Raw genomic sequence first — 57,671 nt, 5'->3', positions numbered from 1 at the left:
CTTGAGATAAAGGAACCCGATAAGGACAGAAGCCGCTGTTGTCAACGCGAGACTGGCAACAGGCCTGCAACGAAGGGCATCGCAAAGGTGATCCTTGTTCCGCGAGAGCAAGATGCCCCACGCAAACCCCCATATCTCCGTCGGCCAACGGTAAATCGGGCTCAAATCCCCAGCGACATAGCCAACGACGCTCAAAAGTGCCACGCAACCGACGGTAAGGAGGTCCTTGCGAGCTTTGTCGACAGGAAGGAACTTGTTGGTCGCCCAGAAGGCAAGGTAGCAGAGCAGCAGCCAGACGACCCAGTTATCGACCCTGAGCAGGGTGAGAATCGAATCCGGACTCCCGAAGGCATAGCTCTCCACAAGCTTCAGCACATTGACGAGCAGACACGGGACGAGAATCTTCGGAAGCCTCCTGATCCAGAAGCCGTCCAGCGCCCGGACCCCTCTCGACGCAAGGCCGAGCGAAAGCCCATAAGCCGAGGTCATGAAGAAGAAGGTGACCCCGATGTAGGCGAAGCTGCCCACCGCGTCTTGAATCGGGTTCTGATAAGCGACAGGAACATGCACAAGGATGATGACGAGGCACCAGAAGCCACGAAGGGCGTTGGACTCCTCCTTGCTGAAGAAATCCTCCCTAGCAGGATGGCGCCGAGCGCCTCCGACGCCCACCGCCGCGATGAGCGCCAGGACGAGCCCCATGCATATGAGGTCGAGCGGGGCCACCTACAGCGCCTCCTCGGTCTCGTACACGTGGGCGTCGGCTCGGCTCGCGTCGGAGAGGCCGTCGTTGATCGCGGCGTGCATGTCGCAGGTGGAAAGAGCGTCCAGCTCCTCCTTCGTCACCTTGCCCGACTCGTAGTCGCGCACGATGGGGAGCTCGTGCATGTCGAACTTCTTGCCGGGCTTGAGCTTGTGCGCCAGCACCCACGACGCGGGTTTCCAGATGTACTTGTGCATGGCCGGAGACACGGAGCCGATCATCCAGCAGTTGCGGTCGCAGTGGCGCACGCAGCCGCGTACCTTCTCGGCCTGGGCGCTCCCCCACAGCTCATCCCAGGACTCGTCGTTAAGGTTGCCCATAACGAGCTTCTCCTTGGTGCCGTTGCAGGGCATTACGTCGCCGTAGGGGTCGATGAAGAACGTGTCGAACGCCATATCGCACGGGAGCAGGCGCTTCTGCCCATAGATGTAGTTGATGAGGCCCATGTTGAAGTACGCGCGGAACCACTTCTTGGGCTCGTTGGACTTGAGGAGCTCGTTTACCAGGTCCTCGAAGTTCTGGGCCACCATGGGACGGTCCTTGATGATGTTCTTCGCCTCGACAAAGTAGAAGCTGTTGTGCAGGCTGGCGGTGGCGAACTCCATGCCGAGCTCGTCGGAAAGCTTGTACAGCTGCACCAAGTCCGCAGCGTTGCGATCCTGCACCGTCATGCCAAAGCCCACGTCCGGGTGCTTCATTTCCACAAGCTTCTTGAGCGTCTCGTAGCCGCGGTTGAAGCCATCCTGGAGACCACGGATCTCATCGTTGGTCTGCTGCAAGCCCTCGATGGAGATGCGAATTCCCACCTGGGGGAATTCCTCGGCAAGAGCGATGATGCGATCCGTAAAGAAGCCATTGGTGGAAATGACGATACGGTCGGACTTCTTGTACAGCTCGCGCACGATATCTGCAAGGTCGGTCCTGATAAAGGGCTCACCACCGGTGATGTTGGTGAAGTACATACGTGGGAGCTTCTTGATCACGTCGAGGGAGAGCTCCTCCTCCGGACGGCTGGGAGCCTTGTAGCGGTTGCACATGGTGCAGCGCGCGTTGCAGCGGTAGGTGACGATGACGGTACCGTTGAGTTTCTTTTCGACCATCTATTTAACCTTTCAAAATCAAGCTGAATACAATTCGAGGGTCCGCTCGACGACGGAGTCCCAGTTGTAGGATTTCTCGACGTGTGCCTTGGCGGCGCCGCCGAGGACTCTCCCGCGGACACTGTCAGCGAGCAGGCCTTGCAGCGTGGCCCGCAGGGAATCGGCACTGCCCTTCTCGAACGTCACGCCGTTGCCGGCGAGGACGTCCGCGCACTCGGGGATGTCGCTCGTCACGCAGCAGCAGCCATATGCCATCGCCTCCAGCAGGCTCATGGGCATGCCCTCGACATCGGACGGCAGTACGTAGGCGTAGCAGTTGGAGTAAAGCTCCTCCAGGGGCTCGCCGTTCACGAAGCCGGTGAAGAGGATGCGGGGGTCGCCCTGCGCGGCCTCGCGAAGGGACACCTCGTACTCGGAGGTGTCCGAACCGCCGCCGGCGATGACAAGTTTCTTATCTGTATCAAGTCCCTTGAAGGCATCGATCAGGAGCTCGGGGCGCTTCTCGGGAACGAGCCGGCCCAGGTACAGCAGGTAGGAGCCCTCGTCGAGCCCCCACTCCTCCTTTATCTGATTGACCGGTCTCGGCTGTTTTACCTCGATACCGTTGGGGATGAACGTCGCCGTGCGGCCGTAGGCGTCCTGAAAATAGAACTGGGCCGATTTGGACAGGACGACGAGGCCGTCGGCCTTGGTGGCGGCCGCCCTCTCCCCCATCTTGATGTACGTGCTGGCGAGCTTCCCCCACTTGGCGCGCTGCCAGTCCAGGCCGTGGATGGTGGCGACGGTGCGGATGCCGGCGTGCCTGACCAGAGGCAGTGGCACGCAGGGACCCTCGGCGTGGTAGTGGATCACGTCGGGCCTGTTCTTGATGGCCGCCAGGGTGGCGAAGTACGAGGAGCTCAGCGCGGCGAGCCCCTTCTTGTCTATCGTCCTCACGGGGACGACGCGCACGCCGTCGACGGTGCGCTCGTGGCAGTCCGCGGCGTCGCCGGTCATGACGTCCGCACCGGAACGGTCATAACAGGTGACCTCGTGGCCGAGCGCCGCCATGCGGCGGGCGAGCTCGGTCACGACGACCTCCACGCCACCCTCGCGGGAGCCGTATCTCTTATGTCCGATCATCGCGATGCGCATCTAGCACGCACCCTTGCCGGTGATGACCTCAATAACCGTCAAGACAATAATCTTGAGGTCGGTCAAAATGCCTCGATTAACGATGTACTCAAGATCGCGCTGCACCATGCCATCAAAACCAGTTGAGTTTCGATCGGTAACCTGCCACCAGCCGGTGATCCCGGGCTTCACGGCCAGGCGCTGCAGGTCGTACTCGGTGTACTCCGCAACCTCGTTGGGCAGAGGCGGGCGCGGGCCCACGACCGACATCTGGCCCAGGAACACGTTCAGGAACTGCGGGAACTCGTCGATGGAGTGCTTGCGGATGAACTTGCCGATCTTGGTGACGCGCGGGTCTTCCTTCATCTTGAACATGGCGCCGGCGATCTCGTTCTGCTCCTTGAGCTCGGCGAGGCGCTCGTCGGCGTCTTTGTACATGCTGCGGAACTTCCACATGCGGAAGGTGGACAGGCTGCCGTCGCGGTGGGTCTGGCCCACGCGGATCTGGCTGTAGAACGGGTTGCCCTCGCTCTCCAGGCGGATGGCCGCGGCCAGCACCAGGCTGGGTATGGCGATGACTACCAGCACGCAGCCGCTGAACACGATGTCGAAGGCGCGCTTGACGGTGCGGTAGGCCAGGTGCGTGCGGTCCCAGTCCTTCACGGCCTGCATGGCCTTGTAGCGCATGCTCGCGTCACCGCCGCTCATTGCCTGGGCAACAAGCGCAGCCCCCACCGGCGCGTTTTGCCCTGTCACTTCTTTACTAGTCAAGTTCAAATCCACGTCCCTGCCCCCAGGGATCCCCCAATCGATGAATTCAAATTGCGAATGAATTGCCAGTGCGACGTCCCCTTACGTCTTACTGGGCACGTCTAACGGAAGCAGCTCCCTAAAAGCGGAGTCGCCTTCGCCCACGTCTACCAGGCACCAGCGCTTATGACGGTCGATCTTCTTAACCCGGGCTTCTTGCCCTACCAAGGGCCCCTGCTCTATGTGCAGCACACCGTCTTCTATGCGGGCTACGCTGTTGCGCACCACGCCGTCGTCGTCCAGTACGCTGCGGTACCAGTCCTGCGCATCGTCCGGCATGGGCATGTACGCCCGCTCCCTACTGCCGGCGATGCGACAGCCAAAGCTCAACTGGGCCAAAGCCCTATCGAGCGCGGCGGCATCGCGCGTGGCGACGAAGAAGTATTCCTTGTACATAGGTTTGGTTTGGAGCGACCAAGCGCCGTCCCGCTTAAACCAGAACTCCTTTTGCATCACAAAAGCGTCCTGCATCAACTCGTGCGGGATAATGCGGCGGACCTTTTCGCAGGTCTCGCGCTCTTTACCGTTGGGGGTGTGGACCAGATACCAGCGGACGCGGCCGTGCTGGCTATTGGTGGTGGCGCCGTTAAATGCGCCCGGCAGCTGCTCTTGGCGCCGTGCCGTCTGTTCCATCTCTCGCCCCCTTCTCTTGCTTTGCGATGCACGCAAATGCAGGGGCGTTTAGAACAGGCTTCTCGCTCGCAGCTAGGCGCAGTCGCAAAAGTACAGGTTTCTGTAGAGGCGTATGGAGATGTGTCTACCGGCAGTACATTTTGCGTAATCTGCGCAAACGTTAATAAATTGCTCGTATAATGGCCTGTATCGAAAGATACAAAAACCTGTACCTTTTTGTGCAACAAAAAAAGCCGCTGTATCAGCGGCTTTTTCTCGTTTGGGCATTAAAAAAGGCGACCGCCCTTTGTGCACGGTCGCCTTTAGTTGTTGTGTAGTTTGCCTTAGGCGCGAGTCTTAATCTCCTCGGTCACCTTGGCCACAAACTCGTCAACACTCATCTGAACGGTCTCGTTGGAGCGATCGCGGACGGAGATGTTGCCGGCCTCGACCTCCTTCTCGCCCAGGATGAGCATATAGGGCACGCGGTCGATGCTGCGGGCCTCGCGGATCTTGTAGCCGATCTTCTCGTCGCGGTCGTCGCAGACCACGCGAATGCCGGCCTCCTCAAGCTTGGCGCACACCTCGTGGGCGTAGTCGCGGCTCTTCTCGGAGACCGGAAGCGCCTTGACCTGCACGGGAGCCAGCCAGGTGGGGAACTTGCCCGCAAAGTGCTCGATCAGAATGCCAATAAAGCGCTCGATGGAGCCAAAGCACACGCGGTGCAGCATAATGGGGCGCTTCTTGGTGCCGTCGGCGTCCACGTACTCCAGATCAAAGTTGAGCGGCATCTGGAAGTCGAGCTGCACGGTACCGCACTGCCAGGTACGGCCGAGCGAGTCCTCCAGGTGGAAGTCGATCTTGGGGCCGTAGAAGGCGCCGTCGCCCTCGTTGACCTCGTAGTCCATGTGCAGCTGCTCCAGAGCGGTGCGCAGGCCCTCTTCGGCTCGTGCCCAGTCCTCGTCAGAACCCATGGAGTCCTCGGGGCGGGTGGAAAGCTCAACGTGATACTTAAAGCCAAACTTCTGGTATACGGAGTCGATAAGGTTGACCACGCCCACAATCTCGTCGGTCAGCTGGTCGGGGCGCACAAACAGGTGGGCGTCGTCCTGGTTAAAGCAGCGCACGCGGAACAGGCCGTGCAGGGCTCCGCGCAGCTCGTGGCGGTGCACCAGGCCAATCTCGCCGGCGCGGATGGGCAGCTCGCGGTAGGAGTGCGGCTTGGAGGCGTACACCAGCACACCGCCCGGGCAGTTCATGGGCTTAATGCAGTACTCTTCGTCGTCGATGACGGTGGAGTACATGTTGTCCTTGTAGTGGTCCCAATGGCCCGAGGTCTTCCACAGCTGCTTGTTCATGATGAGCGGCGTGGAGATCTCCACGTAGCCGGCCTTGTGGTGGATCTCGCGCCAGTAGTCCAGCAGCGTGTTCTTAAGGATCATGCCGTTGGGCAGGAAGAACGGGAAGCCGGGGGCCTCGTCGCGCATCATAAAGAGGTCCATCTCGCGGCCGATCTTGCGGTGGTCGCGCTTCTTGGCCTCCTCCAGCATGCGCATGTGCTCGTCGAGCTCTTCCTTGGTGGCAAAGGCGACGCCGTTGATGCGGGTGAGCATCTTGTTGTCCTTGTCGCCCTTCCAGTAGGCGCCCGAGACGCCGGTAAGCTTAAAGGCCTTGAGGGCCTTGGTGTAGCAGATGTGAGGGCCGACGCACATGTCGATGTAGTCGCCCTGCTGGTAGAAGGTGATGCGGGCGTCGTCGTCCAGATCGCCGATGTGCTCGACCTTGTACTTCTCGCCGCGCTCCTCCATAAGGGCGATGGCCTCGGCACGGGACTTCTCGTACACGGAGAACTTGAGGTTCTCCTTGACGATCTTTTTCATCTCGGCCTCGATCGCGGGGAAGTCGTCCTCGCTGATCTTGACGCCCTCGGGCAGGTCGACGTCGTAGTAAAAGCCGTTGTCGGTCGCGGGGCCGTAGGCAAAATCGGCCTGGGGGTACAGGCGCTTGATGGCCTGCGCCATGATATGCGCGGCGGAGTGGCGGATGACGTGCGTGACCTCGTCCTGCGGGAGCTCGGCCACCGAACCGTCATTGTAGAGTGCCTTCATGGGTATGTTTTCTCCTCTCGGATGCCTTGTGCAAGTGCTGCTTGGCGCCGTGCGGTGTGCATTGCGCTTGCCGGCGCGTGCGTTTTGACTTGCATCATTATAGGCAGGTTACCTAGGTATACAAGCGCCCGCCGCACCTGAATGGCACGGCGGGCGAATTTCTACGCATGCTTCATCGCGTGGGGCGGGTGCAGGGCGCGCGGCGTTCGCGTGGCGCGCGGGGCCCGTGGCTTGCGGCCGGCCCGGCGATGGATGCGCTACTGAATGCGAGTTCGGCAGTAGGGGCAGACCTTCCAGTGCGCGTCGAGCGGGCGATGGCAGCTGGGGCACACGTTGCGAACCTGGGTGTCGCACACCGGGCAGACCACAAAGTCCTTCTCGATGGGCGCACCGCACTGCGGGCAGGTGCCGTACTGGGCAAGCTGACGCTCGCGCAAGGCCATGTCCAGCTCCTGCTCCTCGCGGTCGGCCGCATAGGAGTGCGGGCGCAGGACCAGGTAGGCGATGAGGCCTACAAACGGGATGAGGGCAATGATGCCCCATGCCACGTAAGCGCTGGCGCCGCGGCGACGGGCGTCAATAAACACATAGACGACCGACAGCACGTACAGGGCGATGATAAAGCCAACAAAGGCATAGATGACGCCCATAAGCTGCGGCGACATGAGCTCGGAGATGTACTTGGACATTACGGATACCTTTCGGGGTAGTTACAACTCGAGTTAGTGTAACACGGGGGTTAACGATTTGGCAGGTCGTAGGCATGGGCGGATAGAAACATCTCAATCTGTAACAGGTGAGAGCGGAATCCGGGTCCAGATGTTACAGAATTAGATAAACCGTTCTCTCCCCGACTACAATCTCGATCTGTAACATCTTGACTCCAAAATCAGTCCCTACTGTTACCGATCAAGATGAACGGTGAGCCCTCCGTTAAATATCTCAATCTGTAACAACTAGGGGCCAGAAATCCTTCTATCTGTTACAGATCAAGACAAAGGAAAATGTCCAATCTCAATATCTCAATCTGTAACAACAACTCGGCAAAAACAGGTCTAACTGTTACAGATTTAGACATTCGAAACCGACTGATGGGTTCATCTAAATCTGTAACATCTAGACCCCAAAACGGTCCCGAGATGTTACAGATCGAGACAGATGACCTCTCCCTGACTTTAAATCTCAATCTGTAACACATAGGACCGATTTTCTACTCTTACTGTTACAAATCAAGACAAACAGAAGGCCCGCCTGGCAAACGTCTCGATCTGTAACATCTGGAACCCAACTCTTCTGCTTACCGTTACAGAACGAGACAAACCTTTGACAACAGGGGTGCCAGACGAGGTCACCGATTGACCTGAGTCTCCCCTCGCCTGCCGTTGGCGGATGCAGCGGGGCTGTTCGCCGCATTGCCACTGCGCGGGGGATGCGCACACCGTAGGATAGCCTTATTGACAGCCTGTCAACTCGTCTTGGAGGCACTGTGACGGAAACGTTTGATATCGCGATTGTGGGCGCGGGCATCACCGGATGCGCCATCGCGCGGCAGCTCGCACGCTATGACCTGTCCATCTGCGTGGTCGAGGCGGCCAACGACATTGCCCTGGGCGCGTCGAAGGCCAACGGCGGCCTGGTGCACGCCGGCTACGATCCGGCGCCGGGCACCGTAAAGGCGCAGGTCAACGCCCGCGGCTGCGAGCTATATGGCACGTGGGCCCAGGAGCTGGGCTTTTTGTTTTGCCGCACCGGGTCCATGGTGCTGGGCTTTAGCGACCAAGACCGCGCGCAGCTGGAGCAGCTGCAAAGCAACGGGCTGGCAAACGGCGTACCCGAGTTGGCGATCATCGGGGCCGAGCGCATCCACGAGTTGGAGCCGCGCGCCAGCGCCCAGGCCACGTGCGCGCTGTGGTGTCCCTCGACCGGCTATGTCGATCCGTTTGAGGTCGCCATCGCCGCGATGGAGAACGCGGTCGCCAACGGCGTGACGTTTGTGCGCTCCGCACCGGTGGAGACGATCGAGGTAGCTCCCGGCGCTGGCGACATGAGCGGTGACGGGACCGCTCGTTTTACGCTGGTGACACCGGCCGGTGATGTGCGCTGCCGCTATTTGATTAACGCGGCGGGCAACGGCGCCGCAGACATCTCGCATATGGCGGGCGCCGAGGAGTTCCAGATGGTCTGGCGCCAGGGTAACATTGTGGTGCTGGACAAGGAGCCGCGTGCACTCATGCCGCTCTACCCCGTTCCCACGCCGGTTTCCAAGGGCGTCATCGTCACGGGCACCGTCCACGGCAACACGGTGATCACCGCGACGGCCGCTGTGCGCGAGGCGGGCGACACGCAGACCTATGCGAGCGATGTCGACGCTCTGCTGAGCGGCGCGCGCAAGCTGGTGCCCGACCTGGACACGCGCCGCGTGGTGCGAGCGTTTGCCGGCGGGCGTCCGGTCATTAAGGGAACGAACGACTTTTTTATTGGACAGTCCGCCGTGGTACCGTGGCTGTTCCAGGCGGCGGGCATTCAGTCGCCGGGCGTAGCGAGCGCTCCGGCCATTGCCGAGCGCATGGAGCACGTGATGCGCGAGGCGGGTGTTGCTTTGCGCGAGCGGGCCGATTGGGATCCGATTCGCCGCGCGCCGGACGACTTCGACCGTGCGCCGCTTGCGCGCAAGGAAGAGCTGATCGAGTCCGACCCCGCGTGGGGGCAGATTGTCTGCCGCTGCGAGACGGTGCCCGAAGCCGAAATCGTGGCCGCGATTCGACACCGCCCGGGTGCGGTCTCGGTCGAGGGCGTCAAACGCCGTTGCCGCGCCGGCATGGGTCGGTGCCAGAGCGGCTTTTGCCAGAGCCGAGTGGTGCGGATTCTGGCCCGCGAGCTGGGCTGCGATCCCAGCGAGGTGCTGCTGGAGGACACTGGCTCGTGGCTCGTTGAGGGACCTTTGAAGGGGGTGCGCTAGGATGGCGACGAGTATCGATATGGGTGCGGTATCGGGCGTCGAGTGCACTTGCGCAGATGCCGACAGGGTATCAATTGCTGCCGGCGCCGTGCAGACGCAGGCGTTCGACGTAGTCGTTATCGGCGGCGGACCTGCCGGCATGGCGGCCGCACTTGCCGCACACAAGGCCGGAGCGCGCGTGGCCATCGTTGAGCGCGAACAGCACCTGGGCGGCATCCTGCGCCAGTGCATCCACCCGGGCTTTGGCCTCTCACACTTTAAGCAGGAACTGACCGGTCCCGAGTACGCACAGCGCTTAATCGACCAGGTGCGCGAAACCGATATCGCACTGTTCCTGGACAGTATGGTGATTGGGATCGACTCAAGCGAGGACAAAGTCGCAGGCACGGGCGCAAGTGGCGCGGCGAGCGATGCCTCGGCACACACCGTCACGCTCATGAGCCCCGCCGGCGTGTTGCAGCTCACCGGGCGCGCCGTCGTCCTTGCCATGGGGTGTCGCGAGCGCACGCGCAGCGAGATCAAGATTCCCGGCAGCCGCCCCGCCGGCGTGTTTACCGCCGGCCTGGCGCAGCGATACATCAACATCGACAACCTCAAGCCCGGCTCGCGCGCCGTCATTTTAGGCTCGGGCGACATTGGGCTCATCATGGCGCGTCGCTGCACGCTCGAGGGGATTTCGGTCGAGGGCGTGTACGAGCTTATGCCATACGCCAACGGCCTGCGCCGCAATGTGAAGAACTGCCTGGACGATTTTGGCATTCCGCTGCACCTGTCCACCACCGTCACACGCGTGATTGGGCACGACCGCGTGGAGGCCGTCGAGGTGAGCCAGGTCGACGAAAATCTGGCGCCCATTCCGGGGACCGAGCGCATCGTTCCGTGCGACACACTGCTGCTTTCGGTGGGTTTGATTCCCGAGAACGAGCTTTCGGTAGGCGCGGGTGTTGAGCTTGACCCGCGCACGCGCGGCGCCGTGGTGGACCAGAGCCTGCAGACGGGCGTGCCAGGCATCTTTGCCTGCGGCAACGTGCTGCACGTGCACGACCTGGCCGATAACGTGACGGCCGAGTCCGAGCGTGCCGGTGCGGCTGCAGCGACGTACGCGCTGGGGACCGGCACGGATGTCGAGACGGGCGCTGGCTGCCAGCTCACGGTCTCCCCTGCCGACATTGCCGGCTACGCGCTGCCGGGACGCATTACGGCCGTGGCACTCACCAGGCTCAACTTCCGCGTGCGCCGGCCGGTCGATGCCGCCCGCGTGCGCATTCTGGCGGGCGACGAGGAACTGCTTACGGGCAAGGTCCGCGCGTTTAAACCGAGCGTTATGGAAAGCTTCCCGCTGCCGGCAAAGGTGATACAGCGAGCGCTCGACCTGGGTGCCAGCGAGATTATCCTTTCCGTCGAGCCCGTCGAGGAGGCATAGCCATGAGCACAAATGCGATCGAGACGCTACAGTTCAACTGCACCACCTGCCCATCCGAGTGCCTCCTTACGGTGGAAGTGGAGCGCGGGGCCGACGACCGCGTGGCGACGGTGCGCGCCGTGACCGGCAACAGCTGCCCGCGCGGCGATAAGTTCGCACATCAGGAGCTCACCTGCCCCATGCGCGTCCTCACTACCACCGTGGCGGTATCAGGCGGCGACGAGGCGCTGCTGCCCGTCCGCACGGCCGAAGCCATCCCGCTCGAACTCCATGCCCAGACCATGGACCTCATCCGCGGCCTAGTGGTCAAAGCCCCCATCCGCATGGGCGATGTAGTCCTCCCCAACCTCCTAGACACCGGTACCGACCTCATCGCCAGCATGGACATCGACCCGGCCTAAGCAGCTCGTTTGGGACGGTGCTCTTTTAGCTACCCCGCATCCGCCCCGCCCCTCCTCAATTGCGGTGAAATAATTCCCGATTTCCGCCAAAACCCCGGCATCAAGGAACGATTCCACCGCAACTTGCCTTGGGATCGGTATTTAGCTTGTGCCTACTTTAGTGCCATTTCAAAACTATGCCGGATTACGGGGCTGATTCGGAGACCCCCACCCATACCGGCAATTTTCGATTTTTGATAAGCCTTCTACCTGCGGTTTTAATTTCGCGATTTTTCCCATGGTCAAGTAATACAGGTCCAGCCCCGTAATCCGCCATAGTTTTGAAACCAGCCCATTTGGGACGGGACCATATTGACTACTTTTACCTATCAGCTCGCATGTTTGACGCAGCTAAAATAGCCCCGTCCCAAATTGACTACCCTGGCATTGGGGATACCATGGTGGCAACCTAACGAAAGGACGATGTATGGCACATGTCGATGACCAGCGCGTGGCACGCGTGCTCGATGCGCTCGAGGCTCAGCACCCCGGCGCGCAGCTGCTCGTAAACGACCCGTGGTCGATTTATTACCTGACCGGCTTTTATGCCGATATGTTCGAGCGTTTTTGCGGCGTACTGCTCGCACGCGGTAGCGAGCCAGTGATCTTGGTCAACGCGCTGCATCAGCTGCCCGAGTATGACAATGCCCGCGTCGAGTACCACACCGATACCGACGTCGTGGCCGACGCCATCGCTCGCGAGGTTGATCCGACCAAACCGCTCGGCATCGACACCGTCATGCGCTCCGGCTTCTTAATGCCCCTCATGGAGCGCCATGCCGCGAGCGAATTCTTCCTAGGCGATTTTGCCGTGACCGCCGCGCGAACCTACAAAGACGCCGCCGAGCAGGAGCTTATGCGCGTGTCCTCGGCCGCTAACGACGCCGTGATGGCCGACGCGATCGTGCTCGTCCACGAAGGCGTGACAGAGCGCGAGATTGCCGACCAGATGCTTGGCCTGTATCGCAAGCACGATTGCGAGGGCTTTAGCTTTCCGCCCATCGTGAGCTTTGGCGCCAACGCCGGCGACCCGCACCACGAGCCAGACGATACGGTACTCAAGCGTTGCGACGTGGTGCTGTTCGACATTGGCGGGCGTCGTCGCAACTACTGCTCGGACATGACGCGCACGTTCCTTTGGGGCGAGCCGGACGAGGAGACGGCACGCATCTACGACATCGTGCGCCGCGCCAACGAGGCCGCCGAGGCGCTCATCGCCCCGGGCGTGCGCATGTGCGACCTGGACCGTGCCGCGCGCGACGTGATTGAGGACGCGGGTTATGGCAAATACTTTACGCACCGTCTGGGACACTCGATCGGCCTGCAAGACCACGAGCCGGGCGACGTCTCGCTCGTCAACGAGCAGGTCGTGGAGCCGGGCATGACGTTCTCCATCGAGCCGGGCATCTACCTCCCCGGCCGCACCGGCGTCCGCATCGAGGACCTTGCCCTGGTCACCGAGAGCGGCGTCGAGATCCTCAACGCCTACCCCCACGATCCGGTCCGCCTAGACTAGGCAATGCGGCAAAGGGACAGCCCCTTTGTCGCATCACATGAATGCCGCCACGAAATGGGCCTATCTACTACGTTTAACCCGCATGGGGCGACCATGCGGGTATTTTTTGAAAATTGGCAAGCCTTCTACCTGCGGTTTTGATTTTGCGATTCTCGGCATGGTTGAGGGTAGCCGGTCAAACGTAGTAGATAGACCCATTTCGTGGCGAGCAGGCAAACTAGCTACCCTGCGGAAGGGATCTAGCGGAGCAGACCGGCAACTTCGCCGGCCAGGGTGATGGTACCTGCTGCTACGAAGGGCTCGCCTGCGGCCTCAAAGGCTGCGAGGGCCTCGGACACGCTGGGGTACACGCCTGCGAGCTTATCGGAGTCCACCAGGGCAGCAAGCTCCTCCGCCGGCAAGGCGCGATCGGAATCGGTCTGTGTGACGACCACGCGCGGGAAGGCCGGGATCAGCACGTCGACGATACCCGCCACGTCCTTGTCTGCCAGCGCGGCGCACAGCAACGTGGGGCGATTCTCTACGCACGGATCGATCTCGTCCAAGGCGCTCACAAAGTTCTCGCAACTCTGGGGGTTATGGCAGGCGTCAATCAGCTTGAGCGGGTCGGTTCCCAACACATCAAAACGGCCCGGCGTGGGGCAGCCCATAAGCGAAGCATCAAGCGCCTCGTGGTCGAGCTCGCGACCCAGATACCCCTCGCAGAGCATAATCGCGCACGCGGCATTCTGCGGCTGATACGCCGGCTTAACCATGCTCGACGTATAAATCGCACGCGGCGTGGTGCAGCTAAACTCAACCGTATCGCCCACATGCGCCGGCACCTTGGTCGTGGCGTGGCTCACCACCAGCGGCACCACACCACACTCGCGACAACGGTTGTCCATAACGCGCTGAACGCTCGGCTCATGCGTGCCCTCGCCCAGCACAACCAGGCGTCCGGGCTTAATGACCGCAGCCTTCTCCCCCGCAATCGCCTCGAGCGTATCGCCCAGAATGCGCGTGTGGTCGAGTCCGATGCCCGTGATGGCAACGGCAACGGGATCGGTCGCGCTCGTGGCGTCCCAGCGACCGCCCATGCCGACCTCGAGCACGGCAACATCCACGCGAGCCTCGGCAAACACCACAAGCGCGGCGGCCGTCAGCAGGTCAAACGGCGTGATGGTATAGGCACGCTCCCCCGCCACCACGCGGCGCGCATTCACTCGATGCCCCGCCTCAACAGCAGCAGAAACGCCACGGGCAAACGCCTCATCGCTCACGACGTGCCCATCGACCTCCATGCGCTCGGGATAGCGAACAAGCTGCGGCGACGTATAAAGCGCAGCCTTGAGCCCCTCGCCGCGAAGGATAGCAGCCGAAAAACGCGTGGTCGAAGTCTTGCCATTGGTACCGGCAACCTGAATGCAATCAAAGTACTCGTCCGGCCGCCCCAGCTCATCGAGCATATCGACAACTGTCTCGAGCAGAGGACCAGCATCCCCAGAAATCCGCCCCGTATCGGCAGCAAGCCCCACAGCCTCACCAAACGAAAGCAAATCAAACTCAAAAGGAACGACATACGACCCAGAACGCTTAGCCATAACCCAAAGTCCCCTCAACATAAAAAGAGGCCCGAATCAACAACGAGCCCCTCCCATTCAAAATATAAGCCAAACACCGCTTTGCAGCAGAATCAAGGCCACAGCCAAGTGGCCTAACCCACCAGTTGCAAACAACCACGTAAACGACCTGGGAGCGGTTTGGGGCTTTGCTCGATACAAGTTCCGCACGAGCCGAAGGCCACTTAATGTGGCCTTCGTGCGAGCAGGACTGTCCGCAGTAGCGAGCAATGCCCCAAACCGCGTCCCCCAGTAACGCCTACGAGAAGTCAGCAACCTGAGCAGTCAGTGCCTCCAGGATCTCCTGGAGCTCAGCTGCACGGTCCCTCTTCTTCTGGACCACCGCGGGCGCGGCCTTGGCCACAAAGCCCTCGTTGGCGAGCGTCTTCTCGCAGCCGGCGAGCTCCTTCTGGGCCGCGGCAATCTCCTTCTCCAGACGTGCCTTCTCGGCCGAAAGGTCAACCTTGCCCTCGAGCACCACAAAGACCTCGACGCCGCTGTCGACCACGGCGATGCTCGCGGCCGGCTTCTCAACATCGGTACCCATGACCAGCGAGGCGGTATTGGCCAGCGGCTCGATGGTCGAGCGCAGGCTCTCGAGCTTCTCGATGTCCTCGGCACCGGCACGCACGACCACGTCGAGCTCGGCCTTGGGGCTCAAGCGATAACGCGAACGCGTGGCGCGGGCGGCAGAAACGACGGTGCGACACAGCTCAAACGCGCGCTCGGCGTCCTCGTCGACATACTTGACATAGTCGGCAGGCTCGGGCCACTTGGCGATCATGAGCGCCTCGGCGCGGTCCACGTTGCCCTCGGCGTCCAGGTCGAGCACGCTCGCCGGCATGTTGTCCCAGATCTCCTCGGTGACAAACGGCATGAGCGGGTGCATCAGGCGAATAGAGGTATCGAGCACAAAGATCAGGTTTCGCTGCGCCTGCAGACGGCCCTCGCCCTTCAGGCGCGCCTTGGTGACTTCGACGTACCAGTCGCAGACCTCGTTCCAGAAGAACTGCTGAACACCGCGGGCCATGTCGCCAAAGGTGTAATTCTCGATGCCCTCGGTAACCATCTTGACGGCCTTGGCCAGACGACTGAACATCCAGGCGTCGGCCGGCGTCTCTACGACAGGCTCGCCGGGCGTGTAGCCCTCCATGTTCATAAGCAGGAAGCGGCTGGCGTTCCAAATCTTGGTCACAAACGACTTGGCCTGCTCGGTACGCGGGCTGTCGATAAGCTTCTTGGTCTTCTTATCGATGTTCGCGTCAAACTTGACGTCCTGGTTGTTGGTGCAGAGCGTCAGCAGGTTGTAACGCATGGCGTCAGCACCGTACATGCCAATGAGGTCCATGGGGTCAACGCCGTTGCCCTTGGACTTGGACATGCGGCTGCCGTCCTTGGCAAGAATCGTCGGGTAGATGACGACGTCCTTAAACGGTACCTCGTCCAGGAAGTACAGCGAGCTCATGACCATGCGGGCGACCCACAGCGCGATGATGTCGCGCGCGGTGACGAGTGCCGTCGTGGGGTGATGTCCCTCGAGCAGCTCCGGCTTTTGGGGCCAGCCCTGCGTGGCGAAAGTCCACAGCTGCGAGCTAAACCAGGTGTCCAGCACGTTCTCGTCCTGGTGCACGTGATGGCCGCCGCACTTGGGACACACGTCGGTGTCCTCGGTCAGGGCGTCCTCCCAGCCGCAGTCCTCGCAGTAGAACACGGGAATGCGGTGGCCCCACCACAGCTGACGGCTGATGCACCAGTCCTTGAGGTTCTCCATCCAGGTGGTGTAGGTCTGCGTCCAGCGCGCGGGATGGAAGGTGACCTTGCCGGAGTTGACGGCGTCGAGCGCAGGCCCCTTGAGCTTGTCGACGGCCACAAACCACTGCTCGGACAGCCACGGCTCCAGGGCGGAGTCGCAACGGTAGCAGTGCATGACGGAGTGATCGAGGTCCTCGACGTGATCGAGCAGGCCGTGCTCGTCGAACCACTTGATGACGGCCTCGCGGCACTCGTCGCGGTTCATCCCGGTGAACTCGCCGTAGCCCTCGACGACCACCGCATGCTCGTCAAAGATGTTGATCTGCGGCAAGTCGTGGGCCTGACCCATGGCGTAGTCGTTGGGGTCGTGGGCCGGTGTGACCTTGACAAAGCCGGAGCCAAAGTTGGCGTCGACATGCCAATCCTCAAAGATGGGGATCTCACGGTCGACGATGGGGAGCTTGACGGTCTTACCCACAAAGGCGGCCTTCTCGGGGTCCTTCGGGGAGACAGCCACGCCCGTGTCGCCGAGCATGGTCTCGGGGCGCGTAGTGGCGACGACGATGTAGTCCTGGCCGTTGACCGGCTCGGTCAGCGGGTAGCGCAGGTGCCACAGGTGACCCTTCTCGTCCTTGTACTCGGCCTCGTCGTCCGAGATGGCGGTGGTGCAGTTGGGGCACCAGTTGACGATGCGCTTGCCGCGGTAGATCAGGCCGTCGTGGTACCAGTCGCAGAACACCTTGCGCACGGCCTGGGCGTAGTCCTCGTCCATGGTAAAGCGCTCGTTATCAAAGTCGACGGAGCAGCCCATACGCTTGATCTGCTCGACGATGATGCCGCCGTACTCGTGGGTCCAATCCCAGCAGGCGTCGACAAACTTATCGCGGCCGATCTCCAGGCGGCTGATGCCCTCGCTCTTGAGCTTCTTGTCGACCTTGGTCTGCGTGGCGATGCCGGCGTGGTCGGTACCGAGCACCCAGCGGGTGGACCTGCCGCGCATGCGGGCCATGCGGATGATGGCATCCTGGATGGAATCGTCGGTGGCGTGACCCATGTGGAGCTTGCCGGTCACGTTGGGAGGCGGAATGGTGACAGTGCAGTCGCCCACGCCCTCACGGCGCTTGTAGTAGCCGCCGTCGAGCCACTTCTGCAGGATCGCCGGCTCGTTGGTCGACGGATCGTAGTTTTTGGGCATTTCTTCCATATATCTCTCCCTGTCCCGCCGGCGTGTCCGCCTGCTTAGGTATCGATTACTTCAGTCTGTAATGACTTCGCTGAGGCTTAAACAAACAAACAGAATAACACAGGTAGTTGGGGTTATTGCGTATATATAAAATAGCCTCCGACCGCGGGTGGTCGGAGGCTATTCAAATTCACATTTGCGAAACCTACCATTTAGGGACAGGTTTATTTTGGTCGGTTTTATATGGGCAAACGTCATTCTCCCTGATAAAACCTGCCAAAATAAACCTGTCCCTTTTTGGCAGGTTTACCCGTAGATGCGCTGGGGCTGTTCGGTGCCCTTTACGGAGGCTTCGGTCACGATGACCTTGGCGACTCCTTCCTCGCTCGGCAGGTCGAACATCGTCTGCTGCAGCACGTCCTCGCAGATGGAGCGCAGGCCGCGGGCGCCGGTCTTGCGGGCAAGCGCCATGCGGGCAATCTCGTGCAGGGCGGCGTCCTCAAACTCAAGTTCAACGTCCTCGAGCTGGAACATCTTGCGGTACTGACGCACAACGGCGTTCTTTGGCTCGGTCAGGATCGACACCAGGTCGTCCTCGTCGAGCGCCTGTGTCTGGGTGACGACGGGCGTACGTCCCACAAACTCGGGGATCATACCAAAGGCGTTGAGGTCCTGCGGGAGCACCTGACGCAGCAGGTCGTTCTCGTCGACCGAGGTGGGGCCGGCGATCTCGGAGTTAAAGCCCACGCCCTTGTTGCCCACGCGGTCGGCGATAATCTTGTCCAGACCCACAAAGGCACCGCCGCAGATAAACAAGATATTGGTCGTGTCGATCTGCAGCAGCTCCTGCTGGGGGTGCTTGCGGCCGCCGGTGGGCGGAACGCTTGCCACCGTGCCCTCAAGGATCTTAAGCAGCGCCTGCTGAACGCCCTCGCCCGAAACGTCGCGGGTGATGGAGAGGTTCTCGGCCTTGCGGGCGATCTTGTCGATCTCGTCCACGTAGATGATGCCGACCTGCGCACGCTCGATATCGCCATCGGCAGCATTGATGAGCTTGAGCAGGATGTTCTCCACGTCCTCGCCCACGTAACCGGCCTCGGTGAGTGCGGTGGCGTCGGCGATGGCAAACGGCACCTCGAGGATGCGCGCGAGCGTCTGGGCGAGCAAGGTCTTACCGGTACCGGTGGGACCGAGCAGCAAGATGTTGGACTTGGCGAGCTCCACCTCGTCCATATCGTCGTCGAGCCGCGAACCCGCACCCGAGGCCTCGTCAAAGGCCGAAAGCGCGGCGCCGCCCTCGATCACGCGACGGTAGTGGTTGTACACGGCAACCGACATGGCGCGCTTGGCGTCTTCCTGACCCATGACATAGGCCGAAAGCTCGTCATAGATCTCGTGCGGGGTCGGCACGTGCGTAATGACCTGACGCACGTCGTCCTCGAGCTCAAAGCCCTCGGGCTCGGGATCCATGGCAGGCTGCCCGGCAGCCTGACCGTGGTCGTTGAGGAAGCCCGGCAGCTTGCCGTTGCAGGCGGCATCCATAAAGTCCGAAGCCAGCGACTCCTCCAAGATCTCAGAGCAGGCGGCAACGCACTCGTCGCAGATAAAGATGTTGGTAGGGCCCTTTACAAGGCGGCGCACCTGACCCTGCTCTTTTCCGCAGAAGGAGCAGCGGATGGGGTTGCCGTTCTCGTCAAAGTTGTCCTGCATGTTACCGGCCATCCTAGGCGTCCTTCGCGGCAAGATCGCGCGAGGTGACGATACGGTCGATCAGGCCGTAGTCAAGCGCCTCGGTAGCGGTCAGGTAGTTGTCGCGCTCGGTATCGGCCTGGACCTTCTCGATCGGCTGGCCCGAGGCGTCGGACAAGATCTGGTTGAGCTCGCGACGGGTCTTCTTGATCTCCTCGGCCACGATCTCGATCTCGGTCTGCTGACCCTGGGCACCGCCACTGGGCTGGTGAATCATGACCTTGGAGTGCGGCAGGCAGAAGCGCTTGCCCTTGGCGCCGGCCGAAAGCAGCACGGCGGCCATAGACGCGGCCATACCGACGCAAATGGTGGAGACCTGCGGCTTGATAAAGTTCATAGTGTCCAGAATCGCCAGGCCCGAGTAGACCTCGCCACCGGGCGAATTGATGTAGAGCGAGATATCCTTCTCGGCATCCTGGCTCTCAAGATGCAGCAGCTGGGCAACGACCAGGTTGGCGCTGACGGAGTTGATCTCCTCGCCCAAGAAGATGATGCGGTCGTTGAGCAGGCGCGAATAGATATCGTAGCTGCGCTCGCCGCGCGGCGTCTGCTCGATAACGTATGGCACGAGGGCGGAATCGAACTTAGCGATCATACGCATCTCCATTTCTCTCTTGCGGACCAAATTGGTTCTAGATAAACGTACGGTGCCCGCATGCTATGCATTGGCTGGCACCGTACGAAGCAACCGAATAACCGGTTTATAACTTTACCCCATCACGGGCGCCTGCATGCGCTCGCGGGAAAGGTGGCGAGAATTACTCGGCGTCCTTGGCGGTCTCGTCGACCTCGGTCACCTTGGCGTTCTCGACCAGGTGGTCGACGGCCTTGGAGCGACGGATGGACTCGCGGACGGCAGGCATGCGTCCATCGGCGATGAACTCGGCCTTGGAAGCCTCGACGTCCTTGACGCCGGCCTTCTCGAACTCGGCGTTGACGTCGTCCTCGGTGACCTCGATCTTGAGCTCACGGGCGAGGGCGTCGAGCGCCAGGGACTCGCGGGCAACGTCGTTGGCCTGCTTGTGCAGGTCGCCGATGAACTGCTCCATGGTCAGGCCGGAAGCGGGCAGCCAGGTGTCCAGCGTCATGCCGCGGGCAGCGAGGTTGGACAGGAAGTTCTGGCCAAGCTCCTCAAAGACAGACTGCTCGTAGTCGGCGTCCATCTCCTCGAGCTGCAGACGCTCGGCGAGAGCGGCGACGCAACGGTTCTCCTTCTCGGCCGGAAGGCGGGAAGCCTTGTCCTGCTCGATCTCGAGCTTGATGGCGTCGCGCATAGCGTCGATGCTGTCGAAGCCAAAGTCGGACTTGACGAGCTCGTCGGTGAGCTCGGGGGTGTTGCGGACCTTGATGCCCTTGACGGTGACCTCGACGGTGTGGGTCTCGGCCTCCTCGCCATCCTCGACCTCGTCGGTCCAGGTGACGGTCTTGACGTCGTCGACGTTAGCACCGATCAGAGCCTCGTTGAACTCCTTGGGGTTGCTGTCGCTACCGGCGATGAGCATGCGGCCCTCGGCAGCGAAGTTGTCGGCGTTCTCGACGGCCTTGAGGTCGACGGTAACGTAGTCCTCGGCCTCGACGGCACGATCCTCGACGTCCTCGAAGGTGGCGCGGTAGTTGAGGAGCATCTCGACCTGGTTGTTGATCTCGGACTCGGTGACCTCCGCTGGAGGCATCTCGATCTCGACGGCGTCGTAGGAGGAGAGCTCGGCGGCAGGACGCAGAGAGAACTCGACGGTGTAGGTGTAGTCCTCGTGATCCTTGGCGAGGTCGAGCTCCTTGTAGTCACCGTTCTTGGTGGGGACGATGTCCAGCTCGTTGAGAACGGCGGGCTCGTTGGCGGCGATCAGATCGTTGGTGGCCTGAGCGAGGGTGGCCTCGGCGCCAAGAGCAGCGTCGATGACCGGACGGGGAGCCTTGCCGGCACGGAAGCCCGGGAAGCGGTACTTCTTGGCGGTGTCCTTGTAGGCCTTCTTGATCGCGGCGTCGACGTCGGCGGCCGGGATGGTGACCGTAGCGGTGAGCTTGGCGTCCTTGACGTCAGAAGCGGTGATGTTCAACACGTTCCTCCTCATACTGCCCAGCTTATCTGAGGTGCTGGTACCTTTATGCAACAAAGTGTCGCGACGGCCGAGGCCGACGCAGGTGCGTTGGTGCGGGCGAAAGGACTCGAACCTTCACGGGAATCCCACCAGAACCTAAATCTGGCGCGTCTACCAATTCCGCCACGCCCGCATGAGCGCACAGACTAGGAATGATAGCAGATACGAACGGCAAGCGCACGCACACCTTTTTAGGCCCACGACCTCACCACGAGTTACAGCGGAACAGGGTAGCTAATTTGGGACGGGGCTTTTTTAGCTACCCCGCTTGTGAGGGTAGCTAAAAAAGCCCCGTCCCAAATTAGCTACCCCCATCGGCTATCTCACGCAGCCCACAATTCGGTTGAAAAGTGGGCTGCAGTTTCCTCGGGCTTGCCAAAGAGCGGCGGCTGCCGCGCCTCGCCTACTCCCCCAGCAGGGCCTTCTCGGGCGTGATCGGCAGCGAGCGAACCTGGTGGCCGGTGGCGTGCGCCACGGCCGAGGCAACGGCGGCGAGCGGTGTGTTGATGACGACCTCGCCGATCGACTTGGCGCCAAACGGGCCCGTCGGCTCGTAGCTCGGCTCAAAGGCCACGCGAATGCTGCCGATATCCAGGCGCGTGGGCAGCTTGTAGCTCATAAAGTTACCGGTGCGCAGGCGGCCGCGGTCGTCGTGCTCGACAATCTCGTAGAGCGCGTGACCGATGCCCTGGGCAATGCCGCCCTCGGCCTGGACGCGCGCGAGCGCCTCGTTGATCACGGTGCCGCAGTCCACAGCCGCCGCATAGTCCACCACAGTCACCTTGCCGGTGGCCTTGTCGACCTCGACCTCGGCAATGCCGGCCATAAACGGCGGAGGCGAAACGGGCAGGCAGGCAGAAGCATGCGAGGTGAGTGCGTCGCCGCCCGCGATGTTCTTTACGCACAGGTTGGCAAAGTCGCGCAGCGTGAGGTAGCGGCCGCACTCGCGAGCGGCGCGCTCGTCAGACAGACGCACGTACTGGCCGTCGAAGACCACGTCGGCGGCGTCCACGTCCCACATCTGGGCGGCCTTGGCGCAGATCTTCTCGCGCAGCTCGGTCGCGGCATTCTTGGCTGCCAGGCCCGTCACGTACGTGCCCGAGCTCGCGTACGAGCCGGCATCGAACGGCGAGACGTCGGTGTCCACGCCGCGCACCACGATAAGCGAGCTCTCCACGCCCAGCTCCTCGGCGGCAATCTGCGCCAGGATCGTGTCGACACCCATGCCGTTATCGGTGGCGCCGGTGCCGATGGTAATGAAGCCGTCCTCCTCCAGGCGCATGTCGATGCCGCCGATATCCACGTTGGAGATGCCCGAGCCCTGCATGGTGAGCGCGCAGCCCAGAGCACGCACGCGGTCGCCCAGGTCCACGGCCAGCGGCTTGTCGCGCCAGCCGATCATGTCCATCGCACGCAGCAGGCAGCGGTCGAGCGCGCAGGCGTTGAGCTTTTCGTTGTAGTACTGCGGCATAATCTCGCCCTCGCGCACGATGTTCTTAAGGCGCAGGTCGGCGGGATCCATGTGCAGCATGTCGGCGAGCTCGTTGACGGCGCTCTCCACGGCAAACTGGCCCTGGGTGGCGCCGTAGCCGCGATACGCACCGCCGCGGTTGGTGTTGGTGTAGACGGCGTCCCACCTAAAGCGGCTCGCCTTCACGTGGTTGTAGATGGGCAGGCTCTTGTGGCCCGAGAGGCCGATCGTCGTGGTGGCATGTTCGCCATACGCGCCGGCGTTGGACAACGTGTGCAGGTCGATGGCCGTGATGGTGCCGTCTTTCATGGCGCCCAGCTTGACGGTCATCTGCATCTGGTGACGCGAGTTGCCCGCAGTGATGGTCTCCTCGCGGGTGTAGCAGCAATAGCTCGGACGGCCAGTCTGCTGCGTCACGAACGCCACGAAGATCTCGCAGCAGCCCGTCTGCTTGGAGCCAAAGCCGCCGCCGATGCGCGGCTTAATAACCTGCACCTGCGACTGCGGAATGTCGAGCGACTGCGCGACCATGCGGCGCACATGAAAGGGCACCTGCGTGGAGGTGGTCACCGAGATGCGGCCGAACGCGTCGGTCGTCGCGAAGGCACGGAAGGTCTCCATGGGCGCGGTCTGCGTGGCCTGGCTGGTGTAAGTGCGCTCAAAGACGATGTCGCTCTGGGCGAAGGCCTCGTCCAGGTCGCCAAAATCGCTGGTACCGCTGCACACCAGGTTGCGAGCAACGTCGCCGCCCTGCGGGAACATAAAGGTCACGTCGCCCTCGGGGTGGACCACGATGTCGTTATCGAGCGCCTGGGTAAAGTCGAGCAGGGGCTCGAGCACCTCGTAGTCGACCTTGATGAGCTTGAGTGCCTTGTCGGCGGCCTCCTCGGTCTCGGCGGCGACGATCGCCACCTCCTCGTTTTGGTAGCGCACCAGGTTCTCGAGGATCAGGCGGTCGTAGGGGCTCGGCTGCGGATAGCTCTGGCCGGCGATGGTAAAGCGGCGCTTGGGCACATCCTCGTAGGTGTAGACGCCCACCACGCCGGGCACCTTCAGGGCGTGCGACGTATCGATGGAGCGGATCTTGGCACGGGCATACGGGCTGCGCTTGAGCTTGACGATAAGAGCGCCGGCGGGCACCAGGTCTCCTGTGTAGACGGGACGCCCCTCGAGCAGGGCCTTCGAGTCCTTCTTGGGCTGCTTATGGGTGATCTGCTTGTACGAGACACCATCGCAGCTGGTGTCGTTGACCGGAAGCTCGGGCATCTCAAAGCCCACCTGCACACCGGACTCGTTAAGGAAGCGGACGATGGCGCGCAGCTGGCTCTCGTAGCCGCTGCAACGGCAGAGGTTGCCGGCCAGCTGGCGCGACAACTCCTCGCGCGTGGCGACGAGGCTCGGGTCCTCCTTGGCGGCGCGGGCAAGCGCCAGCACGTTCATGATAAGACCGGGGGCGCAAAAACCGCACTGCTCGGCACCTTCGGCAGCCATTGCGTGGGCGAGCGCCTCGGACTCGGCCTTGAGGCCCTCGAGCGTGGTGACGGAGCGGCCCTCAACGCGCGCAGCGGGAACCGAGCAGCTCAGCACCGGGTCGCCGTCGAGCCACACCGTGCACAGGCCGCAGTTGGTGGTTTCGCAGGCGCAGCGCACCGACGCGCAGCCCTGCTCGCGCAGCAGCGCAAAGAGCATGGTGTCGGGGGCAATCTGAACCTTGACCTTGCGGCCGTTGAGCGTAAAGGAAAGATCGATGAGTTTGGCAGCCATTAGCGCACCTCGCTAGAATCGACGCCGGGCACGCGGCGGCAGGAATACTCGTCCGTGGCAAACTTAGGCACTTGCACGCCCTCGAGCTCGCGGGCAAGCGAGGCCGAAAGCTCGATGCCGGCGGCGCGGCGCACGGCCTGCACGGCAAGCGGCGCCGAGATGCAACGGCGATAGTCGGCCGAGCCCCACAGGTTGGTGCCGTAGCTCAGTGCGCGTACGGACGCGGCCAGGGCGCGCAGCTCGTCCTCGGAAGGCTGCTCGCTCACCAGGCCGCACGCCTCGCCCTGCAGCAGGGTCGCGCGCAGCGGGCGTGCGCCCACGGTGACATGCCAGCTGTTGTCCCACCAGGCAGCGGTGACGTTTAAGGAGGGGAAGTCGGTCGCGGCCTTGCGCACGGCCTCGTAGCTTGCGCGGTAATCGTGCTTAACGACCACCACGTGCTCGATCACGTCGCGCACGTAGCCCATATCCACGAACTCGGCGAGCGGCACGCGGCCGGCACCCGTCAGCTCAACGTACGAATCGAGCGCCAAAAAGGCCGAGAGCACGTCCGAGAAACCAAAGCGACCGTAGATGCTGCCGCCCACCGTGGCGGTGTTGCGCAGCTGCACGCCCACGATATCGTGGACGGCGAACTCAAAGACATGGTTGACAAGCGCGTTGAGCTCGGCATGGCGCTCGAGCTGGCGCAGGGTGCACATGGCACCGATGCGAAACTCGGTCTCGGTCTCCTCGATCTGATCGAGTCCGCAGGCCGAAAGGTCAATCGCCGTCGCCACGCGACGCGAACCCAGGCGCATCCAGATGCCGCCGCCCACAATCTTGTTGTTGCGGTTCCTCTGTAAGAGCTCATAGGCTTCGGCCGCGTTTCCAACGCGAACGTAGGTACCGAACTTGAGCACGTTCTCCCCCATCTCTTCACTTGTCCAGTACCTCTAAGTGTACCAAACGAGGGCGCACAGCCCTCGCCACCATAGAAAAAGGCTCCCAGCCGGATGGCTGGGAGCCTCATCACATGCTATGTCGAGCGAAGATTTAGCAGACGCCCTGGGCGAGCATGGCGTCGGCGACCTTCAGGAAGCCGGCGATGTTAGCGCCCATGACAAAGTTGCCCTCCTGGCCGTACTCCTTGGCGGTGTCGTCCACGTTGTGGAACATGCCGCGCATGAGCTGCTCGAGCTTGCCGTCGACCTCCTCGAAGGTCCATGACAGGTGCTCGGCGTTCTGGCTCATCTCCAGGCCGGACACGAGCACGCCGCCGGCGTTGGCAGCCTTACCGGGCATAAAGGCGACGCCGTTCTCCTGGAAGTAAGTCGTGGCCTCGATGGTCGTGGGCATGTTCGCGCCCTCGCCGACCACCTTGCAGCCGTTGGCGACGAGCGCCTGGGCGTCCTCGAGCAGCAGCGTGTTCTCGCGAGCGCAGGGCAGCGCGATGTCGCAGGGCAGCTGCCACACGCCGCGGCCGTCTCCCTCGTGCCACACGGCGTTGGGCTTCTCGTCAACATACATGGCGAGCGTGACGCCCTTGTCGTGGCCGGAGCGCTTCTTGTTGTAGACGTGCTCGAGCACGGTGTAGTCGATGCCGTCGGGATCCTCGACCCAGCCGTGGGTATCGGAGCAGGCGAGCACCTTGCCGCCGAGCTGGGCGACCTTTTGGACCGCGTAGATAGCGACGTTACCGGAGCCGTGAACGACAACGTTCTTGCCCTCGAAGGAGTCGCCGCGGCTCTTGAGGTACTCGTCCACAAAGTAGACCAGACCGTAACCGGTGGCCTCGGTACGGGCGAGCGAGCCGCCAAAGGAGAGGCCCTTGCCGGTAAGGACGCCGGTCCACTCGTTGGTCAGGCGCTTGTACTGACCGAACATGTAGGCAACCTCGCGGCCGCCAACGCCCAGGTCGCCGGCGGGAACGTCGGTGTTGGGGCCAATGTGGCGATAGAGCTCGGTCATGAAGGACTGGCAGAAGTGCATGATCTCGTTGTTGGACTTGCCCTTGGGGTCAAAGTCGGAGCCGCCCTTGCCGCCGCCCATGGGAAGGGTGGTCAGGCTGTTCTTGAGGATCTGCTCCAGACCCAGGAACTTGAGCATACCCAGGGTGACCGTCGGGTTAAAGCGCAGGCCGCCCTTGTAGGGTCCAATGGCAGAGTTGAACTCGACGCGGTAACCGCGGTTGACCTGAACCTTGCCCTGATCGTCGACCCAGGGAACACGGAACATGACGATGCGCTCGGGCTCGACGAGGCGCTCCAGCAGGGCGGCCTCCTCGTACTCGGGGTGGGCGTCGAGCGCCGGCTGGATGGTGCCGAGGATCTCGGTCGCGGCCTGGATGAACTCAGGCTGCTCGGGATAGCGGGCCTTGAGCTCTTCGAGAACTTTCTGCGTGTAGCTCATGCTTCCTCCAATGATGGGAAACGAAAATGTCGGTCACGGCACCCTATGCGCCGCGAACTTTATCGTGTATGGATAATATCGCACTGTTGCAGCAAAGTTTCGCATAAGCCGACGAGCAGATGTTTCGTTTTGATTACGATGCAGGTAGAAGCGTTTTTGAGCGCCCGACGTACAAATCGCGTGTTTCGAAGCTGTTTCGTCCACATGTTCCAAACCACCACATTGGGGACACATGATGCGCCCGGGCACACCGGCGGCAAGACAGACGACACGGCGGACCCGCACAAAACAGCGCCTTTGCGGCACGCAGCAAGACCGCGAGCACAAAAGCGCTGGTAGCGTGTGGCGGGAACGTATGTGAATCGAACACATCCAAGACGTTTTGCACGCCTCGCAACGGTTTTGAGGACCGCGGAGCCCACCGGAGCCCATCCGTTCCCAAGTGCGGCGGTATTTTACCAAACTAGCAGGGCAGTCTTTTTGGGACGGGGCTTTTTTAGCTGCCCTATCCGGAGCCCTCAAAGCTTAAGACATATTTGACATAGGGCAGCTAAAAAAGCCCCGTCCCAAAAAGACTACCCCGGTTTCCTGGCGAACAGTTTTGCGGAAGCCACTAGCGCAGGGACCTCAGGCCGCCGGCTTCCTTGTCGAGCACCGTAAAGCGCACGGCATCCAGGTGCTCCAAGATGCTGATGGCACGATTGCGCGACACACCCAGCGCCTCGCGCAGCACGCTCGTGGTGGCTGCGCCGCCGGCTGCCTCAATGGCAGCGGCGACAAGCTCGCGCGCATGGGCTTCCGAGATGGCAGACAGGGCAACGTCGCGCTCGACCTTAACGATCGAGCGGTTGAGCGAAAGCTCGCGCAGGGCGCGCGTCATGGTGTCGCGGTCGAGCTGCAGTCGCTCACCCACCTCGGGCAGCGTCGGCGCATCGAGGCCGGCCCCGTCGAGCAGCGCCACAATGCGCTCACACGCCTCGCGCACCACACGCGCCGCGGCAGCAGCGGAGTGCGGGTCGAACACCTCGGTGCCCTCGGCGGCGCACACGCCACGCGAGCAGCCCTCGGCAATCAGAGCCGCGGCAACGCCTTCATCGGCGGCAGGCCACGCAGCATGGGCAATGGCGCCGGGCGTAAAGCCCGTCTCCTTGGGAGCCGCCGCGTGCATGGCAGACAGGGTCGCCGCCAGCACGTCCATGGCGGCATCGAGCACGGCGCCATTCGCATACAACGTGCCGCCCGAGCCGGCAAGCTCGCAAACAACACCTCGCGCCACCAACTCACGCAATGCTGCCTCAGCCTCACCGGCAACAAGATCGAGCGCCTCGGCAACATCAGCCGCCGCAACCGGCAGCGCCTGCAGCGCCAGCCACGCGTCTACGCCAGCAACGGCATCGCCGGCTTCAAGCGCCGCAAACAGCGCACGCTCGCCGGCCGAAAGCTCGCGCGAGCGACGGCAGCGCGAAAGCAGCACACGCCCGCCGCCGATGAGCATAACGGGCGAATACGACAGCACCACGGCATGGTCTCCGGCGCGCAGCGGCAATGGCTCCTCCAGGCGCACCTGCACGGTACGGGTCTCGCCCACCGCCATGGGGGCCTCGCCCTCCAAAAGCATGACGCGGCCGATGACCTCGGCCGTGCCGGCCATCACGTGCACGCGCGCGCCCGACTCGAGCACGCGCGGCTTGGCGCCCTCGCGGCCCAGGTAGGTAAACGTCATCATAAAGCGCAACGTCTGAACAAAGCGACCCGCCACGCCCAGCATCTCACCACGGTCAAGCGCCGCGACACCGTCACCGACCAGGTTGAGCGCCACGCGTTGCCCAGGCAGCGCGCGCGGCGTATCGCCATGCACCTGAATCCCGCGCACACGACAGACCGTACGCGACGGCAAAGCCATCAGCTCGTCGCCCACCGCAACCGGCGCATCGTGCAGCGTTCCCGTAACGACGGTGCCGACACCCTTGATCGTAAAGCAGCGGTCAATCGGCAGGCGGGACGAGGCATCGCTCCGATCGGAACGGTCGCGGCAAGCATCCCAGCAGGCACTTACCTGCTCGTCGACCACCGCAAGCAGCCCGTCGATCCCCTCGCCCGTCTTGGACGACACGGGCACAACCGGCGCGCCCGCAAACACGGTACCCGACAAAAAGTCATCGACATCGAGCTCGGCAAGCTCGGTCATCTCGGCATCGGCCAGGTCGCACATCGTCAGCGCGACCACCATATGCGTAACGCCCAGCAGCTCCAGCACATGCACGTGCTCGCGGGTCTGCGGCATCACGCCCTCGACGGCCGAAACCACCAGCACGGCCACGTCGATACCCGTGGCGCCCTGCACCATGGCGCGCAAGTAGTGGGCATGTCCAGGCACGTCGACCAGGCCGACAATCTTGCCACTCGGCAGCGCCAGCTCGCCAAAGCCAAGCTCAACGGTCATACCTCGACGACGCTCAACCTCCAGACGGTCGGGATTCTTGCCGGTCAGTGCCTCGATCAATGCCGACTTACCGTGGTCGACGTGGCCCGCCGTGCCAACGATAACGGGACACTCCACCAGCGCCTGGACCTCACTCATCGAGCAATCGCCTTCTCAACGCATGCGGCAAGCGTCGACGCCGCCGTCTCGATATCGCGGTCGCCCACGAGCGTACGAACGTCAAACAAAATGCGATCGTGCGAGGTTCGCGTGACGACCGGCGTGTCGAAGTCCTGGACAAGCGAGCGCTTGAGCGCATCGACCGTCAGGCGCGCGTCAACAAGACGCACGGCAACGCACATCGTGGGCAACTCCATGGTAGGCAGCGAGCCGCCACCGGGGGTCGACGATTCCTCGACGATCTCCACCTGAACGGCGCACGGGCAACCGGCCTTATCGAGCCCGGCGACCATACGATCGCGCAGCTTGCGGGCACGTCGCTCCAAATGGGCCTGCGGCAGCGTAAGCATGCTGAGCACCGGAATATCGCGATGGGCAACATCGGCGCCGTCCATGTAGATACGCAGCGTGGCCTCGAGCGCCGTAAGCGCCAACTTGCCCGGACGCAGAGCGCGCATGAGCGGATGTGCGCCGCAGGCCTGGACCAGATCGCGACGGCCCATGATGATGCCCGCCTGCGCCGCGCCCAGCAGCTTATCGCCCGAGCACGACACGATATCGAGCCCCGCCGCGACCGAAGCCGGCGTGGGTTCCTCGCCACCGCGCACCAGGATGTCATCGGGCAGGAGCGCGCCCGAACCCTGGTCCTCATAGAACAGCAGGCCATGCTTGTGAGCAAGCGCCGCAAGCTCCCGAGAGCTCACCTCCTCGTGAAAGCCCTCGATGCGATAGTTGGAAGGATGGACCTTGAGAATCATGGCCGTATCGGGCGTGATGGCTTGCTCATAATCTGCTAGGTGCGTGCGGTTGGTGGCGCCGACCTCAACGAGCTTGGCGCCCGAAGACGCCATGACATCGGGGATGCGAAAGCTGCCGCCGATCTCGACAAGCTCGCCGCGGCTAACGATGACCTCCTTGCCTGCGGCATGGGTAGCCAGCACCAGCAGCACCGCGGCGGCGTTGTTGTTGACCACAAGCGCGTCCTCGGCACCGGTGAGCGAGCGGATCAGCTGCGCGGCGTGTTCCTTGCGCGACCCGCGCGAGCAGGTGTCCACGCTGTACTCGAGCGTACTGTACCCGCGCGCAACCTCGGCCACGGCCTTTGCCGCCGACTCCGCGAGCGGGGCGCGGCCCAAGTTGGTATGGATGACCACGCCCGTGGCGTTGACGGCAGGGCGCAGGCTCGGCAGCGCGGAGCGGTGCGCACGCCACTCAATTGCCAAGGCCAGGTCGCGCTTAGAGCGCGGGGCGGCACCGGCGCGAATGGCGGCGCGTTCCTCGTCGAGCTCGGCCGTGACGGCGGCATGCACCACCGCGTCGCAGGTCTCCCCCGCCGCCTTCACTACCGGCCACTCGGCGAGCAGCTCGTTGACGGAGGGAATGGCGCGCAGGCGGGCGCGAACCTCATCGGACATGTTCTGGCTATCGCTCATGTGCGGCCTTTCAAAACCAAAGGTGAATCAATCGTTCGAACGTCAAGCTATCAGCCGATTAGATCGGCTGAATCAATCAATCGCTATTATCCTCGCACGGCGACGCCCCGCGGGAGGTCCAACGTCAAACAGACGGTACCCTACGCCTCAGACTTCTTGGCGTAGATAAACCAGTAGCCGAGCGCGACCAGAACCGCACCGCCCACGATGTTGCCCAGCGTGGCGGCGGACAGGTTAAACGCAATGCCCGCGGCGTTGAGCGCATCGGCGCCGGCGACGTCGGCACCATAGCCGCACGCGTGCATCACGGCACCCATGGGCAAAAAGTACATATTGGCAACGCAGTGCTCAAAACCGCAGGCCACAAAGGCGGCGATGGGCAGCAGAATGCCCACAACCTTATCGACCACGGTCTTGCCGGCGGTACCGATCCACACGGCCAGGCACACAAAGATGTTACACAGGATGCCGCGGAAGAAGATCGTCAGCCAGTCGATCGTCACCTTGCCGGCGGCGACACTCACCATGGAATTGGCGACCGCCTCGCCGTTGAGCTTGTAAATGCCGGCCATGTACACCAAAAAGACGATGAACAAGGCACCGGCAAAGTTGCCAAGCCATACAACGACCCAAGCCTTGAGCATCTGGACCAGGGTGATCTTTTTGCTCTTGAGCGCGCAGACCATAAGCGAATTACCGGTGAACAACTCGGCGCCACACACCAGCACCAGCACCAGGCCCAGGCAAAAGCACAGGCCGCCCACGACGCGCTGGGCACCCCAGCCCAGCGCGCTGTCGCTCAAAAACACCGTAAAGAACAGACCGCCGAAGGCGATAAACGCACCGGCGAACATTGCCAACAGAAAGGCCTTATCGACCGGCAGGTTAGCCTTGGTCACGCCGGCGGCCTCGGTCTTGGCCTCGATCGCGGCGGGCGCCAGGCAATCGGGAGCAGGGTACTCCACCTTGAAATCTGCCATGTCAATCACTTCTTTCCTAATCACCAGGGACAAGCGCTGCTACAGCTCCTGTCCCAAGCGGACAAAGTGGGAAAAGTCGTTAGCGGCCACGGCGTCGTACACGGCGTCAACGGCGTCAAAGACTTCCGGGGACATGGGGTTGTAGAACTCCGTGTCGCCCGGCTGAATCCCTATGAAGAAGATATCATCGCACGATTGCTCGATTTCTTCGATCAGAATCGACAAAGGGAGCGAATGCGCGGTGAACATCGACTTGCGCGCTACGTCACGTTTGTCGAGCAGGCGGATGGTGCCACCTGCTGAGCATGCAGGCCAAAGTCGTCGTCAAACACCGAGATGCCGGCCTTGGCCGACCCGCGAAAACCGCGCTCGTCGAGCAGCGCATCGCAGGCCTCGAGTAGCGACGGCACGTGCCAACCATAATCTGCCAGATAATAGCCGGCGTTTCCTGGCCGAGCAATCTCAACCTGAAGCTCAGGTGCAAGTTGCGGTGAAATACGGACTACATGGGCCATAAAAGCCGGAAAACAGTCCGTATTTCACCGCAACTTAGGAGGGGATGTGGGGTCTCCGGCATGTATATGAAAATGCTCTGCTTCCAAAAGGAAGCAGAGCCATTCATCAATCTTATGGAGCGGGCGACGGGAAGTCCAAGGGTTTGCTTCGCAAACCCTTGTTTCGCTGCGGGCCATTGGCCCTTGCGTGCTGCGCTGGAAAATGCTCACGCATTTTCTCAGCTTCGCACCCTGCCGGGTTCGATCCCCGTCGCCCGGCACGCTTATGAAAACGGCTCTGGCACCAAATAGAGCCAAAGCCGTTAAAACTATCCTATGGAGCGGGCGACGGGAATCGAACCCGCGTCATCAGCTTGGAAGGCTGGGGTTCTACCATTGAACTACGCCCGCAAGATATGGTCGGGACGACAGGATTTGAACCTGCGACATCCTGCTCCCAAAGCAGGCGCGCTACCAAACTGCGCCACGTCCCGAAGGTGTTGAGCAGCTAAGGTCTAAACCTTGCGTGTCCCAAAGCGAAGGAAATTATAGGGGAGACTTCCCGCTTGTGCAAGCGGCGATACCCTAGCTCCTCGAATGTGTGACAAACTGGCTATGGAGCAGACCAATCACAAACGCCACAACGGCGGCCGGCGCCCACGCGGCTCCAATGTCTGCAAACGGCAGTGCATCGAACGGCAGCCACGCGTCCGCAAAGAACGCGTCGCGGACCGAGGTGATCACGCTCTGCACCGCGACGACGCCGCCGACCCAAACCCACACCCGCGGATGCGCATCGCAAAAACCGTGCACCAGGCCCATAAGTACCAGCACGATGGCAACGGGATACAAGGCGTTGAGCATGGGCACCGAGAACATGAGGATCGCGTCGAGACCCACGTTGGAGAGCACGCAAGAAAACGCCGCGAACACAAAGGCGAGAACCGCAAAGGGACGGCGCAAAGCCTCCTCGGAAGCCTCCGCTCCCCCTTCGACCACATACGTCTCGCAGAAGTAGCGCGAGCAGCAGCTGATGAGGCCGATGCACACGTTCATGCAGGCGAGGAAAAAGATCGCAAAGACCACGATCGTGCCGGCAAGACCAAAGTGTATGGAGGCAGAGCGGGCAAGGATGGCGGCGCCGTTGGTAGCGTCGGGTATAACCGTGCCGAGCTGCATGCCGGCAAGCGCCAGGCCGCAGTAGATGATGGCCATGAGCACGCCGGCGATCACGCCGGAACGCGAAATCTCGAAGGCCACGCGCTTGTCATCGGTCACGCCCAGCTCGTGGATGGTCTCGGCGATGATAATGCCAAAGGCGAGCGACGCAAGCAGGTCCATGGTTTGATAGCCGGTCAAAAAGCCCTGCACGGCAGCGCCTGCATCGTAGGGAGCCTGAGGCGCGGCAGCCGGTCCCAACGGCGAGACCACGGCGGCACCCACGACCAGCACGATGAGCGCAATGAGCGCGGGTCCCGTAATGCGGCCGAGCACGCGCGTGATAACGCCCGGACGCAGCGTGAGCGCAAACGCGACGACAAAGAAGCCAACGGCAAACACCAGGCGAGCCGTGCCGAGCGAGACGCCCTCCGGCAGCAGCGGCACCAGCATCTCGAAGGCCGTGGAGCTCGTGCGCGGAATAGCCAGGCACGGGCCGATGGCTAGATACACCGCCGCAACGAAAAATTCGCCAAACTTAGGATGCACACGCCCGGCCAGCTCGCGCGCCGTTCCGGCAAGCGCCACGGCGATAAAGCCCATGACGGGCAGGCCGATAGCGGCAATCAGAAAGCCGAGCATGGCGAGCGGCGTGGCAGAACCTGCCTGCAGCGCCAACAGCGGCGGAATAATGAGGTTGCCGGCGCCAAAGAGCATCGAGAACAGGGCGATACCGACGGTAACGACATGGTCGGAGCGCAGGCCGCGCGGGGCGGATGAGGCCATGGGACCACCTTTCGGGTCGAAACAAAACGGGACGGGCAAAAGACCCGTCCCGCAAGTATATACGCTCTAGCAGGCTAAATCGCGCAAAGCGTCAATCGCGGTGTCGACTTCCTCGTCCGTGTTGAAATACCCAAACGAGAAACGAACGACACCCTGACGCTCAGTCCCGAGCGCGCGGTGCATGAGCGGGGCGCAATGGGCACCGGGGCGCGTCGCAATCCCCCACCCTTGCATGAGCGCATCCGAGATCTGGGCAGAGTCGATATCGCCCACGTTGAGTGAGACGATCGCCGAGCGCACGGGCTGGTCAAAGGCACCGTAGAGCGCAATGCCGGGGATTTCGCGAACACCGGCGAGGAAGCGCTCTGCAAGCGAGCGCTCATGCGCCGCAATCGCCTCGACCCCGCCTTGTGCCTCGATAAAGTCGAGGCCGGCAGAAAGGCCCGCGATGCCATGGCCGTTGAGCGTACCGGCCTCCAGGCACGTGGGCCACTCAAGCGGCTGCAGCGCATCGAAGCTGTGTACACCGGTGCCGCCCATGGCCCACGGCGCCACGTCAATGCCCTCCGCCACGGCCAGGCCGCCGGTGCCTTGAGGTCCCATGAGCCCCTTGTGGCCGGTAAAGCACACCACGTCGAGCCCCATGGCGTGCATATCGATATGCGCCGTGCCGGCAGACTGCGAGGCATCGACGATCACCAGCGCACCTGCCGCATGGGCCATGGCCGCTACGCGCGCAATGTCGACCGCGTTGCCGGTCACATTGGAGGCGTGCGTCACCACCACAGCGCGCGTGCCCGGCGTCACCAACCGCTCGAGCTCGTCGTAGTCGAGCGCGCCGTTCGCGTCGCAGCCCGCATGCTCAACCGCCACACCCTGTTCCGCCGCCAGGCGGTTGAGCGGGCGTAACACCGAGTTGTGCTCGAGCACCGTCGTGACCACACGGTCGCCGGGGCGCACCACGCCACAGATGGCGGTGTTGAGCGCAGCCGTGGAGTTGGGCGTAAAGCACACATGGTCCGCTCTCGGGCAACCCAAAAGGCGCGCGAGCTTAGCACGGCAACCGTGAATCGTACGAGCCGCATCGAGAGCACCCGACGTGGCGCCGCGCCCGGCATTGCCGAGCGAGCACATCGCCTGCGTCACGGCATCGATGACCGTCTGCGGCTTATGCATGGTCGTCGCCGCGTTATCCAGATAGATCATCGCACGACCTCCCACATGTCAATCACCGTAAAGCCCTCGGTGGGAACACCAGCTGCGGCAAGCTCGGAGCGCAGCAGCTCCTCATCGGCAGGCAACGCCTTCCACGCCAGACCGCAGCCGGCAGCGACCTCCCCGGGCACGGGAATCGTGCGCCCGGGAAGGCCGCGCTCGATGCATAGGGTCTCGCACCCCATGGCGGCCGCCGTGGTGGGAAACGTGATGACAAGCGCCGGGCGCTTCTCCCTCATGGCAACTCCAACCAATACGCTACGGGCGCACGACGCGCACGGCCTGCTCCATCTTCTCCACGATCACGTACATGTTGGTGACCTCGCCCACCGCAAGCTGGTCTTTGATGCCAAAGTGGTCCAGGCAGGTACCGCAGGTGAGAATCTCGACGCCCTGCTCGGCCAGGCCCTTCAGGTCATCGAGCACCGGAGAACCCTCGACGGTGAGCTTGGCGCCGCCGTTGTAGAACAGCATGGTCGCGGGCAGCTCCTCCTGCTGCGTCACGGCAAAGATGAAGGCCTTCATGAGCTTGTGGCCCAGCTCGTCGTCGCCGCGGCCCATGCAGTCGGTGTAGACGGAAATGACGAGTTTGCCCTTGCCGGCGCTGGCGTCGCAGAAAGCAGCACCGTCCTGCTCGGGGTCCGCAACGGCCACGGCACCGGCGGTCGCCACGGTCACGTGCCACTCGGCGTCAGAAACCTTCTCGACCGAGGCCGTGCAGCCCTTCTCCTGCGCCATCTTGGAGATGTTCTTGACGGCGGTCTCGTTATCGACCGAGGTCACGACAACGCCCTCGCCATCGAGTTGCTTGAGCGCCTTAAGCGTCTTGACGACGGGCAGCGGGCAGGCATCGCCCATGGCGTTGACTTCAATCTTGGTAGACATAGCTTTTCCTTTCGAAAGAACCGTTCTAGAGAACGGTAAACAGTTACATAAACGTGCGGGCTAGCGGACAACGAGGACGGCAGAACCACCTGGCACCGGCTCGCACACGCGGCCGACGACGGAGGCAACGCGCCCCTCGGCATGCAGACGGCGCGCAAGCTCATCCACATCGGCAGCAGGTGCCGCGATAAGCAGGCCGCCCGAAGTCTGCGGATCGTACAGCGCGTCGAGCATCCCCGGCTCCAGACCATCGTCGACTGCCACGCGCGGGCCAAAGAAGTCCTGGTTGCGGTAGGCGCCGGCAGGGATAATGCCAAGGCGTGCCATGTCGAGCACCTGGTCAAAGAGCGGCACCGCCCCCGACACAAGCTCAATCTGCACGCCCGAGCCCTCGGCCATCTCGCACGCATGTCCGATCAGGCCAAAGCCCGTGATGTCGGTGCAGCCATGAAGCTCGAGGTCCTCGGCCAGACGAATCGGAGCCTCGTTGAGGGTCCGCATCGAGTCGAACATAGCTGCGGCCTCGTCCTGTTCGATGAGCTCGCCCTTAATGGCCGTAGTGATGATGCCCGAGCCGATCGCCTTGGTCAGCAGCAGAACATCGCCCACGCGTGCGCCGCTGTTGGTGAGCATACGGTCAAGCGCGACAAAGCCACTCACGGACAGGCCGTACTTGGGCTCGTCGTCGTTGATGGTGTGGCCGCCCGCGATGGCACAGCAGGCCTCGACGCACTTGTCGGCGCCACCCGCCAGAATCTGGCCGGCAACCTCAACGCCCAGGCAACTGGGTATGCAAAGCAGGTTCATGGCATGGCTCGGCCGTCCGCCCATGGCGTATATGTCCGACAGCGAGTTTGCCGCGGCGATCTGGCCAAACAGGAACGGGTCGTCGACCATCGGTGGGAAGAAGTCGATGGACTGCACGAGGCCCAAGTTATCGCCAACGCGGAAGACGCTCGCATCGTCGGAGGTATCGAACCCCACGAGCAGGTTGTCGTTATGCACATTGGGTAAGTCGCCCAGGACCTGGGCGAGGGCTCCAGGAGCCAACTTAGCGGCTCAACCGCTCGCGGCAGTCATCTGCGTGAGCTTCATGAGATCGTCAGCCATCGATACCTCCTCTCATCGGTCAATCAGTTCCTCCCAGTATACGCATGAATGCGAGCCTACGACGGATGCATTAATTGAGCGCTTGTGCGCGAATGGCCGCGCCGATGGCACCGGCAAAGCGGGCCTGGGGCGAGGTAGTGACTGGCGAGCCCACCAATGCGCCAAGACGCTCGACGACATAGGCGTTTTCGCACAGACCACCGGTCAGATAGTACGGGGCGCCCGCGGCTTGCGAGGCCATGGTCGCCACACGCGACACGACGCTCTCGATCACACCGCGGGCAATGTTCTCGCGCGGCTCGCCGCGGCCGATCAGACTAATGACCTCGCTCTCGGCAAACACCGTGCACATGCTGCTGATCTTGGTGGGCTCGCCGGAACGCGCCAGGTCGGCAGCCACGTCATAGCCAGCCGCTGCCAGTGCCTCGCGCAGCCGCTCGGAAGCATCGACCGAGGAGAACCCGGTTGGCTGCACGCAGGTCCACGTCACTGAATCCACCCCATCGACCACAGCGGCCTTAGCCGCCGTAGAAGCCCTCGAGCTCCTCCTTGAGCAGGCGGCACTCCTCGTACCAGCCTTCACGCTCGTAGGCGCGATCGCGACCCTGCGGAAGATGCAGAATGTGCGTGCGCTTGAGCTCCCCCAGCAGCTCGTACATCTTCTTCTTGCCGTCGCAGGTGGTCTCGCCGATGATCATGTCGCTAAAGTACGTAAACGGGCACTTTTGCGAGTAGGCAAAGACGTACGTCGACTTGATGAGCGGACACAGATTTGCCGGCAGCACCTTCTCGCCCTCGGGAATCACCTCGTCGGACGTACCACACAGAGCCACGCTTGCAGCCCCCGCGGCATCGTCGTACGACAGCATCGTGTGCCGTCGTTTAATAAATAATTATCTTGATTGATAAGAGTTTGTCATCCCTCATTCGCCGAACGGCAAGACAAAGCCGCCGAGACTTATATCCCCGACGGCATTACCCGGCGCTATCGACAGACCAAATGGATCCTACTGGCATCAAAATGCATGCGCAGCGTCTCGCCCGCTTGCGGCAGCCCGTCGACAGGCACGCCCACCTTGTTGACCTTCCACTGCAGGCGCGTGGGCGCATCGACGCGCGGCACGTCCAGCAGCACCAGGCGCTCAAAACGCGAATCGCTCACTCGGGCCACGTGCAAATCATAGCTGTTGCGGCCCCGCTCCGCGCGATTGTCAACATGGAAGTAGCTTGCGCGAATGCCCAGGTACACCACATTATCGGGAACCTCGCGACCCACGTTAAAGGTCATGCCCCAGTCGAGCGCCTCAACTTCCTCGGGCCCGATCTTTCGTGCGCGGCTTGTGTTCTTGCACCCCGTCAAGCGCAGCGCCGCCAGCGTCTGCGGACGGCGAACCACGTCCTCGACAGAACCGATCTCCTCGACGCGCCCGTTATGCATCACGCAGATGCGCTGGCAGAGGCGGCACGCTTCGTCAATGTCGTGGCTCACGTAGAGCACGGTGCGGTTACAGACGTCGAACAGGTCGAGCATGTTCTGCTCGAGTGCGCTCTTAAGATAGGAATCGAGCGCGCTCATAGGCTCGTCGAACATAAAGATGCCCGGATGCGCCGCCACCATGCGGGCGAGCGCCACGCGTTGCTGCTGGCCGCCCGAAAGGCGCGCGGGGTAGCGGTCGGCAAAATCGGCCAGGCCGAAAATGCCCAGATAGCGCTCCGCCAACCTTTTGCGCGCCGCGGCGTCGCCCGCGTCCTTTACGCCGGCACATACGTTATCGGCCACCGTCATGTTGGGAAACAGCTGATAGTTTTGGAACAGCAGGGCGCATTTGCGCTCCTGGGGCGACAGGTTGATGCCCGCCGCCGAGTCAAAAAAGGTCATGCCGTTGACGACGATCTTGCCCTCGTCGGGCGTCTCCACGCCGGCGATGCAGCGAAGTGTGCAGCTCTTGCCGCAACCCGAGGCGCCCAGCAGCGCCACGCGCTCCTCGCCGGCCTCAAGCTGCATGTCGAGCGTAAACCCGGGATAGTGCTTTTTGATATCCAGAACGAGCGACATGGCCTATCGACCTCCCTTCGAGACGGCGTCATCGCGCATGAGCTCGACCAGTGCCTCGCGATCGATACGCAAGGCATCGCCGCCCGCCGGATCGAGCGAATCGCCCCGTCCGGCGAGATCTTTGGCCTGCTTGCGCTCCGCACGGGAAAGGCCGCGCTCGCGGTACTTTTGCGAATGCGCCGTGTACATGTTGATGAACAGGATAACTAGGAAACTAAACACGATTACGACCACGACCCAAAAGAGGGCCACCGACGTATTGCCGCCCATCCACTCAAAGTAGATGGCGATGGGAATGGTCTGCGTGATGCCGGCATAGTTGCCCGCAAAGAACAGCGTGCAGCCAAACTCACCCATTGCGCGGGCAAAGGCGAGCACCGTGCCGGCGGCGATGGAGGGCCAGCCGAGCGGCATCATGAGCTTGGTAAAGATGCGACGCTCGGACCATCCCAGCGTGCGCGCCGCATCGAGCATCTGCGTGTCGAGGCTCTCGAAGGCACCGAGTGCCGTACGATAGACGAGCGGGAACGACACCACCACGGCAGATATCACCGCCGCCGGCCACGTAAAGACGATCGAGATGCCGTGCGCGATAAGCCACTGGCCCACCCCGGTCGAGCGGCCAAACAGCATGAGGAGCAGAAAGCCGCAGACCGTGGGCGGCAGCACCATAGGAATCGTAAAAACCGAATCGAGCAGGCCCTTGATGCGACTCGAGGTACCCATAGTCTTCCACGCGGCGAACAGCCCCAGCGCAAAGGAGATCAGCAGGGCAAGGCCGCTCGTTTTTATGGACACCCAAAACGGGCGATAGTCGATGTCGCCAAAGAAGGCTGCGGCGCGCTCCGCCAGCGACGGCGGCACCGTCGTCGACAAGTCCGCATACCGCACGAGGGCGGCGTTATCGCTCCACAGGACGCCGTCACCCAAATCTAGCTCGGCATTCGCGGCGTCGGCGGCATTCACTACCGTGTAGTAATCGCCGTTGCCGCCCTTCACCTTAAACTGATAGCGGTAATCGCTCTGCACCAGCGCGTTATCCGAGGTAAAGACCCATTCGAGATTAGAGTCCTCCAGCAACGCACCACCCATGGAGTGCGACTTGTCGAGCCCCACGAGCATCTTCTTGAGCGCCTTTTGGTCATCTGCCTTTGAGATATCGAGCCCCGCGTCTTTGACGGCATGGGCGTCGAGCCAGACCACGATGCTCTCAGGCGTCGTCACCGTCACGAGGGTCGTCTTCTTGTAGATAGGAAAACGGTAACCCTCGGGCTGACCCGCAAACGAACGGGCCGTGCCCTTGGCATTGCGCTCAAACGCGTTGAGGCCAAACCCGACGCCATCGATAAGCGCGGAATCTTCGGTCGCCTGGCAGCCATCGGCGGTGGTGAAGAGTGCCTCGGCCCGAGCAACCCCGGGCGGTGCGGTCAGCACGCACAGAACCGCAGCCAGCACGGCGAGCAGGCGAATCGTTTTCCTTGGCACGGGCGACTCCTCAAACACAGGGCAACGGCGCGCGGACACGCCGGTTCAATCAAAAGGGCGGGCGATCGCGAGAACGCCCGCCCTCAAGCATATCGTTATGCAGCGATGTTGCGAACTACGCGGAAAGCTCAAAGCCGTACTTAGCCCAAATCTTCTGGGCTTTCTTGTTGGTCAGGCAGAAGTCGATGAACGCCTTGGCCTCGTCGGCGTGCTCGGAGCTATCGGCGACAGCGCCGGGATACACGATGGGCTTGTGCGAGTCCTCGGGGCACACGAAGGTCTCCTCGATGCCGTCGTAGCGGAAGATATCGGAGCTGTAGACAAAACCGGCCACGCAGTCGCCCGTAGAGACGTAAGACGCAGCGGTGCCGACCTTGTCGGCCAGAGCCACCTTGTCGGCGAGATCGGGTGTATACTCGCCGTCGTCGCCCTCGGTGCCGGTGTAGAGGCCCACGGAGGCCAGGGCCTGGTTGGCGTACTTGCCGGCGGGAACGGTCTTGGCGTCGCCGATGGCAATCTTGCCGTCCAGGTTCGCGACGTCGGCGATGGCCTCGACCCTGGTGTCGGAGCCCTCGGCGCGAATGATCACGAGGTCATTGACGAACATGTCCTCACGCGTGTCGGCGTCGACGAGCTCGGCAGCCTCGGCGTCGTCCATGGTGCCCTTGGAAGCGGTGATGAGCACGTCGACCGCGGCACCGGCGCGCATCTGCTCGACAAGGTCGCCGGAAGCCTTAAACTGCGTGTCGGCAAACGTGGTGCCGGTCTGGTCGGTATAGAGCTTCTGAACCTCGGGCAGGGCCTTCTCGAGCGAGTTGGCAGCAAAGACCTGCAGCTCGACAGCCTTCTTGGACGAAATCTTGGCGGAGCCGGCATCGGAGCCAGTCGGCCCAGACGTCTTGTTGCCGGAACAGCCGGCAAGCCCAAGGCCGGCAGCGGCGACAGCGGAAAGTGAAACGAACCCGCGACGAGAAACCGTATCGAACATGTTCAACCCTTTCGAACGCTACGCCCGGGCACCCCGCCGCAAGCTTTATTCTGTTACTAGATTATACTTTTGCGCGAATAGTGTTTGTGATAAATATTTCTCGTCTAATAACTTTCTTTTACCGATAACCACGAGACGGCCCGCACTGTCGCTGCATAAAAAAGGCGGAGCAGCCCGTAAGGTCACTCCGCCGCAGGTAATGCGCTTATTTGGCGTGCCCGCCGCCCGCCGTCATTTGAGCTGCGTGCTCCAGCTGGTCGCTCACAGCCTCCCAGCTTTCGCGGGCCGCTTTCGTTGATCCCGGAAAGTTGATGACAAGCGTATGCCCACGCTGCATGCACACGGCGCGCGAAAGCATAGCGCGGCGCGTCTTGGTCATAGAGTACGCACGGATTGCCTCTGCAATACCCGGTACATCGCGGTCGCAGACGGCACGCGTCGCCTCGGGCGTCACGTCGCGCATCGAAAGGCCCGTGCCGCCGCAGGTGAGCACGACATTGGCGTGGCACTCATCGGCCGCTTCCACAATGGCATCACCGATCTCGCTGACGTCGTCGCGCACGACCACATGTGAGGCGACCGTCCAGCCCTGCGCCGCGATGAGTTCCTCGAGCGCAGCACCCGCCTCGTCCTGGGCAAGATCGCGCGTATCCGAGCACGTCACAATCGATATCTTCAGCTCCATAGCATTCCTCCTATAGCACCGTGCCCTCAGGCAAGTCGACACGCACGACATCCACGACGTCGCCCGCCTTGAGGTCACACGGGCCTTCGTCAATACGCAGCAGGCAGTTGGCCCGCTGCATCGTGCCGAGCAGCGCCGAATTCTGCGTCTTGGCCTCGGTCACCAACAGCTCACCGGTCTCGGGGTCGCGCAAAACCGTGGCACGATCGAAGAAGCGGCGATGCTGTCGCTTCTTCACGCCGTGTGTGAGCTTCGCCTGCTGCACGGGACGCAGGCCCTCGGCAAAGCCGCGCATCTTGCGGATCGCCGGGCGGGCGAGCATCTCAAAGCCCACATACGCCGCCGCGGGATTGCCCGAAAGTCCCAAATATGGCTTGCCCCCCAGCAGGCCAAACGTGATGGCCTTGCCGGGACGCATCGAGATGCGGTCGAACAGCACCTCGCCCTCGCGCCGAACGAGCGCCGTCACATAGTCGTAATCACCCGCAGAGGCGCCACCACTCGTAATGACAAAATCGCACTCCTGCGCGGCGCGATGCACCAACTCGGCAATCGCCTGCTCATCATCGGGCGCAATGCCGTAGAACACGGGCTCGGCTCCTGCATCGAGCGCCTCGGCCATCAACGCCGACGAGTTGGAGTCGCGAATCTGCCCGCGCGCCGGCACGTTACTCGGTGCGACCAGTTCCGTCCCCAGCGAGATAATGCCCACGCGCGGCGTGGCATGCACCTTCACGCTCGCATACCCGGCGCTCGCCAGCAAGCCGGCGCCCGCCGGAGCCACAACCTCTCCAGCGTACATCACGACGTCGCCAGTATGCGCTTCCTCAGCAGCCGATCGAACGTTCTCCCCCACCTTGGCCGGCGCCGAGAATCTCACACGCGAACCCTCGTTGCCGTCACCGTCGAGCACATCGACGATCTCGTACTTCACCACGGCATCGGCACCTTCGGGTACCGGCGCGCCCGTCATGATACGAACCGTGTCGCCCGCGCCGATTGCGCCCTCAAAGACATGGCCCGCCGCCTCGTGCCCCACGACAGAAAGCGTCACGGGCGCCTCGCCAGATGCCTGCACCAAGTCCGCCGAGCGCACGGCATATCCGTCCATAGCGCTGTTGGCAAACGGCGAAATGTCGATATCGGCCACCGCGTCCTCGGCCAAGGGAAGACCGGCGGCCTGCCACACGGGAATCTCGACGAGATCGGTCGGAGCAACGTGCGACAGAACAATCGACTGCGCGTCCTCCAGCGGAATGAGTTTCTCTGCCATATGCACCTCTTAATGCCACAGCGCACAACGGGGGCGCCAATTCTTTATGCTTGTCTCAGTATAATCCCCTGCCGCACGACGGCGAAACGACCCACGTTCTCGAATACATCTGTCGGCCGCAAGCCGCGAAACAGAACCGAAACCAACCTGCCGGTTTGTCACGTTTGGCACGTTCTATAATGCTCGTGTTGCAACCTAAAAGAGGAACGTATGGCTTTTACCGACAAACCCGAAAGCGCAAACGAGGCGCAGGATCATTCCCAGCCGCTCGACGACGGCGGCTTTTTCTCCCTGAACGACGTCATCATGGCAGGCAGGCAACAGCTCACCCGCTCCGAGCATCTCTTGGCTGCCGACACGCGCCGCAATGCCCACAACCTACTCGCGAGCGCTAAGTTGCTCGTACTCGTCGTCATCGTCTCGCTCGCTATGGGCGTTGCCGCTTGGGCGTTTTTGGCCTCGTTGAATATCGCGACCGACTATCGCGAGCACCATACGTGGATTTACGCGCTGCTTCCCGTTGTGGGCGTTGCCACCGCATGGGCGTACAAAAACCACGGTCTTGCCGCCAAACGCGGTAACAACCTGGTCATCGACTCCGCTCTGGGCACACGCCTCATCCATAAGCGCATGGCCGTCCTCACCTTCGTCTGCTCCACGCTCACGCACCTAACGGGCGGATCGGCCGGTCGCGAGGGAGCCGCGGTGCAGATTGGCGGCACCATCGCCAGCAACATCTCAAGCCTCGCCCACCTCAAAAAGCATGACCACCACGACCTCATGCTCGCCGGCATCTCGTCGGCCTTTGGCGCCGTATTCGGCTCTCCCCTTGCCGGAGCTTTCTTTGGCATGGAGATGTGCTTTATCGGCAAGATCGACTACACCGCAGGGATCTACTGCCTGGTCGCCTCGTTTACCGGCTACTTTACATCACTCGCCCTGGGTACCGAGTACGAAGCGAATGCCATCGCCAGCGTTCCCGCCATGACGCCCAAAACGGTCGTTATCGTTGTTATCAGCGCCATTATCTTCGGTCTGACGGCACGCCTCTTTGCCTGGTCGGTTCGAACCGTCAAGAGCCTGTACGGTCGCTTTATCACCAATTACCTCGTTCGCGCACTTATAGGCGCACTCGTGGTTTTGGCTGTCTATGCCCTCCTCGACGCCTGGGACTACGCCGGCCTTTCCACGTGGCTTTCGGGCGCCGGGTTTGCCGGCAACACCACCCTCGCCGACGCCGTCATCAAGCTCGTCGTAACGGCACTCACCCTGGGTGCCGGTTTCCAAGGCGGCGAGGTCACGCCCCTGTTTGGCATCGGTGCGGCACTCGGTGGCTGGATCGGTTGCCTTACCGGGCTCGACCCCAGTTTTCTGGCGGCTCTCGGCATGCTCGGCGTGTTCTGTGCCGGCCTTAACGTGCCCATCACCACCTGCATGATGGCCATCGACCTGTTCCACGGCACGGCCGCCGGGTTCTTTGTCATCGTGGCCTTTATCAGCTATCTCGCCGGCGGACACCGCGGCGTGTACCCTGCCCAGCGCATCATCTCACCCAAGCGCCGTTCGCTTATAGTGGATGAGGGCGGTACGGTAGCGGATGCTATCGAGCGCCACAACGACCTGATAGAGTAGACGTAAGTATTCGCCGTGCAGCCACAATCGGGGGGCAATTCGACCCGAGCGCGACCGCACCGTCACGCCATACGCCGGGAGTCGCCCATGCACGCAACTGATTTTGGTCGCACGCTCATCATCGCCAACCCAGCCGCCCAATCGGGTGCGGCGCGCGAAGTTGCCGAGCGCCTGCAACGCTTTTTGGACATGACTGCACGCGCATCCCAGTTTGACCTGGTATTGACCGAGCGTATGGGGCACGCCAAGGAGCTGGCCGCACAGGCTCAGGGCTATCGCACCGTTATCGCCCTTGGCGGCGACGGCGTGATCCACGAGGTCGTCAACGGGCTTATGGCACAAAAGGAGGACCCCCGCCCCGCTCTTGCCATCCTAGCCGTGGGTTCCGGCAACGATTTTGCCCAAACGCTCGGTATAGAAAATTTCTCCGGCAAGGATTTTGGCGCGCTGCTCACCTGCGAGCTGCAGCGTCAGGACATCGGTCGCATTCGCTCATGGAACCCCGCAAGCGGTAGCGGCGAGGCTACCGTTGAGTACTACGACCAGACGCTCTCCGTCGGTATTGACGCCGCCATCGGCCTGGGCACCACCGAGCTGCGCAAAAAGACGGGCCTCACCGGCGCTCCGCTCTACACCCTCTCGGGACTTGAACAGTTTGGCCTGCGCTATCGCAACTACCCCATGTCAGTCAGCTTTGACGGCGCGCCCGCCGAGCGCGTGAGGGCGATCATCATGGCGATTCAGCTGGGCCCCACCTATGGCTCGGGCTATCGTATCTGTCCCGACGCCGACCCGTGCGACGGCATGCTCGACGTTTGCTACGCCTGCGGCCCCGTTCCGCGCGCGGTCGCGCTTCCCATGTTCCTTTCGGCCAAGGACGGCCACCATACCAAGTTGCCGCCGGTTTGCATGCGCCGCTGCCGCCATGCCGAGCTTACCTTTGAGGAGCCCGACTACCCCATCCAGGCCGACGGCGAACCTGTTATCGCCTCGCGCATCGAAGTCGACATCCTACCCGGCGCCCTCCAAGTCTGGCGTCCAACCCGCAAAACAGCCCCTATTTCACCGCAACTTATCGAGAACATCACCCCTCCCCGCCCGGCTTGCGGCGGTTGGCCTTTTTAATGGCGTTGAAGTGCTTATCATTAAGTCTGCGCTGGCGAGAGCGCTGAGGCACTTTGGTCTTTACGCGTCGACGCGGTGGATGCCCGCGACGCTCAAGCTCAGCGCGTAGCTTACGCAAACAGCAGCTACGATTTTGGAACTGACTGCGACTCTCGCGCGCCGTCACGGTAATCCCCGTAGGGATATGTTTCATGCGCACCGCCGAGTCCGTCGTGTTCACGCCTTGCCCACCCGGACCCGTCGCGAGAAACACCTGCATCTCGCAATCGCGCGCCAGCTCCTCGACCGACATCTCGGCATAGCGCGCATACTCACGCCATCCCATCTTGTTCTCATCCATATCAACACCTCCCCTCATACAAAAAATGTGACAAAGGGACAGTCCCTTTGTCACATCGCATACCAATCGCTTGTGTTGCGCGCTTAGGCGAAGGTGATCTCGCCGTTCTCACAGTCCATATCGGCGATACGGGCCAGGCTCTCAACACGGAAGCCGCGCTCGCGGAGCTTATCGCCACCGCCCTGGAAGCCCTTCTCCACCGCAATGCCAATGCCGGACACCTCGGCACCCGCAGCCTCGCAGATCTTGATAAGACCCTCGAGCGCGCATCCGTTGGCCAGGAAGTCGTCGATAATCAGGACCTTGTCGCCCTCGGACAGGAAGCGCTTGCCAACGATGACCGGATACTCCTTCTGCTTGGTAAAGGAGTAGATGGTCGTGGCATACTGCTCGCCGTCGAGGTTGATGGACTGCGCCTTCTTGGCAAAGACCACCGGCACGCCGCCAAAATGCTGGGCTGCGATGCAGGCCATGCCAATGCCCGAAGCCTCGATCGTAAGGATCTTGTTAATCTCGACATCCTCGAACAGACGGGCCCACTCGGCGCCCATGTGGTCAAACAGCTCAACGTCGCACTGGTGGTTGAGGAAAGCATCAACCTTAAGGACATTACCGGCCTTTACGATGCCGTCATGGCGAATACGGTCCTCAAGCTCCTGCATGGCGCAACCCCTTCTCACGGCAACGATACCGCGCGATTAATAAACGTTGTTCGATAGTCTACCACGGACCGACCCCCGCCCGCCCCACAAGCCGCATCGCACCACAAAGCCGCATCGCACCGCAAAGCCGCAAGCAGATAAACCGAGCTTACCAGCTGAATGCGATCGAGGCCCACGCCCAGCTCCTTTTGCATCACGGGCAGCGCCACGGTCACGACGGCCGAATCCAGACACACCATAAACGTCATGATGAGCACCGTAAACAGAATCGCCCATTTGTTCTTGCCATGGGTGTCTCCCTCAAGAGCGATGTGTTCGCGGCGCAGCTGCTCTGCGGTTTTCTCCATATCCATCCTTTCGAGTGGAGCAACACAAAAACGGGGCCCCAATCGCCTGCAAACAGTCGCGATTGGGGCCCCGCCTACGGTATCGGAGCTAAAGGTCGCCGAAGCTTTCTGCCGGCATCGGCGCCTTGCACGAACGCTAGCCTAGCACTGCTCGAGCGCCTGCTCAAGATCGGCAATCAGATCGGCCGTGTCCTCGAGGCCGCACGACAGGCGCACCATGTCGGCAGAGATGCCACAGGCGATAAGCTCCTCATCGTTCATCTGGCGGTGCGTGGCGTTAGCGGGATGCAGGCAGCAAGTGCGGGCGTCGGCCACATGCGTGGCGATCTGAGCGAGCTTGAGGCTCTTCATAAAGGTCTCGGCCGCCGCGCGACCACCGTTAAAGCCAAAGCTTACAACGCCGCAGGTGCCGTTGGGCATGTACTTTTGAGCCAGGTCATAGTACTTATCGCCCTCCAGACCCGGATAGCTCACGAAGCGCACCTTGGGATGGCTCTGCAGGAACTTGGCAACAGCCAGGCCGTTCTCGCAATGACGCGGCATGCGCACATGCAGGCTCTCGAGCGAGCTGTTCAGGAAAAACGCCGCCTGCGGGTTCTGCATGGGGCCGAGGTCGCGCATGAGCTGAGCGGTTGCCTTGGTAATGAAGGCGCCCTCGCGACCGAACTTCTCGGCATAGGTCACGCCGTGGTAGCTCTCATCGGGCGTGGTGAGACCCGGGAACTTGTCCGCATGGGCCATCCAGTCAAACTGGCCGTGGTCGACGATCACGCCGCCCAGGCAGGCCCCATGGCCATCCATGTACTTGGTGGTGGAGTGCGTAACGATATCGGCCCCCCACTCAAAGGGACGGCACATCACGGGCGTCGGGAAGGTGTTGTCGACCATCAGCGGCACGCCGTGGTCATGCGCGGCCTTGGCAAAGCGCTCTATATCGAGCACGGCAAGGGCGGGGTTGGCGATCGTCTCGCCAAAGACGAGCTTGGTATTGGGCTCAAAGGCTGCCTCGAGCTCCCCATCGGTGCAATCGGGGGCAACGAACGTGCAGGTAACGCCCATACGACCCATGGTATGGGCAAGCAGGTTGTAGGTACCGCCGTAGATGGCCGAGCTTGCGACCACATGATCGCCGGCGCCGGCCACGTTAAAGATCGCGAGGAAGTTCGCAGCCATGCCCGAGCTCGTGAGCATCGCAGCGGTGCCGCCCTCCATCTCGCAGATCTTGGCGGCAACCAGATCGCACGTAGGGTTCTGCAGACGGCTGTAGAAATAGCCAGACTCCTCCAGGTCAAACAGCTTGCCCATGTGCTCGGACGTGTCATACTTCCACGTGGTGGACTGGTAGATGGGCACCTGGCGCGGCTCCGCGTCTCCCGGGTGATAGCCGCCCTGAACACATGTCGTACCGATGGTCTGCTCGCTCATATCTAGCTCCCTTGCCTGGGTTACATTTTTATCCGGTTCACGATACCGCTACCCCGCACCCCTCTCAACCCATCCCCAAGGTAGGTTATGAGACAAATCTACCGGGGGCATTTATCGCAGATCTTGGCATTTATTCGATAGATAAAAATGAGGCATACATGAGGCTTTCGATGAACAAATGCATCGGCAAGGGTACTATAGGCGAGTACACCGTTACCGAGGAGACAACGATGAAGCAAATCGATACTGCCCAGCTCGACATCACCGCCTGTCAGGCTCAGGCTGCCGAATACCACGCCCGTGGCTTTAACTGCGCACAGGCCGTCGCCTGCACGCTCGCACCCGCCGTCGGGCTCGACCCCCAGACCGCCTTTATCCTCACCGAGGGCTTTGGCGCCGGCATGGGCGGCATGACCGAGACCTGCGGCGCCATCTCGGGCGCCGTGGCCATCATGGGCTTTGTAATGAGCGACGGCATGGATAACCCCAAGACCAAGGGCCAGACTTACAAGCTGTCGCGCGAAATCGCCAAGCGTTTTAAAACGAAAAACACGACGACCGTCTGCGGCACGCTCAAGGGCATCGGATCGGACAATGGTCCGCTCCGCAGCTGCCCCGGCTGCATCGACGACGCCATCGAGATCGCCTGCGATGTGCTAAAGCAGCTCGCCGAGTAAACAGCGGCAACAGAAAACGACGGCCGGCGTGCTTGGGATTCATCCAAAAGCACGCCGGCCGTCGCCGTTAGAACTCGGCAAATTTGGGAGCGCCGACCTCAATCTCCTCGCGCCCCGCCATAAGCTCGCGCATCTTAGCGCAAAACGGCTCCTGCTCCCCCGCCTTAAACACCAAATGAATCGTCACGGCATCCGCGTAATCGGTATCCGAAACCTTGGCACCCGAATCCTGCGCCAAACGAAGCACCTGCTCATACTGCGGATAGGCCACGTGCACGTCAACAGGCACGACGCTCGTCATCTCAACGACCTGCCCTGCCTCCTGAGCAGCTGCCACCGCCGCCTGCGTCGCCGCGGTATAGGCGCGCACCAAGCCACCGGGCCCCAACAGCGTGCCGCCAAAATAGCGCGTCACCACGCAGCAAACATTTTTGAGCCCAGCGCCGCGCAACACCTCGAGCGTCGGCATGCCGCTCGTGCGGCTCGGCTCACCGTCATCACTCTGACGCTCGCGTCCATCGACCAAAATCCACGCGGGAACATTGTGTCGAGCGTCGTAATGACGCTTGCGAACCATCTCGATGAAGGCATTCGCCTCATCCTCGGATTCAATATGGACCAGCTGGGCAATAAACCGGCTCTTGCGATCCACAAACTCGCCAGAAGCCTCAATATTCGATCGCAGAGTAAAGTAGCTGTCCAACAAAGCCCCTCAACAAAACTAAGCGCGGCAACAAACAGCCTCAATAATACGGCAAAGACAGCACCGTTGTCCTCGCCAACAAGAGCGAAAACGCCAATGATGCCGTCACCAACAGCGAGAACCCGTCAGCGCGAGCAAGGTGCCTTGAAAGACGAGATTGCAACAGAAATGAGGCTGCCGATGGCCAGGCAAAAACAGCGAGACGGCGTCAGCTGAGTCGATTTGGCCCGAAAGAGGAGGGAGCACGCCTTATGGCGGCGACCGACGAATGAGCGCCAAATCGGCCAGCTGACGCCGTCGCAGCGTCAACAAAGTGCCGAGTGGGCCTATAAGCCGGGTTCTGTCGTGAACGGTCATTTATCTTGTCTGCACGTTACCGTGCAGCTCCACGCACGCTACCCGAACGCGGACCGGGCCGGCCCATAGCGTTCCTATTCGCGCTTGCTCCGGATGGGGCTTGCCAAGCCGCCGTGTTGCCACGACGCTGGTGGTCTCTTACACCACCGTTTCAGCTTTTCCCTTTACGCCTTGCGGCGCAGGTGGGAGTCTTCTTTTCTGCGGCGCTTTCCGTCGGATCACTCCGCCCGGCCGTTAGCCGGCATCCCGCCCTCTGGAGCCCGGACTTTCCTCACGCGTGCCGCAAGCAGCACATCGCGCGACCGTCTGGCCCACTCAGCAGTGCAAGAGTGTAACACACCGTTGCCGCAGGCAAAGGCACAACACAAGCGTTCGACACGATATGCCAAGAACCATGCCATGCGGTACAATAGGGTCGTCGATGGGCAACGTCGCCAGTCGAGACGCGACCGCGCTCCGCACCCCTCCGTCTACTCGGTGCGTTCCCGCCTCCTCCCCGAGGCGGGATGTCGGCATTTTCATGCACCGACAACCCAATAGCCCCCGTGAACAGCCCGGACAGCGTTGCGCACGAGTAGCATTGCGCACCTCACCGGCAAACGCAAAAAGGGACCCGTCCATTGCGGACGGATCCCTTAAAGCAAGTGATCGTCAAACCGATTTACTCGGCGTCGGTCTCCTCGTCCTTCTTCTCGGAAGGCAGCGGGGTAACCTCGATCTCGACGCCCAGAGTCTCAGCAGCGGACTTCATAGACAGGGAGATACGACGACGGTCGAGGTCGATCTCCATGACCTTGACCTGAACCTTGTCGCCCACGTGGGTGACCTGAGAAGGCTGGTCGACGTGCTTGTTGGCCATCTCGGAGATATGCACCAGGCCCTCGATGCCCTCGCCCAGATCGACGAAAGCGCCAAACGGGACAAGCTTGGTCACAGTGCCCTCGACGATAGCGCCGACGGGGTACTTCTTGACCAGTGCGCGCCACGGATCCTCGGTGGTCTGCTTGAGACCCAGGGAGATGCGCTCGCGGTTGAGATCGACGTCGAGAACCTCGACCTCGACCTCCTGGCCGACCTTGACAACCTCGGAAGGATGGTTGACGTGGTTCCAGGAGAGCTCGGAGATGTGGATGAGACCGTCGATACCGCCGAGGTCGACGAAGGCGCCGAAGTCGACGATGGAGGAAACGGTGCCCTGGAGACGCATGCCAGACTTGAGCTTGGACAGGATCTCGGAACGCTCGGCCTTACGGGACTCCTCAAGCACGACGCGACGGGAGAGAACGACGTTGTTGCGGTTGCGGTCCATCTCGATGACGCGGGCCTCGATGCGGGTGCCCATGTAGGAGGTGAGGTCCTTGACGCGACGGAGGTCGACGAGGGAAGCGGGCAGGAAGCCACGCAGGCCGATGTCGAGGATCAGGCCGCCCTTGACAACCTCGATAACCTCGCCCTCGACGTTCTCGCCGGAGTTGAACTTCTCCTCGATGCGGTTCCAAGCACGCTCGTACTCGGCACGCTTCTTGGAAAGGACCAGACGACCGTCCTTGTCCTCCTTCTGGAGAACCAGGGCCTCGATGGAATCACCGAGTGCAACGATGTCTGCAGGGTTAGCGTCCTTGCGGATGGACAGCTCGCGGACCGGGATAACGCCCTCGGACTTGAATCCGATGTCAACGAGCACCTCGTCATGCTCGATCTTAACGACAGTACCGTTAACGAGATCGCCCTCATCAAAGTCGGTAATCGTACCGTCGATGAGGTTGTTCATCTCCTCCTCGTTGACATCGTCAAGAGAGAAAATGGACGAGTTCTGAATCTCACTCAAAGGTGGACCCCTTTCGAACTACGGGGCCCCGATTGCTAGGACCTACAGAAGGGTGCGACAAGCACACAACGTTTAGGAACACTCGGGAGCCGACAGATACTAATGTGACGCTTATGCAATCACGTTCGTATAGGTTACGTGGAAATCACTTCGATTTCAAGCGTGAACTGCGATTTTTTACTCGTATGGAGACTTTTTCGCAATCTTGTGAACGACCGTCTCCATAAGTTGACGATAAGCAGTTGAGTATACGGCTTTGGGGTAAAGTATCCGGAGCCAACGTTCTAAACGATTTTTCGAGAAAGGTGCCCGCGTGCTCAAAGCAGTCGTTTTCGATATGGACGAGACGCTTCTTAGCATCAATCTCAACGCGTTTATCCTTCGCTATTTTAAGGATGTCTCGTCAATGCTCGCGGATATCGGACGATGCAGCCGCGGTGGCACGATGGCACGCCTCGGCACTATCCTGGTCGACCTCAACGCCAATCGCCGAAGCGGCACGGACAATCGCACCAATCTTGAGTTTTACCGCACCGAGGTCGAGCGCAGGTGCGGCATCTGCCTCTCGGACCCACTCATCAATGAGGCTTTTACCTACTATGAACGCGAAGTTCTCCCGTACAAGAATGACGATGCCATCAATGCCCACGCCATGCCGGGTGCACACGCCGCACTCCAGGCTGTACGGGACGCAGGACTGCGTTGCGCACTCTTTACCAACCCCAGCTTTCCCCAGGGGGCCATCGAATGCCGCATGGGTTGGGGTGACCTGGCCGACGCCCCCTTTGAGCTCGTGACGCACATGGGAAACGCCACCCGTTGCAAGCCCGATGCCACCTATTACCTGGAGCAGCTGCAGGCCATGGGGCTCGAACCGCACGAGGTCCTTATGGTGGGCAACGACCCCAAGCGCGACTTCCCCAGCCCCGCCTGCGGTATTCAAACTGCCTATGTTGGCCAGGGAAAACCCAGTCGAGCCACCTGGCGCGGAACCATGGAAGACTTCGCCCGCGACTTTAACGCCGTAATCGATGCCTTCTACGAGCACCAAGTAGCCAACGAACTAAGCTAGTCCCCAAATCAGGAATGGGGCGCACGTTTGCCCCACGCTTCGTTACGTGGGCAACGGCTTGAGGGCAAGATGCGATGCCCCAGTGTCCTAGGCCGTGATCATTTTGACGCGTTCGCCGATCTTGGAGTCGCGCCTGTCGGAAATAACAGTAAAGCCCTCCAGGTCGCACACCTTTACATTTGAAAACACGTGGAACTTGGAGCTATCGGCGAGTACGCAACTCGCTTGGGAATTCTGCATCACGATACGTTTTTTGATAGCCTCGGGATAACCTGGCGTCATGATGCCGCGGTCCTCGTCCACCGCATTGACACCTATAAACGCCCGGTCAAAGTACAGCTCGCGCAGCGCGCTCTCAACCATAGGACCGGTGAGCGAGCAGGTAACGGGGTTGAAGTCGCCGCCAATTACCACCACCTTAGCAGCAAGCTCGCCCGTAAACCGACATGCATAGCCGTTGGTGGTGTAGATAGTCACCGGCTTGTCGACGAGCAGGCTCAGGAGCGCCGTCGCGGTGGTACCGGAGTCGACAGCGAGATGAGACCGTCACGCCCGAAGACCCCGCTTTCGCCGCCGAGGAGCGCGCGGCGCACGCGGCCCATGAGGAGCGGCTCGAGCATATCGAGGGGCTCCTTCCCAAGAAGGGAAACGACCCTGCGGGACGACACGGCGAAAACCATCGTTGATTCCGGCAAGAGACGCCGTTTCTCTGGTAGCTTCATCTTCAACCAAGACCGACAATGCCGGCCAGGCACTCAACCCAAAAGGAGACAGCATGCCCAACGAGCTCAGCTATGAGGTCAGCCTCGAGCGCAGCAACCAGATCCGCGCCGACCTGCCGCAGCACCCCGAGAAGTACACCATGCTCACCGGCGACCGCCCCACCGGCCGCCTGCACCTCGGCCACTACTTCGGCACGCTCAAGAGCCGTGTCGAGCTGCAGGACATGGGCGTCCACACCAACGTGCTCATCGCCGACTACCAGGTCATCACCGACCGCGACAGCACCGACAACATCTAGGACAACGTCTACAACATGGTCATCGACTACCTGGCCTGCGGCCTGGACCCCGACAAGACGATGATCTACACGCACTCCGCCGTGCCCGCGGCAAACCAGCTCATGCTGCCGTTCTTGTCGCTCGTCTCCGAGGCCCTGCTGCAGCGCAACCCCATCGTCAAGGCCGAGATGGAGGCCAGCGGCCATGAGCTCACCGGCCTTTTGCTCACCTACCCCGTGCACCAGGCGTGCGACATCTTGTTCTGCAAGGGCAACGTGGTGCCGGTCGGGCGCGACCAGCTGCCGCACATCGAGCTCACCCGCACCATCGCACGCAAGTTCAACAACCGCTACGGCAAGGTGTTCTCCGAGGTCGACGCGCTGCTGTCCGACACGCCGCTGCTGCCCGGCCTTGACGGGCGCAAGATGAGCAAGTCCTACGGCAACGCCATCAACATCTCCATGACCGCCGAGGAGACGGCCAAGCGCATCAAGAAGAGCCAGACCGACGGCGAGCGCATGATCACGTTCGACCCCGAAGCCCGTCCCGGTGTGTCCGGCCTGCTCTCCACCGCCGCGATCTGCACCGGCCGCTCCGAGGTCGAGATCGCCGAGGAGATCGGCATGGGCGGCGCAGGCGCGCTCAAGAAGTACGTCACCGACGACGTGCGCCCCCATCCGCGCGCGCCGCGAGGAGCTCGTGCAGGATATGGACTACGTCAAGGACGTCCTGCACGAGGGCAACCGCCGCGCTAACGAGGTCGCCGAGGCCACGCTCGCCGAGGTGCGCGAGGCCATGGGCATGGTGTACTAAGCCATCCGGCTCGCGGAAACGCGCCGCGACACGCGAATGGGCCATCTTCACGTGTCCACGCCTTCGACATAGCCAAGGTCTTACGAGGTGGGCGATAATAAGCCCGCCTCGTTTTTTACGTTGTATGGGGGATTGCATGTACCGACTTGTTGCCAGCGATATGGATGAGACGTTTCTCGATGCCGACCACGCCATCCCGGCGTCCAATCTCCGAGCACTCAAACGCATGAGGGAGCTCGGTGTGCTGTTCGTCCCTTCGAGCGGGCGATGGTATTCCTCTATCATGGACAACTTCTCGGGGGAGGCCCGCGAGCTGATCGAAGACGGCTATGTGCTCTCCTATAACGGCGGCTTCATCAACCGCGTGGGAGACCCCACCCCGCTCACCACCTGCGGCCTTTCCAACGAATGCGCGAACGCGATCTATGCAAAGGGGCTCGAACTCGGACTCTGCATGCACGTCAACGTCGCCGACGGCCACGTGTTCGTGAATGACGCACCCACACGGGAGCGCGACTATCTGGAATCGATCACCGGGGTCACTCATTTTCGCGGATCTGACCATCCCGACCTCTCATTCCTTGAAGGCCGTGGCATCGTGAAGATCCTGTACGTCGACTGGGACTTCGATGAGCTGCAGGAATTGGGCCGCAAGCTCGCGCCGATGGCCGAGCGACTCGGCGTTGACATCACCTTCTCCTCCAAGCGCTACCTCGAACTCATGCCCGCAGGCGTTGACAAAGGGACGGGGCTCACGCGCCTTGCCGATATGCTGGGAATTCCGATGTCCGAGGTCATCGCCGTTGGTGATTCCGCAAACGACCTCTCCATGATCAAGGCGGCGGGACTGGGCGTCGGCGTGGCGAATGTCACCGACGACGTGCGGCCGTATTGCGATGTCGTCCTTGAAACGGCTGGGACTGAGGGTGCGTTCTCCGAACTCATCGAGCGATTCCTTGAACCCCAACGACCACATGTCACTGTGTCTTTCTATTTGTAACCCTTGATTAACTTATGGAGAGGCTGTGTGCTCGTCGGTCTACGACTTGGGTCTCAGAGAATTAGCTACAGTTAACTTAATGAAGGCACAGGCGAATTAAAGACCTTCGACACGAACGTTGCGCCTTCCCTCCCCTCGCGCAACACCTCTTTGGAAAGGCGCCCCGCGCATGTGGGGCGCCTTTCTTGACTACAATGGCGATATCGATTGAAAGTGAGGGCGGCATGGCAGACCGGGACACCGACGGATTCTTCAACCGCGTATACGACATGGTACGCCAGGTGCCCTGCGGCATGGTTGCCACATATGGTCAGATCGCCAAGCTCGTTGGTGAGCCCCGTCGAGCCCGATACGTGGGATACGCCCTGCACGTCAATCCGGAACCCGGCACCATCCCCTGTCATCGCATCGTATTCGCCGACGGACGCCTCGCGGAGGGGTTCGCCTTCGGTGGGCCCGAGGCGCAGCGCACACTGCTCGAGGACGAAGGCGTTGCCTTCCTCGCCAACGGACATGTCGACCTGCAGGCCTCTCGCTGGCCAGCGGGCCTGGTATGACAAGGGGCGCCGACAGCGCCCCTTCCCGTTTTGGATCCTTGGCAGGCAACCCAATCAAACGGTCGCCTCGAGTGCGTCCCCCGCGCGGTCGAGTGTGCTTCTGACCTTGGCACCCTGTTTGAACCACG

Annotated in this window: 49 protein-coding genes, 4 tRNA genes, 1 other RNA gene and 2 pseudogenes (1 of these 56 only partly in view); 11 read left to right on the top strand and 45 right to left on the bottom strand. The window is 61.8% G+C overall.

Features of this window, described 5'->3' with window-relative positions; translation table 11 throughout:
• The 7 genes from ACTNA2_RS03970 to ACTNA2_RS03940 form a co-directional block, all read right to left on the bottom strand.
• Positions 1-726 carry the 5' portion of an acyltransferase family protein gene (locus tag ACTNA2_RS03970; protein ID WP_441048658.1) on the bottom strand. It extends 306 nt beyond the left edge of the window, so only the first 726 of its 1,032 coding nucleotides appear in the window; its start codon is at positions 724-726; its stop codon lies beyond the left edge, outside the window.
• Positions 727-1,863 carry a radical SAM/SPASM domain-containing protein gene (locus ACTNA2_RS03965; protein WP_441048657.1) on the bottom strand — a complete coding sequence of 379 codons (1,137 nt, stop codon included), beginning with the start codon at positions 1,861-1,863 and terminating at the stop codon, positions 727-729. It lies immediately after the preceding gene.
• Positions 1,864-1,881: 18 nt separating this feature from the next.
• A complete protein-coding gene (locus ACTNA2_RS03960; RefSeq protein ID WP_441048656.1) occupies positions 1,882-2,997 on the bottom strand; it encodes a glycosyltransferase family 4 protein in 1,116 nt (371 codons plus the stop codon).
• The gene (locus tag ACTNA2_RS03955; protein WP_441048655.1) at positions 2,998-3,747 is read right to left on the bottom strand and encodes a sugar transferase; all 750 of its coding nucleotides are present in this window, start codon (positions 3,745-3,747) and stop codon (positions 2,998-3,000) included.
• Between the two features lie 81 nt (positions 3,748-3,828).
• Positions 3,829-4,419, bottom strand: a complete 591-nt coding sequence (locus tag ACTNA2_RS03950) for a hypothetical protein (RefSeq protein ID WP_441048654.1) — start codon at positions 4,417-4,419, stop codon at positions 3,829-3,831.
• 323 nt (positions 4,420-4,742) lie between these two features.
• Positions 4,743-6,506 carry a threonine--tRNA ligase gene (thrS, locus tag ACTNA2_RS03945; RefSeq protein WP_441016167.1) on the bottom strand — a complete coding sequence of 588 codons (1,764 nt, stop codon included), beginning with the start codon at positions 6,504-6,506 and terminating at the stop codon, positions 4,743-4,745.
• A gap of 257 nt (positions 6,507-6,763) precedes the next feature.
• On the bottom strand, positions 6,764-7,195 hold the full coding sequence (locus ACTNA2_RS03940; protein ID WP_006234085.1) for a double zinc ribbon domain-containing protein: 432 nt from the start codon (positions 7,193-7,195) through the stop codon (positions 6,764-6,766).
• A gap of 797 nt (positions 7,196-7,992) precedes the next feature.
• Here ACTNA2_RS03940 and ACTNA2_RS03935 point away from each other — a divergent pair.
• From ACTNA2_RS03935 to ACTNA2_RS03920, 4 genes are all read left to right on the top strand, one after another.
• Entirely contained in the window at positions 7,993-9,465 is a 1,473-nt protein-coding gene (locus tag ACTNA2_RS03935; protein ID WP_441048653.1) for an NAD(P)/FAD-dependent oxidoreductase, read from the top strand.
• A 1-nt stretch (position 9,466) separates the two neighbouring features.
• Positions 9,467-10,888 carry an NAD(P)/FAD-dependent oxidoreductase gene (locus tag ACTNA2_RS03930; protein ID WP_441048652.1) on the top strand — a complete coding sequence of 474 codons (1,422 nt, stop codon included), beginning with the start codon at positions 9,467-9,469 and terminating at the stop codon, positions 10,886-10,888.
• Positions 10,889-10,890: 2 nt separating this feature from the next.
• On the top strand, positions 10,891-11,289 hold the full coding sequence (locus ACTNA2_RS03925) for a DUF1667 domain-containing protein (RefSeq protein ID WP_427728710.1): 399 nt from the start codon (positions 10,891-10,893) through the stop codon (positions 11,287-11,289).
• 466 nt (positions 11,290-11,755) lie between these two features.
• Positions 11,756-12,844 (top strand): M24 family metallopeptidase, encoded by a 1,089-nt coding sequence (locus ACTNA2_RS03920; protein WP_441048651.1) that lies wholly within the window; start codon positions 11,756-11,758, stop codon positions 12,842-12,844.
• A 239-nt stretch (positions 12,845-13,083) separates the two neighbouring features.
• Here ACTNA2_RS03920 and ACTNA2_RS03915 read toward each other — a convergent pair whose 3' ends face one another.
• From ACTNA2_RS03915 to ACTNA2_RS03770, 30 genes and pseudogenes are all read right to left on the bottom strand, one after another.
• Positions 13,084-14,427, bottom strand: coding sequence for a bifunctional folylpolyglutamate synthase/dihydrofolate synthase (locus ACTNA2_RS03915; RefSeq protein ID WP_441048650.1), 1,344 nt, complete (start codon positions 14,425-14,427; stop codon positions 13,084-13,086).
• Positions 14,428-14,704: 277 nt separating this feature from the next.
• Positions 14,705-17,401, bottom strand: a complete 2,697-nt coding sequence (locus ACTNA2_RS03910) for a valine--tRNA ligase (protein ID WP_441048649.1) — start codon at positions 17,399-17,401, stop codon at positions 14,705-14,707.
• Between the two features lie 285 nt (positions 17,402-17,686).
• A complete protein-coding gene (gene clpX / locus ACTNA2_RS03905) occupies positions 17,687-19,102 on the bottom strand; it encodes an ATP-dependent Clp protease ATP-binding subunit ClpX (RefSeq protein ID WP_427794736.1) in 1,416 nt (471 codons plus the stop codon).
• Position 19,103: 1 nt separating this feature from the next.
• Positions 19,104-19,724, bottom strand: coding sequence for an ATP-dependent Clp protease proteolytic subunit (locus ACTNA2_RS03900; RefSeq protein ID WP_441048648.1), 621 nt, complete (start codon positions 19,722-19,724; stop codon positions 19,104-19,106).
• 163 nt (positions 19,725-19,887) lie between these two features.
• Complete coding sequence (gene tig / locus ACTNA2_RS03895) at positions 19,888-21,189, bottom strand: trigger factor (RefSeq protein ID WP_370450562.1); 1,302 nt, start codon at positions 21,187-21,189, stop codon at positions 19,888-19,890.
• An 88-nt stretch (positions 21,190-21,277) separates the two neighbouring features.
• Positions 21,278-21,361, bottom strand: a tRNA-Leu gene (locus ACTNA2_RS03890).
• A gap of 270 nt (positions 21,362-21,631) precedes the next feature.
• On the bottom strand, positions 21,632-23,839 hold the full coding sequence (locus tag ACTNA2_RS03885; RefSeq protein ID WP_441048669.1) for a xanthine dehydrogenase family protein molybdopterin-binding subunit: 2,208 nt from the start codon (positions 23,837-23,839) through the stop codon (positions 21,632-21,634).
• A 180-nt stretch (positions 23,840-24,019) separates the two neighbouring features.
• Positions 24,020-24,388, bottom strand: a pseudogene (locus ACTNA2_RS03880) ((2Fe-2S)-binding protein); the annotation flags it as partial.
• Between the two features lie 74 nt (positions 24,389-24,462).
• Positions 24,463-25,365 (bottom strand): FAD binding domain-containing protein, encoded by a 903-nt coding sequence (locus tag ACTNA2_RS03875; protein ID WP_441048647.1) that lies wholly within the window; start codon positions 25,363-25,365, stop codon positions 24,463-24,465.
• Positions 25,366-25,498: 133 nt separating this feature from the next.
• Positions 25,499-26,854: an NADP-specific glutamate dehydrogenase gene (gene gdhA, locus ACTNA2_RS03870; RefSeq protein ID WP_154515369.1), complete on the bottom strand. Its 1,356-nt coding sequence runs from the start codon at positions 26,852-26,854 to the stop codon at positions 25,499-25,501.
• A 343-nt stretch (positions 26,855-27,197) separates the two neighbouring features.
• A tRNA-Sec gene (locus ACTNA2_RS03865) sits at positions 27,198-27,294 on the bottom strand.
• Positions 27,295-27,467: 173 nt separating this feature from the next.
• Positions 27,468-29,435 (bottom strand): selenocysteine-specific translation elongation factor, encoded by a 1,968-nt coding sequence (selB, locus tag ACTNA2_RS03860; RefSeq protein WP_441048646.1) that lies wholly within the window; start codon positions 29,433-29,435, stop codon positions 27,468-27,470.
• A complete protein-coding gene (selA, locus tag ACTNA2_RS03855) occupies positions 29,432-30,889 on the bottom strand; it encodes an L-seryl-tRNA(Sec) selenium transferase (protein ID WP_441048645.1) in 1,458 nt (485 codons plus the stop codon). Before selA ends, selB begins: the two co-directional genes overlap by 4 nt.
• A gap of 140 nt (positions 30,890-31,029) precedes the next feature.
• The gene (locus ACTNA2_RS03850) at positions 31,030-31,869 is read right to left on the bottom strand and encodes a formate/nitrite transporter family protein (protein ID WP_441048644.1); all 840 of its coding nucleotides are present in this window, start codon (positions 31,867-31,869) and stop codon (positions 31,030-31,032) included.
• 39 nt (positions 31,870-31,908) lie between these two features.
• A complete protein-coding gene (locus ACTNA2_RS03845) occupies positions 31,909-32,118 on the bottom strand; it encodes a hypothetical protein (protein ID WP_441048643.1) in 210 nt (69 codons plus the stop codon).
• Positions 32,119-32,129: 11 nt separating this feature from the next.
• On the bottom strand, positions 32,130-32,279 hold the full coding sequence (locus ACTNA2_RS03840; RefSeq protein ID WP_441048642.1) for a hypothetical protein: 150 nt from the start codon (positions 32,277-32,279) through the stop codon (positions 32,130-32,132).
• A 421-nt stretch (positions 32,280-32,700) separates the two neighbouring features.
• Positions 32,701-32,774: transfer RNA gene (locus tag ACTNA2_RS03835), tRNA-Gly, on the bottom strand.
• Between the two features lie 6 nt (positions 32,775-32,780).
• Positions 32,781-32,857 (bottom strand) — tRNA-Pro (locus ACTNA2_RS03830).
• Positions 32,858-32,948: 91 nt separating this feature from the next.
• Positions 32,949-34,307: a branched-chain amino acid transport system II carrier protein gene (gene brnQ / locus ACTNA2_RS03825; protein WP_441048641.1), complete on the bottom strand. Its 1,359-nt coding sequence runs from the start codon at positions 34,305-34,307 to the stop codon at positions 32,949-32,951.
• A gap of 66 nt (positions 34,308-34,373) precedes the next feature.
• On the bottom strand, positions 34,374-35,513 hold the full coding sequence (locus ACTNA2_RS03820; RefSeq protein WP_441048640.1) for an aminotransferase class V-fold PLP-dependent enzyme: 1,140 nt from the start codon (positions 35,511-35,513) through the stop codon (positions 34,374-34,376).
• Positions 35,510-35,761, bottom strand: coding sequence for a DUF3343 domain-containing protein (locus ACTNA2_RS03815; RefSeq protein ID WP_441048639.1), 252 nt, complete (start codon positions 35,759-35,761; stop codon positions 35,510-35,512). Before ACTNA2_RS03815 ends, ACTNA2_RS03820 begins: the two co-directional genes overlap by 4 nt.
• A gap of 19 nt (positions 35,762-35,780) precedes the next feature.
• On the bottom strand, positions 35,781-36,407 hold the full coding sequence (yedF, locus tag ACTNA2_RS03810; RefSeq protein ID WP_154515345.1) for a sulfurtransferase-like selenium metabolism protein YedF: 627 nt from the start codon (positions 36,405-36,407) through the stop codon (positions 35,781-35,783).
• A gap of 60 nt (positions 36,408-36,467) precedes the next feature.
• Positions 36,468-37,517, bottom strand: coding sequence for a selenide, water dikinase SelD (gene selD, locus ACTNA2_RS03805; RefSeq protein ID WP_441048638.1), 1,050 nt, complete (start codon positions 37,515-37,517; stop codon positions 36,468-36,470).
• Between the two features lie 70 nt (positions 37,518-37,587).
• Complete coding sequence (locus ACTNA2_RS03800; protein WP_441048637.1) at positions 37,588-38,007, bottom strand: BadF/BadG/BcrA/BcrD ATPase family protein; 420 nt, start codon at positions 38,005-38,007, stop codon at positions 37,588-37,590.
• Between the two features lie 28 nt (positions 38,008-38,035).
• The gene (locus ACTNA2_RS03795) at positions 38,036-38,386 is read right to left on the bottom strand and encodes a 2-hydroxyacyl-CoA dehydratase (RefSeq protein WP_441016223.1); all 351 of its coding nucleotides are present in this window, start codon (positions 38,384-38,386) and stop codon (positions 38,036-38,038) included.
• 116 nt (positions 38,387-38,502) lie between these two features.
• The gene (locus tag ACTNA2_RS03790) at positions 38,503-39,573 is read right to left on the bottom strand and encodes a sulfate/molybdate ABC transporter ATP-binding protein (RefSeq protein WP_441048636.1); all 1,071 of its coding nucleotides are present in this window, start codon (positions 39,571-39,573) and stop codon (positions 38,503-38,505) included.
• Positions 39,574-39,576: 3 nt separating this feature from the next.
• On the bottom strand, positions 39,577-41,058 hold the full coding sequence (gene modB / locus ACTNA2_RS03785) for a molybdate ABC transporter permease subunit (protein WP_441048635.1): 1,482 nt from the start codon (positions 41,056-41,058) through the stop codon (positions 39,577-39,579).
• A gap of 115 nt (positions 41,059-41,173) precedes the next feature.
• Positions 41,174-42,046: a molybdate ABC transporter substrate-binding protein gene (modA, locus tag ACTNA2_RS03780; RefSeq protein ID WP_441048634.1), complete on the bottom strand. Its 873-nt coding sequence runs from the start codon at positions 42,044-42,046 to the stop codon at positions 41,174-41,176.
• A gap of 205 nt (positions 42,047-42,251) precedes the next feature.
• The gene (locus ACTNA2_RS03775; RefSeq protein ID WP_427794485.1) at positions 42,252-42,731 is read right to left on the bottom strand and encodes a MogA/MoaB family molybdenum cofactor biosynthesis protein; all 480 of its coding nucleotides are present in this window, start codon (positions 42,729-42,731) and stop codon (positions 42,252-42,254) included.
• A 10-nt stretch (positions 42,732-42,741) separates the two neighbouring features.
• Positions 42,742-44,004: a molybdopterin molybdotransferase MoeA gene (locus tag ACTNA2_RS03770; protein WP_441048633.1), complete on the bottom strand. Its 1,263-nt coding sequence runs from the start codon at positions 44,002-44,004 to the stop codon at positions 42,742-42,744.
• Between the two features lie 210 nt (positions 44,005-44,214).
• Between ACTNA2_RS03770 and ACTNA2_RS03765 the strand changes: the two genes are divergently transcribed.
• Together ACTNA2_RS03765 and ACTNA2_RS03760 are read left to right on the top strand one after the other, a co-directional pair.
• Complete coding sequence (locus ACTNA2_RS03765; protein WP_441048632.1) at positions 44,215-45,636, top strand: chloride channel protein; 1,422 nt, start codon at positions 44,215-44,217, stop codon at positions 45,634-45,636.
• A gap of 87 nt (positions 45,637-45,723) precedes the next feature.
• Positions 45,724-46,761 (top strand): diacylglycerol/lipid kinase family protein, encoded by a 1,038-nt coding sequence (locus ACTNA2_RS03760; RefSeq protein ID WP_441048631.1) that lies wholly within the window; start codon positions 45,724-45,726, stop codon positions 46,759-46,761.
• Here the strand turns inward: ACTNA2_RS03760 and ACTNA2_RS03755 are convergent.
• The 4 genes from ACTNA2_RS03755 to ACTNA2_RS03740 form a co-directional block, all read right to left on the bottom strand.
• Positions 46,721-47,101, bottom strand: coding sequence for a peptide chain release factor-like protein (locus ACTNA2_RS03755; RefSeq protein ID WP_441048630.1), 381 nt, complete (start codon positions 47,099-47,101; stop codon positions 46,721-46,723). The two genes, ACTNA2_RS03760 and ACTNA2_RS03755, sit on opposite strands and share 41 nt — an antisense overlap.
• Before the next feature lie 83 nt (positions 47,102-47,184).
• Positions 47,185-47,763 carry a xanthine phosphoribosyltransferase gene (locus ACTNA2_RS03750; protein WP_427727567.1) on the bottom strand — a complete coding sequence of 193 codons (579 nt, stop codon included), beginning with the start codon at positions 47,761-47,763 and terminating at the stop codon, positions 47,185-47,187.
• A 14-nt stretch (positions 47,764-47,777) separates the two neighbouring features.
• On the bottom strand, positions 47,778-48,110 hold the full coding sequence (locus ACTNA2_RS03745; RefSeq protein WP_441048629.1) for a hypothetical protein: 333 nt from the start codon (positions 48,108-48,110) through the stop codon (positions 47,778-47,780).
• Positions 48,111-48,251: 141 nt separating this feature from the next.
• A complete protein-coding gene (locus tag ACTNA2_RS03740) occupies positions 48,252-49,535 on the bottom strand; it encodes an O-acetylhomoserine aminocarboxypropyltransferase/cysteine synthase family protein (RefSeq protein WP_441048628.1) in 1,284 nt (427 codons plus the stop codon).
• 230 nt (positions 49,536-49,765) lie between these two features.
• Between ACTNA2_RS03740 and ACTNA2_RS03735 the strand changes: the two genes are divergently transcribed.
• On the top strand, positions 49,766-50,212 hold the full coding sequence (locus tag ACTNA2_RS03735) for a C-GCAxxG-C-C family protein (RefSeq protein WP_154515321.1): 447 nt from the start codon (positions 49,766-49,768) through the stop codon (positions 50,210-50,212).
• A gap of 67 nt (positions 50,213-50,279) precedes the next feature.
• Here ACTNA2_RS03735 and ACTNA2_RS03730 read toward each other — a convergent pair whose 3' ends face one another.
• The 3 genes from ACTNA2_RS03730 to rpsA form a co-directional block, all read right to left on the bottom strand.
• Complete coding sequence (locus tag ACTNA2_RS03730; protein WP_195838524.1) at positions 50,280-50,918, bottom strand: YigZ family protein; 639 nt, start codon at positions 50,916-50,918, stop codon at positions 50,280-50,282.
• 310 nt (positions 50,919-51,228) lie between these two features.
• An RNA gene (gene rnpB, locus ACTNA2_RS03725) (RNase P RNA component class A) lies at positions 51,229-51,590 on the bottom strand.
• 343 nt (positions 51,591-51,933) lie between these two features.
• Positions 51,934-53,100 (bottom strand): 30S ribosomal protein S1, encoded by a 1,167-nt coding sequence (gene rpsA / locus ACTNA2_RS03720; RefSeq protein ID WP_154515317.1) that lies wholly within the window; start codon positions 53,098-53,100, stop codon positions 51,934-51,936.
• Between the two features lie 313 nt (positions 53,101-53,413).
• On the opposite strand from rpsA, the gene ACTNA2_RS03715 reads away from it, so the two are divergent.
• Positions 53,414-54,172 carry an HAD family hydrolase gene (locus tag ACTNA2_RS03715; RefSeq protein WP_441048627.1) on the top strand — a complete coding sequence of 253 codons (759 nt, stop codon included), beginning with the start codon at positions 53,414-53,416 and terminating at the stop codon, positions 54,170-54,172.
• Between the two features lie 87 nt (positions 54,173-54,259).
• On the opposite strand, the gene ACTNA2_RS03710 is transcribed toward ACTNA2_RS03715, so the two are convergent.
• Positions 54,260-54,649, bottom strand: a complete 390-nt coding sequence (locus ACTNA2_RS03710; RefSeq protein WP_441048626.1) for a hypothetical protein — start codon at positions 54,647-54,649, stop codon at positions 54,260-54,262.
• A gap of 298 nt (positions 54,650-54,947) precedes the next feature.
• Here ACTNA2_RS03710 and trpS point away from each other — a divergent pair.
• From trpS to ACTNA2_RS03695, 3 genes and pseudogenes are all read left to right on the top strand, one after another.
• Positions 54,948-55,986, top strand: a pseudogene (trpS, locus tag ACTNA2_RS03705) (tryptophan--tRNA ligase).
• Positions 55,987-56,122: 136 nt separating this feature from the next.
• Positions 56,123-56,986, top strand: coding sequence for an HAD-IIB family hydrolase (locus ACTNA2_RS03700; RefSeq protein WP_233540280.1), 864 nt, complete (start codon positions 56,123-56,125; stop codon positions 56,984-56,986).
• A gap of 194 nt (positions 56,987-57,180) precedes the next feature.
• A complete protein-coding gene (locus ACTNA2_RS03695; protein WP_199407147.1) occupies positions 57,181-57,543 on the top strand; it encodes an MGMT family protein in 363 nt (120 codons plus the stop codon).
• The last annotated feature ends 128 nt before the right edge of the window (positions 57,544-57,671 follow it).

This window comes from Collinsella sp. HCP28S3_E9 (assembly GCF_052065455.1).
Taxonomy (GTDB): Bacteria; Actinomycetota; Coriobacteriia; order Coriobacteriales; family Coriobacteriaceae; genus Collinsella.
This window is presented reverse-complemented; position numbering and strand designations above follow the sequence as displayed.

Bases quoted from the DNA above. Each gene is read 5' to 3' on its own strand.
- ACTNA2_RS03965 (WP_441048657.1), bottom strand. From the start codon at position 1,863: ATGGTCGAAAAGAAACTCAACGGTACCGTCATCGTCACCTACCGCTGC.
- ACTNA2_RS03960 (WP_441048656.1), bottom strand. From the start codon at position 2,997: ATGCGCATCGCGATGATCGGACATAAGAGATACGGCTCCCGCGAGGGT.
- ACTNA2_RS03950 (WP_441048654.1), bottom strand. From the start codon at position 4,419: ATGGAACAGACGGCACGGCGCCAAGAGCAGCTGCCGGGCGCATTTAAC.
- thrS (WP_441016167.1), bottom strand. From the start codon at position 6,506: ATGAAGGCACTCTACAATGACGGTTCGGTGGCCGAGCTCCCGCAGGAC.
- ACTNA2_RS03940 (WP_006234085.1), bottom strand. From the start codon at position 7,195: ATGTCCAAGTACATCTCCGAGCTCATGTCGCCGCAGCTTATGGGCGTC.
- ACTNA2_RS03930 (WP_441048652.1), top strand. From the start codon at position 9,467: ATGGCGACGAGTATCGATATGGGTGCGGTATCGGGCGTCGAGTGCACT.
- ACTNA2_RS03925 (WP_427728710.1), top strand. From the start codon at position 10,891: ATGAGCACAAATGCGATCGAGACGCTACAGTTCAACTGCACCACCTGC.
- ACTNA2_RS03920 (WP_441048651.1), top strand. From the start codon at position 11,756: ATGGCACATGTCGATGACCAGCGCGTGGCACGCGTGCTCGATGCGCTC.
- ACTNA2_RS03915 (WP_441048650.1), bottom strand. From the start codon at position 14,427: ATGGCTAAGCGTTCTGGGTCGTATGTCGTTCCTTTTGAGTTTGATTTG.
- ACTNA2_RS03910 (WP_441048649.1), bottom strand. From the start codon at position 17,401: ATGGAAGAAATGCCCAAAAACTACGATCCGTCGACCAACGAGCCGGCG.
- clpX (WP_427794736.1), bottom strand. From the start codon at position 19,102: ATGGCCGGTAACATGCAGGACAACTTTGACGAGAACGGCAACCCCATC.
- ACTNA2_RS03900 (WP_441048648.1), bottom strand. From the start codon at position 19,724: ATGATCGCTAAGTTCGATTCCGCCCTCGTGCCATACGTTATCGAGCAG.
- gdhA (WP_154515369.1), bottom strand. From the start codon at position 26,854: ATGAGCTACACGCAGAAAGTTCTCGAAGAGCTCAAGGCCCGCTATCCC.
- selB (WP_441048646.1), bottom strand. From the start codon at position 29,435: ATGAGTGAGGTCCAGGCGCTGGTGGAGTGTCCCGTTATCGTTGGCACG.
- selA (WP_441048645.1), bottom strand. From the start codon at position 30,889: ATGAGCGATAGCCAGAACATGTCCGATGAGGTTCGCGCCCGCCTGCGC.
- ACTNA2_RS03850 (WP_441048644.1), bottom strand. From the start codon at position 31,869: ATGGCAGATTTCAAGGTGGAGTACCCTGCTCCCGATTGCCTGGCGCCC.
- ACTNA2_RS03845 (WP_441048643.1), bottom strand. From the start codon at position 32,118: ATGTTCACCGCGCATTCGCTCCCTTTGTCGATTCTGATCGAAGAAATC.
- brnQ (WP_441048641.1), bottom strand. From the start codon at position 34,307: ATGGCCTCATCCGCCCCGCGCGGCCTGCGCTCCGACCATGTCGTTACC.
- ACTNA2_RS03820 (WP_441048640.1), bottom strand. From the start codon at position 35,513: ATGATCTATCTGGATAACGCGGCGACGACCATGCATAAGCCGCAGACG.
- ACTNA2_RS03815 (WP_441048639.1), bottom strand. From the start codon at position 35,761: ATGAGGGAGAAGCGCCCGGCGCTTGTCATCACGTTTCCCACCACGGCG.
- yedF (WP_154515345.1), bottom strand. From the start codon at position 36,407: ATGTCTACCAAGATTGAAGTCAACGCCATGGGCGATGCCTGCCCGCTG.
- ACTNA2_RS03795 (WP_441016223.1), bottom strand. From the start codon at position 38,386: ATGCTGTCGTACGACGATGCCGCGGGGGCTGCAAGCGTGGCTCTGTGT.
- ACTNA2_RS03790 (WP_441048636.1), bottom strand. From the start codon at position 39,573: ATGTCGCTCGTTCTGGATATCAAAAAGCACTATCCCGGGTTTACGCTC.
- modA (WP_441048634.1), bottom strand. From the start codon at position 42,046: ATGTTCGATACGGTTTCTCGTCGCGGGTTCGTTTCACTTTCCGCTGTC.
- ACTNA2_RS03775 (WP_427794485.1), bottom strand. From the start codon at position 42,731: ATGGAGCTGAAGATATCGATTGTGACGTGCTCGGATACGCGCGATCTT.
- ACTNA2_RS03770 (WP_441048633.1), bottom strand. From the start codon at position 44,004: ATGGCAGAGAAACTCATTCCGCTGGAGGACGCGCAGTCGATTGTTCTG.
- ACTNA2_RS03765 (WP_441048632.1), top strand. From the start codon at position 44,215: ATGGCTTTTACCGACAAACCCGAAAGCGCAAACGAGGCGCAGGATCAT.
- ACTNA2_RS03760 (WP_441048631.1), top strand. From the start codon at position 45,724: ATGCACGCAACTGATTTTGGTCGCACGCTCATCATCGCCAACCCAGCC.
- ACTNA2_RS03755 (WP_441048630.1), bottom strand. From the start codon at position 47,101: ATGGATGAGAACAAGATGGGATGGCGTGAGTATGCGCGCTATGCCGAG.
- ACTNA2_RS03750 (WP_427727567.1), bottom strand. From the start codon at position 47,763: ATGCAGGAGCTTGAGGACCGTATTCGCCATGACGGCATCGTAAAGGCC.
- ACTNA2_RS03745 (WP_441048629.1), bottom strand. From the start codon at position 48,110: ATGGAGAAAACCGCAGAGCAGCTGCGCCGCGAACACATCGCTCTTGAG.
- ACTNA2_RS03740 (WP_441048628.1), bottom strand. From the start codon at position 49,535: ATGAGCGAGCAGACCATCGGTACGACATGTGTTCAGGGCGGCTATCAC.
- ACTNA2_RS03735 (WP_154515321.1), top strand. From the start codon at position 49,766: ATGAAGCAAATCGATACTGCCCAGCTCGACATCACCGCCTGTCAGGCT.
- ACTNA2_RS03700 (WP_233540280.1), top strand. From the start codon at position 56,123: ATGTACCGACTTGTTGCCAGCGATATGGATGAGACGTTTCTCGATGCC.
- ACTNA2_RS03695 (WP_199407147.1), top strand. From the start codon at position 57,181: ATGGCGATATCGATTGAAAGTGAGGGCGGCATGGCAGACCGGGACACC.